The sequence below is a fragment of the Klebsiella sp. P1954 genome, assembly GCF_018199955.1.
In the GTDB taxonomy this organism is placed as follows: domain Bacteria; phylum Pseudomonadota; class Gammaproteobacteria; order Enterobacterales; family Enterobacteriaceae; genus Klebsiella; species Klebsiella pneumoniae.
Map to the genome: position 1 here is coordinate 623,541 of NZ_CP073373.1, position 57,671 is coordinate 681,211.

A 57,671-nucleotide genomic window follows, 5' to 3' on the forward strand; every position below is an offset into this window, starting at 1 on the left:
CCTCCTGCAGCTCGCGCAGGATAGCCAGGTCCAGCTCCAGCACCAGCGCGTAATAGGGAAAACGCTGACTGGCCTCGGTGATCTGGCTGGTAGTGGGAACATCCGCGGCAATCACCATCGCCTCGCCCGGACCATAGTCAAAGCTGGCCAGGCCGGTGGTCACGCTCTTACGCCCCTGGAGCAGCATGGCCACCAGCGGCCTGGCGATAGCCGCCTGCAGGTCACCAGGATGCAGGGCCCGCACCAGAGTAATACCGGGAACCGGGGTAACTGCCACCCCGCTGCTATCGACATGAGCATCGGCAAACCGGCGGCAGAGATCGAACAGAGCGTCGCGCATAAGATCCTTTCAGGCAAGTTTTAAAGCCTGAGTATGCGCTATTTCCCGGCAAAAGGGAGTGAACGGAGAGAAATGGGCAAAAAATAACAAGGATTGGGCAACCCGGCCCGGTGAGCCTCTCCTATTGTAAGGACTCCACATACCAGAGAGGACCGAACATGACTAAAATTGCACTTATTACCGGCGCCAACCGCGGCCTTGGCCGTCAGACTGCACTGGATATCGCCCGCCAGGGTGGGGATGTCATCGTCACCTACCGCGGCAGTCTCGAACAGGCGGAAGCGGTGGTCGCCGACATCCGCGCCCTGGGCCGCAAGGCCATCGCCCTGCCGCTGGATATGGCGCAAACCGCCAGCTTCCCGGCCTTCGCCGACAGCCTCGGCAGCGCGCTGGCCAGCGTCTGGGGGCGGGCCACTTTCGACCACCTGATCAATAACGCAGGGCACGGCGAATTCGCCCCGCTGGCCGAAACGCGCGAAGCGCAGTTCGACGGGCTGTTTAACGTCCACGTTAAGGGGGTATTTTTCCTCGTACAAACCCTGCTGCCGCTGCTGGCAGACGGCGGGCGGATCGTTAACTTTTCCTCCGGGCTGACCCGCGTCTCCTATCCTGGCTTCTCCGCCTACGCCGCCGCCAAAGCGGCTGTGGAGATGCTGAGCGTGTATATGGCCCGCGAGCTGGGCGGGCGCGGCATCACCGTCAATACCATCGCCCCCGGGGCTATCGCCACCGATTTTGGCGGCGGGCTGGTGCGGGACGACGCGGGGGTTAACGCGCAGTTTGCCGCCATGACGGCGCTGGGACGGGTGGGCGTTCCCGAGGATATTGGGCCGATGATCGCCAGCCTGCTACGCGACGATAACCGCTGGGTGACCGCCCAGCGGATCGAGGTGTCGGGCGGACAAACCATCTGACGACTCAGGCTGGCAGGATGCGCTCCAGCGCCAGGCCTGCCAGCCGCACGGTCTCCAGAAGACGCGGCAGACTATCCCCTTCCCGCGCTTTCGCCGACAGGCCAAGCATCAACGTATCCATATAGTCAGTCACCCGCAGCGCGTCCTGCGGGCGATGGCGGGCGATATACTGCTGGATTTTGGCTCTTGCCGCAGCATGCCATTCGCCTGCCGCCACCCGGGCATCAGCATCCTGACAATGTACCCCCTCCAGCACCAGGCAGCCGGCGGCGGCCGGATCGGCCACATAGCGGCGAGCCGCCTCCTGCAGTACGGCGATGAGCGACGCCGCCACCGGCTGGTCGTCTCGCAGCAGGGCATCAATGGGAATGGCCCCGGTCTGGCTGTAGCGCTGCAGGACGCGGGTATACAGCCCGAGCTTACTGCCAAAAGCGGCATAAAAGCTCGGGGGGTTGATGCCGAAAGCCTGGGTCAGATCGGCCACGCTCACCGCGTCGTAGCCTCGCGCGTGGAAGAGGCGTTGCGCCGTTTCAATGGCCTGTTCCGCATCAAACTGGCGGGGACGTCCCGGAGTGCGCCCTGGTTTTGTAGTGGTCACTATATTAATCCTTGACAGCCTGTTTTGCCGCAGCATATTGTAATCATCACTACAATATCATGAGGTGTGGGATATGACAGCGTTTCACAATAAATCAGTGCTGGTTTTAGGCGGGAGTCGGGGAATTGGCGCGGCGATCGTCAGGCGTTTTGTCGCCGATGGCGCGTCGGTGGTGTTTAGCTATTCCGGTTCGCCGGAAGCGGCCGAGCGGCTGGCTGCAGAGACCGGCAGCACGGCGGTGCAGGCGGACAGCGCCGATCGCGATGCGGTGATAAGCCTGGTCCGCGACAGCGGCCCGCTGGACGTGTTAGTGGTCAATGCCGGGATCGCGCTTTTCGGTGACGCCCTCGAGCAGGACAGCGATGCCATCGATCGCCTGTTCCGCATCAATATTCACGCCCCCTACCATGCCTCCGTCGAAGCGGCGCGCCGCATGCCGGAAGGCGGGCGCATTATTGTCATCGGCTCGGTCAATGGCGATCGCATGCCGTTGCCGGGAATGGCGGCCTATGCGGTCAGCAAATCGGCCCTGCAGGGTCTGGCGCGCGGCCTGGCGCGGGATTTTGGCCCGCGCGGCATCACGGTCAACGTCGTCCAGCCCGGCCCAATTGATACCGACGCCAACCCGGAGAACGGCCCGATGAAAGAGCTGATGCACAACTTTATGGCCATTAAGCGCCATGGCCGTCCGGAAGAGGTGGCGGGAATGGTGGCGTGGCTGGCCGGTCCGGAGGCATCGTTTGTCACTGGCGCCATGCACACCATCGACGGAGCGTTTGGCGCCTGATACCCCAGGGCGTCGATGCGCGCTTTACACCGCCGCCGCGGGGACGTCATCGCCTGTCAGGGATCTTCAGGCCAGGCTGTCTACCGCCATAAAAAAGCGATCTTCGGTAAGTATAAGCCGCGCTTCCGGGGGCTGGTGCGCCTTGCGGATCATCCAGCCCTCCTCCGGGGCCAGGCTCAGATAAAACACCTCTCGGGAGCCCGCGCCGTCGGGCGCCTCAAGACTCAGGGTCACGATCCCCTTTTCCACGCCATCCAACAGCTGCTGCGGCACGATATTGACGCTGCGCTCGCCGTTTTGCAGACGAATGGCCGGGATATCGTAGCGGCAGATGCCGCTGTTGAGGCTGTAGCCAAGGGTACTCAGGTCGTGGAGATGGCGGGTCGAAATCACCACCTCAATACCGGTTCCATCAAACCACTGACTTATCTGCTGAGCCAGCGCCGCCATCTGCTGACGAAACCTGGCGATATCCGCGGCGGCCGACCCGTCGAGGGCCGCTGTCCGCCGCGGATTTTGCTGTTGCTGCAGTTTCTTAAAAAAACGTTCCCTCGCTGTCACGTTATCTCCCTGTGCTGTGGTGAAGCCGCTGGGGCTGGATCAAGATGGTTATCGCCCGTTCGCTGGTTACGAAGATTGAGGGCGGGCTGGCGCGATGGCCCCGCCGCAAATGTTTGTTTTTTTTACGTTACTTCGCCGCTTCAGGCCTGAGCCGTAGCTGGTTGTGTTCGGCGGTGAAAATGCGCGGCTTGTCCGGATCCAATTCCTCACGCGCCAGCACCTGCTTCCAGGTATTTCTTTGTGTGTCCGGATGGCGGAACAGGCCGACAATCGCCACGAACGTCGCCTCCGCTTCCAGCGGCATATTGAGACTGGCGTCCCCTCCGGGACCGATCACCACATCGCGACTGGCGAGGAGATCGGCGGCGAGCAGAATATCCCCCTCCTCCAGCAGCTGCTGGTAAACCAGCCGGTCAAAGGTCTGGCGATCTTTAAGCTGATAGATGCGCACCACCACCGGTTCAGAGAGCGAGTGATTCTCTCTGGCATCGGTGTTGAGCGCTTCGCGCGCGGTAAAGTCCAGATGCAGCGTATTAATTTTCTTATAAAAAACGGCGTTGAAGGCAGACTTTGTTCCCTCCGAGACGCGCTGGGTGAGTCCGCATCCGCTCAGGCAAAGCGCAAGCAGGGGCAGCAGACAGGCGGTTTTAGTCAAACTTATACGTAACACGTCGGTTTCCTTGTAGAAAGGTGGCAGGCTGCAGGCCCGTATAGGTACCCAGCTCGGTGGTAAAGGTCTGAGGAATATCGTCCTCACTCTCGCCCTCACCCACGCCCAGCACGCCGTTCATACCGAGCCAGAACGGCTCGTCCCCCAGCGGCGGGACAGCCAGCAGTCGGGTCGGCGCGGTCAGGGTGATGTTGGCCCGGAATCGCCAGCCGAGGTATACCCGCAGCAGGATGAGAAAGTCCCGAAACAGCGGGCCGTCAGGCTTCCAGCCCTGCGCCTCCGCGGGATTGTCGGTGGTAAGGGCGACGAGGAGCTGGCTGCTGGCATCCATCGCTTCGTCACCCAGCGGCGTATTGCCGTCCAGGAAGAAGTCGTCATCGCCGTAAAACCCCAGCGGCTGGCTGATCGCCACCGGACGCAGGCTGTACGGGCTCACCCTGACGGTGGTCTCCGGGGCCAGCAGGGTGACCAGCGCCTGGATCCCCTGCTGGGTTTTGCCCGGCTGACGCAGCACGCCGGTTAGCGCCAGAAAGCGCGACGCCGGCGAGGCGATATGCTGCGTCGTGCCGGGGATGCCTAGCCCCGCCAGGCCCAGTAGCGACTGCGAGAGACGATCGGTGCCGCCGGGCTCAAAGGTGGCGGGCCAGGAGTATTTCCGCCAGATGCGGTAAAACTGCGTCATGATCCGGTGGCTGAAGATATCCAGTAAGCCCTGCAGCGCTTCATGCCCTTCCCTGTGCTGGGCGATATCATCGAGATATGCCGTCGGGAGCGGCGAATCGACACCGTACAACCCCATAAAGGTGGTGCGAATGACCGGCGGCCTGCTGTCATCGGCCTCATCGTATTCCACGGCTTTCAGTTCGCTGGCGGGAAATCCCATTCCCGGATGCGGGTAAAAACGCACCGGATCGTCAGCCGGATGGCTGGTTCCCCCCATCAGCGGTTGGCCGGGACGCCGTTTTTCCAGAAGCTGGCAGAAGCGGTAAAAATTGATCCGCGGCAGGTCGGCCTCCAGCCGCGGGGTCAGCCGGGAATGCGGCGGCTGTGCTTCTCTTCCCATTCCAGTCGTTCTCCGGTTGGTTGCAGAATGATAATCAGGCGGTTGAACAAGTAGATGTCGGTGTAGAGCGCGAAGAAGCGGCTAAGCATCTCGCCAAACAGGCATATATCGCCACGTCCGGCAAAGCCGTGACTGTCGAGGGTGACTTCAATCTGCACGCCGCGCACCAGATGGCCCTGTGCAAAGCGCTCTGTTGCGCGGTGCTTCACGTCGAGGATGGCTTCCAGACGCCGACGATTCATCTCGCTGTCGGTCCATTCATACAGCGCCAGGGTGCCGCGCAGGACCTCCGCGTTATCCATCAGGGAAAGAAAACTGCTGCCCAGATGGCTCAGCACCCGCCAGTGAAAACGGTCCTGGGCGGGGGGATAGCACGGCAGCGTCGGCGCGCAGAGGTTACGCACTGCAATACTGGCGGAAGTGGTTTTCATCACCGTATCGAGCACGGTGCTCTGCAGCGCGCGACGCGGCAGCTGGCCGTTGGTTCCGGTGAGGGTCAGCGACAGGCTTTCATCTTCCGGTACGGTATGATTATCAAAGGCTTCTCCGCCGACGATAAGCCAGGTGTTGTACAGCCCGGAGGGGCCACGGCGCACCCGGGTATGATAGTAATAGTCCGCCGCGTCATGACGCATCATGCCGCCTTTGTGGCGAAAACTTGAGAACGGCGCGTAAACCTGCTGGTGCGAGGAGATCACGGAATCGACGGTGTAAATTTCGGTGTGGCCGTCCTGCACGCGCATCGGGCGCAGCGGGTATTCGGTCTGCAGGGAATTGATGGTCAGCGGATCCGACTCCAGCGGAAACAGGTTGATCACTGGCACGCAGTGCAGGCGCAGCTGCTTTTCGCTGAAGCGGAAGTCATGTTCCCAGCGTTCCGCCAGCACGACGTCGATTTCAAACCACGCCAGTCCGGCCGGAAAAACCACCGTCTCCAGCCCGCGCAGATCGATGAACATGAACTTTTCGCGGAAGGTAAAATACTCCAGCAGCAGCTGGTAACCGCGAAAACTGCGGCCATCTTCAGGCCAGAGGCCGTCATCCTCGCCAAATCCCAGCGCGCTGAAATACCCGTCCAGCGGCCTTCTGTCCACCTCATCGGGGATGCGCAGCCACATCCGGGCCACATTGAGGGTAAAGGCCTCGTGCATGGCGCAGGCCAGCGGCGCATCGGCGTTGCAGTACAGCGGGATATGACTGAGATCGACCCGGCGCCAGTCCGTCAGCTGGCTGCAGGTAAAGCGCAGCGTGATCACCGACCGGCCATCCGTATCGGTGGCCAGCTGGACGCGCTCCAGGGATAACGGCTGCAGAGCGATCGCTTTGGTGGTGGTGTACCGGCAGCGCGTGCCCTTTTCACCGATCGGCCGGGAAAGCACTTCAAAGCCTTTGGCCATCGTCATCGGCTCTTTCATTTCCGGCCAGTCGGGGGTGAACTCCACGACCGACATCGAGGGAATGGTACGTAAATAATGTGGCCACAGCAGACTGACCACGCCTTCGGTCAGCTCAGGCAGATCGTCATCGAGTTTCTCGCGCATGCGGCCCATCAGGAAGGCAAAACCTTCAAACAGGCGCTCGACAAAGGGGTCGCGGGCGCCCGCTTTGTCGAGATTGAGCATTGCCGCCTGCTCAGGATGAGCGCGGGCAAACTCTTCACCCGCTTCCAGCAGGTAGCGCATTTCAGCGTCGTAATAACGCAAGGTTAAATCGTCCATAAATTAATATTGATTTCCTTTCAATCATCAGATTTTGAAACTGGCAACTAAAAAAATAACCTTTATAACACCTGAATTAATACTTATAATTAAATGCCTTTATTTTTTTAAAACATTTATTGCTTGAACCATTTTTAATCGCGCCCTTAAAAAAATCATCTTTTATATAAATCGATGCGTAGCACACGCCCTCTTTTGAAGAAAGAATAAAATTTTGACCACCGCTACCTGCAGCGTTATATTCGTATTGACCACCAACCCTCCAACCAATGTCGAGCGCTGCATCTTTCCTAATCAGAGATGTAAACGAAGCTTTAATCTTAACTCTTTTTCCAGGTGCTATAATTTCAGGCTTTGATCGTACTATACGCGCGACTTCGTCAGGCTCAGGTTCGACATTATATATGCTCTCACCTGCATATACGAATATAGTTTCGTTAGTGTTATTTATAATAACAACGACTGGCCTTATCGGAATAAAATGAGCGACAAGGACTAACACCGCTATAAATAATGCAATACCCGTTAACGTTTTTGTTTTTTTCAAAATGATTCGTCACTTTTTTCTGGATTATCTGTATTCCAGCACCAATGATTTTCTCTTGAGTGAGGAAGGTGCGCGCCAGGTGTTGTTTCTAAAACGCAAAGAATATTATCTGCCGTCAACGTCTCAGCAAATTTCCCATGTTCATAAAATAGATTAAACCCTATTTTCATGCTAGTAATGTCATCCATGGTATCATCCCCCATGGCACCTGGCGTCATGTTTTGTTCCCAAGTGGACCCTTTCAAGAGAATTGCTTCAGAAAAACCGACACTACGTCCAACATAACCATAATGTATGTTTGACCAAACATCATAAAAATAATCATGCTGTTTAAACTTATGATAATAAGACTTTGATGATTTTCCTTTCCTGGGAAGTGGTCGTGCTACTGCAACGGATGAAAAAAGATCGCGGATCTTCGGTTTATGATCCCAGATTGAACCTGTTTTCACGGTCTGATACCAAATAGCCATTGCAGCAAGTAAATCTGCTTTTGGGGGGCGGCCCCAGCCTTGCATAAAAGGGAAGTTTATTCCATTCAGTAAGTCTTTTTATTATAAAATCTACGTCGATTAAATATCGTATTGTTTCTGCCGTATCGCTTCTGACATTCGCCTTTATTTCACTTATTATATATTCTGCAACTTTAATCGCCCCATCTGTGTGAGTACACTGTCGTTCAGTCTTATTTTCTGGATGAAGATTCTTATAGGGTTCCTGTAAAGATGCCATAAGCCCATTGAGTGAAAATAAAGTAGTTATGCATTCACCTCCTTTCTCATAAGTATCATTCATCATTGATGGAATAAACCTCGCCTTACAGGGGCAAGTACTAAAGCTGTCGAGGGTTCCGGCCATTCGCCGGCCATGAATGGTATCGTTGTCGATGCCACCGGCAATCTTGTATAGCCCTGCGTGCTTTCCGCAAGTGACGCTGTCCTGCTCCCGGGCAACAGGTTTATCAAACAGAGTGTGATCTTCTGCGCCTGTAGTGATTCTTCCGCCGCAGGTCGTTCTGTCTCCCTGTACCAGATAAAAACCTTTTGCTGCCATATGTTCTCCTTAGTGTCAGTTTCCGTTCTGTTAGCCGCAAAGCACCGCGCTACTGGCTGGATCGAGCGCAATCAGACCTGCCAGCAATTGATCCATCTCCGGTTGCAACCGTAACTTTTCACTCTCGCTGCGCGTGGCTTTCATGCGCAGTAGCCTGAGCCGTCGCGATTTAATCTCGAACAACAGGGCTGGGATCCACTGCGTGAGGGTGATTGATCCCGCCGCATCGTCGAGTTCTCGCAGAAGATAGAGCGCGAGGTCATTCTTCCCCTTTTGTTCGGCCACGCGGGCCATCAGCAGGCGCAACAGCCATTTTTCTTTAGTGGATTCAGTGCCCGGGCGCGTCTGAATCCAGTGGAGTGCAGCATCGAGACCGTCAGTGTCAGCCTTCTCGAGCGCTTCAGGTTCAAGGGCCAGAATGTCGTTATCAGCGCCGCTGGCAGCCGATACTGGCTCATCCTGCCAGACGGACATATCGTCGAGTACACTCTGATTTATCCAGTTCAGCGTGACCTCATCGGCAAATGGTGTGCCGTCGTTAAAAGCTAATGTTTCAAGCCCGGTGAGACGGCGCAGCAATCCTTTCAGATCGGCAATTATAATATCGGCCAGCACATCCTGACCCGACCTCACCAGCGCCTGATGGATATACCATTGCAGGTCAAGCCAGAGGTGGTTAGCGCCACGTGAGAAGGTACTGTCCGCCTGTTCCAGTATCTCCGACCAGCTCTGTTGCAGGTACAGCCGCTTGAGCATGGCACGCTGATCTGCTCTGGGAGGCTCGATACGTGTTTTTCCTTCAGCATCAGGCGCAGGGATGATTGTCAAGGTGTCATGACGAAGGCTTTTCATTAGCCGATGTGCGGCAAGCCAGCCATCGGGTTGAACACGCAGATATGCTGTCAGGGTTCGCGCCTGGGCCAGCAGATCCTGACCGGAGGTGATGTTACTGAGAACCGGCGCTTCGTATTCAGCCATGCGTGAAGCGGTTTGAGCCAGCCCCCGGTTTCCGACGTTCTGCGGCACCACCGCATCGACTCCCCCGCCCTTTATCAAACGAGACTCCAGTGCACCCCAGAGTGCTTGCAGATCTGGCCGTGATGTTTCTGGTTCTGTCGTCAGACAATCATCAATGAGAAGCAGCGCGCCGACGGTACGCCTTGCGTCCTCCCGCACAACTTCTGGAAAAAGTGAAAGACTGTCTAAGATACGAGTACCCGCCAGCCACTCGAGGGCTGCTTTGCGGCTACGGTCGCGCTGCGGATAAAGCTGCATACCATATCGTTGCAGCAAGCCTGCCAGCAGCTCCAGCCCATCGGCCAAGCCAGCTTCCCCGTACTGGTGCAAACGGGCCCAGCAGTAATAGGTAACAATCCGGATATCTTTTGTTGTTGCCAGTAACTGTCCAGCCAACTGGCAAATCAGTACGGTATCGACACCGGAGATCTTATTGACCTCCTCGCGGATACGCTGAAAATCATCGTCATAGCCCGGATCGCTCCCGGTGGGCTGGCTATCACTGATTGGCGCAAGCCAGGACTGCCACTTCGCCTGACGTGACCGGGCCTGCTGGCGCAGTACGCTTTCATCCAACTGACTGGCGGCAACCAAATTTTGTAGAATACTCATAATTCCATCTCATCCATGTCACTATTCCCTACCCCCGTCGTCAGGGCCTGTGCGCTCTCAGCCGCATCGACAGTGAAAATCTTATCCGGCAGGGTCAATCCGCGCAGCGCCAGAAGCGCCAGCGGGCCGCTCCCAAGCTGGGAGCGCAATACCCACTGCAGGGTGCGGCCATCCGGGGCGGAGAAGCTCATCATCCACTGGCTGCGATCCAGCGGATGGCGTTTACCCTGCTCCAGCCAGCGAATAAAGCCCCAGGTACCGCTGTAGTCACCGAACAGACGCGTGCCCGCATTGACGGTGGTCCAGGTCAGCAGAGTGCCGGGTTTATACGTCTCCCCCGGCCAGCGGAAAGTCTGCCAGTCGGCCATCTGATTGAAATAGCGCAGCTTTTGGCCGTCTATCGTCAGCTGTGTCTCGACAACCTCCGGGGCAGGCCTGGCCTGTAACTCAAAGCTGATCCCCTGGCTGCCGTCGGTGAAAAGAATGTCGGACAGCTGGCTTAGCTGGTTGATCGCGCGCAGAAAGGCCGGATTAAAGACCAGGCCGTGACTGTTGACCTTATCCGGCACCCATTGGCTGCCTTCTTTATGCAGGACACCGTTCAGCTCCGTCGTGAGAAAACGTTCGATTCGCCCGCTGTCTTTGCGCACAAACTCAGCCAGCATCGGCAGGGAGGCATCGCTTTTGCTGGCGGCAAACGGAAAGCGTCCGTCAAAGGCGGTGTGCCAGTTGGTGACCACCGAGCGGCGCCATTTATCATTCAGACTGGCCGCCGACGGCAGAAGCACGGTTTCCCAGGCCTGAGTCAGCGGCTGCACAAACAGAGTATTACCGAAGCCACTCCACTCTTCGCCAAGGCTTGCCGAAATCAGGCTACCGTACTGTTGCGTGTCGGTCAGGTCGACGCTTTTCCCCTGGAAGACGGTCTGCGCCAGAGTCTGCATCATCTCCAGCGGATCGGAGGCATTCGCAACCTGCTGCAGGCGCAGGCGCACGCGGGTGATACGGGTCAGATAGGTTTGCAGGCTCAGGGAGCTATCGGCCGACATGACGTTGCTGCCCGTGTTTTTCCCCATCAGCTGGAGCAGTGGGCCGAACGTGTCATCCAGAGGCCCCTGCGGGCCGGCTGCCGACTGGTCGATGACCGGCTTGTCTTTCCCGCCCACCAGATCTTTGGCCGATTTAATAAGGCTGTCCGACAGCCCCTTCCTTTGTTGCCCCGCCTGCCCCTGCCAGGCAAGGGTATTCATCAGGGCAATCAGCGGCGACTGGCGGACATCGCTAATCAGCGTGAGCTGGTCGGTAACATCGGCGATATTGGTCGCCGGATTAAGTCGCAGACTGTTGAGAAAATTCAGCCAGCTGCCGGCGAAATCGGTGAAGTAGCGTCGGGTCAGACGCGCTTTCAGCGCCTCCGGCGACAGGTCTGTCGACACCGTTTTGCGCGAATCGCTCAGCACCCAGTCGATTTCCTCCCGGCGCGAGCTGGCTGCCTTATCAATGGCCTGCTGAATGCCGCCTTCCCATGCCTGGCGGGTAAACATCCCCGGGACCACTTCATCGGTGGTAAACAGGCGGCGCGCATCGGTGCCACTGGTCATGTCTTCCAGCGATACATCGGCAAAATTACGACGCACGGATTTGAGCATGTTCTCATATAAGGTGCTTTCGGCATTGCGGCGACCTAGCTGCTGCAACAGAACCTGACGGCTCTGACTCACCCGTTGCGCATCCGGGATGATCTTCCACTCTGGCCGCTCGGGCAGCAGGGAGAGATAAAAGGCCCACAAATCCGGCGCCAGACTTTGCCACAGACCGGTCGAGATCCCCATTCGCGTCGGCTGGACCGTTTTCATGGTCTGCGCAAAAAATGCGTCATCGGCTTTATCCGGACGAGCCATCATCAGCCAGGCTTTCAGCTGGTCATAGCCCGGTTTCGCCAGCTTGGCTCGTTGGTCGCTATTGGGGGCGGAGTTGACCAGCGCGTTGAGCGCCTGCTGCAACGCGGCATTGGCCGGGTCACGTATCAGGCGATGATTTGCCACACCGTACCAGGGTAGGACGGCGTTTAATAGTTGCTGATGATGGTCCAGACCAAAGCGCCGATACCAGGGCGCCCCCTTCTGCCCATCGTGCACGAGACGGCCGGCCTCATTGCGCAGGGCATGGAGGGCCGTCAGTTGATAGTCAGAAACGGAGGGGTGGGCCACCAGGTCGCGGGCTTTTCCCGCTACCGAAGCAATCTGACTGTAATTGAGGGCAAAGGAGAGCAGCAGTCCCGCCGCCCACAGGCCGAGGATGGCCAGCAGACCGCACGCCAGGCCCCGCTCCCACGCCATTCCCACGTGATGCCCGCGTAAACGGCGGCAGTCATCGACGATCCCCAGCCAGGTGGCGGGCAGCGTCAGGAGATGAGGCTGGCCCGCAGGCGAGGTATCCGCCTCCTGATACGGATCTACGGTACGAGGCTCTGGCAGGCTAAACATCAGGCCTCGCAGCGCAAGCCGCTGCCGCGAGGCGGTCAGCCACGGCGCCAGCTGCCAGCGCCATTGCGCGATCCCCCCGTCGATAAGCTGCTGTCCCAGACGCAGCAGAAAGTCGTGGCGGGTCTCCTCCGCGATCTGGCGCATCCCCTGCTCCCGCAGCGTGGGCAGCATCTGCGCAAGCTGACGGGCGACATCGTCCTCGGTAGCGCGCAACGGGAAGCTAACCCCTACCGCCTGCACCGCGCGGTCAGCCTGCGGCCACTCACTATCGCATAGTTTCCACAACCAGACCGGGGCGGCATAGCCCAGCAGTTCGCTGATTTTTTCCAGCCCGTGCAGGTCGCTCTCGCTTATCTGCGGCGTCAGGGTGAGAGACGACGGCATCACCCGCACAATTCCGTCCAGAGGACGGCCACGGCGCAGCTTGCGCAGCGCGATGTATTTTTCTCGGTCAGGCTCCGATGCAAGGCTGCCGCCGTAAATCAGCACGGTGCGGTTGCCTTCAAGCCAGTGCTGCTGACGCAGGCCAGGCACCAGTTGTTCGATTGCCGCCTCGTCGCCGGTGACTAAAAGCAGGCGGACTTTGCGCCGCCAGTGAATTCCAATTCGGGTTCGCAGATGGTCACGAATCCTGGCACACATCACCACTGCTGGAGAAACAGAGATGTTTTCACTCTCATCTTTTCTCTTATTGTCATCACCACGAGTGACATCCAGGAGCGCCTCAAACTCCTTTTTACCGGCACTGCGAGCTGTCCACAGGAGCATAACTAACATGATAAAGATACATCCGGTAATGCAGCACCCACCAATAAGCCAGTAATTCTGCTGCTGACTATCGCCCTCAAGTCCGGCCATGTCAGGATGTTTCCAGACGATAAATGTCATTGCAGCCAAGAGTAAAAAGAGAATGAATACGACTGAAAGATAGCGACCTTCCGTAGTTTTCGGTGCTAAAAGTAACTTCACAGATCCATCTCCTGTCTTGAAGCTATCGGGGTAATAAGCGTGCTCCATAGCACTTTCTGAGTGGTATCCCCGCAGATAATCATCTGCGGGGAATGTGTTTGTCGGGCGATTTCAGTGGCGGCAGCAATAGCCAGCCAGGGTGCAGCGGCTCCAGCATTCCCCATGGATATATCGAGTGAAATGACAGCCTCATCTTTTACGCACTGCGCAGGATGTGCATTCTGACATCCAATCGCTTCTGCACGTTGCTCACCTGTCATTCCAGCGAGCCATAAATTTTTCACCATACTTTCTTTTAGCGGGACGTTCCAGGCGGCCATCCTCATCCCTTCGCTAAGTTCACCTGAGGGAGCAGCATCTGGCCGGTGTAGTAATGCGAGGGGGTCAAGCGCCTCTTGCGTTAGGCGGTTGCCAAGAAGTAGAGCAACAGCCGCTTCAGCAGTATTGTTTGTAACAACCGGATCAATCTGGAGGCCAACGATCAATAACATTGCTTTATCTTTAATACGTTCATTTAACCAGCGGTCAATTACACTAAGACCACGCCCTTCAACGTGTTCAACAGGAAAAGTGATATTGTTCTTTTGCCATGCCTCATCCCAGTAATGGCGAATGTTCTCCAAAGGCAGCGATGTTGTTACATCAAAAACTACTACTAGTGGGCATTTATCAGGGATTTGTGTAAAAGGAATGTCTGCAATCATCTGCGAAAAAATATTCATTATCACGAATTCCATAGAATCCTGCGGGCTGGAAGAAATTTGGCTCATTCTGGCGCTTTCATTACCATCCCGGCCGACCTGTGAAACAATAATGCTGTCGTTGTTTTGCATAGCAATAGCGGTATCTTTCTGAGCAACTGATGAGTGGCCGGTAATAAATGTTGCACTCAGCACTTGTAATGCACGCCGTGCCTTACGGGTTTCTCGAAGAATCCACTGTTCTCGCTGTTTGTCAAAAGCGTTTGCTTTGCTATCCTGTAAAGACCAAACAAGCAGACGAGAAGAAAGCAAGACACTCCACAAAGCAACAGGAAAACCTAAAGCTAATCTCCAGAAGTACAGATTTTCAACATAACGCCCAAATATACGCATTATGATAATACTGACTGAAAGCATGACAACCAGAGCAACAAGCCAACGAGAAAATTTCAGAGGCTTAGGTCTGGGGTAGCGTTCTGGCAAATGTTTAAGTGTATATGGCATTAATTTCCTCATATTACAGGATGGCTAAATTAGCTTGATATGCAGGCGAAACAAAAACTCACCACATTATATTTCTTTCATTAGCAAACTCACACTTAAACATACGACCATCCTTTTTGGTAAAAAACAGAAATCAACGTGCTAGTTTACTTTTGTCGTTGAAGTGGCCTTCCATTTTTTTCAGCATGTAATTTAACAGAGACTTGTCTTTTTTAATTATAATCAGGAATCGGAGGGTTTTCTCCACCACACCTACCGTTTTCAACTATGATATTCTCTTCCCCTCGTAGGGCATATTTCAATCCATTTTATACGCGAAATAGTTGACAGTAACTGGGTCTATCCCACCAATACATCCAATTAATAAGCAAATAAAACAGTGCCTTCGTCATTGGTAAAGCTACTGTTTATTTCAACTGATTCTTTTACCCCCCATTCAGATTAATATCCATTTCACAGTCAATAATATAATCATTTGAAATTCAATCATCCTTACCCTTTGTCACCTGTTTTACAGATAAATACTCTGCAGTATTATTCTGGTTGATTTCCTTTTTCATCACCAGTAAATGCTTACCAGAATTACCTTCCCACTTTGTAGAAAAGATTGGATTTTTAGTAAAAATAGAGTTTATTGGTTACAAAATAATATGCAACACAACCTAAAAAGCAGCAAGAGCGCTGAATAATGATTAATCAACAACACCCTTAATTTAGGGCGAGATGCTTACATCAATACTCACAAGCTATTTTTGCAGCATAAATTTATTGGCAGCTTTGCAAGCTAAAGTTCCGTCGGGAAGAGAATCAAACAAAGAGGTAAAGTTATATAGAACTGTTTTCCCATTAACTTTCTTAAATTCAATAAAATACCCATAAGCACCATCATCATCACATTTTTTTCTAATAGACTCTGGTAGTGCAAAAGATACATTCCATACACACACTTTTTCATTTGGGAAAACTGCCGATGTGTTAACAGGATACTTTGATTTTTTGTCCACTCCCCAGCCATAGTAAACCTCAGATACATTGACAAGTGTACTGTATTTATTTTTGATAAGTAAATCACTTTCAACATAACGCCTCATTTCTTTTGAAGACATTTCAATCAACAACTTCTTATTATTTTTTTTGAAAACCTCTCTTAGAGAATCTATATTTGAGTTATCCATACACTCTTCTGCCAGTACACATGAGCTGTAACCAAGTAACAATGCTAAAACATAATAATACTTCACATCATCTCCAGTATTAAATTTTTTTTATCACCTTGTTCTTCCATCCTCTTTCGAGAGTAGATTGGCTCCAAGGATTTCACGCAATTCTGCAATATTAGAAATCGCTGCTTCTCTCGAGCCCGAATTTATTATTTTTTGTGCATAAGAATAATATGAATTAGGTACATAGAACCTGACCCTGGCCCAAAATCAGTGCAGTGCTAAATCAGAGTTCTTCGTCTTTCCGGAGATTTCGGATGAATTCAGCCGGAGTCATGTCATTTAATGATGAATGCGTTCTCTCATGATTATATTCCCTGCGCCAGTTGTCGAGTTTGTCCTGCGCATCTTCCAGCGAGAGAAACCAGTGAATGTTCAGGCATTCATCCCGCAGACTGCCGTTCAATGATTCAATAAACGGGTTATCCGTTGGTTTTCCGGGGCGGGAGAAGTCCATTGTAACACCGTGCTGATACGCCCATTTATCCAGACTTTTCGAGATAAACTCGCTGCCGTTATCTGTCTGAATACGTACCGGCAGGCGCTTGCCCAGCACCCGCAACCTTTCCATCACACCGACCACATCCTCACCTTTCAGCGACTTTCCGGCATGGATCGCCACACACTCCCGACTAAAATTATCCACTACAGTCAGCGCCCGGAAACGTCGTCCGTTAAACAGGTTATCCGACACGAAATCCATACTCCAGCACTGATCGACTCCGCTCAGGACCGGACGTTGCTGACGATGTGCTGCACTGACATGCCTGCGGGGGCGCTTTTTGCGCAGGTTGAGGCCTTCCAGACAGTAAATCCGGTGTGTTTTCTTGTGGTTAACAGGCCAGCCTTCCCGCCGCAGCTGAATATGAATACGCGGGCAACCGTAGCGGATCCGGGTTTCCGCTATTTCCCGGATACGCAGGGTTATCGCCCGATCATCCCGCCGGCTCTGCCAGTGGTAAACGGTTCTGCTCTGCATCAGCAGTCCGCATCCCCGTCGGACACTGATACGGTAAGCCTCCCGCAGAAAATGCACCGCCTGACGCTTCTGAGCCGGCCTCAGAACTTTTTTTGATAACTTCCTGCAGCATCACCTTGTCCAGACTTAAATCAGCCACCAGACGTTTCAGACGCTGATTCTCTTCCTCAAGCTGGCGCAGGCGGCGCAGTTTTGTCACGCCCATGCCGCCAAACTTTTTCTTCCAGTTGTAAAATGTGGCTTCAGAAATGCCCATCTTTCTGCAGACTTCCTCCACCCGAGTGCCGGTTTCGGCCTGTTTCAGCGCAAATGCTATCTGTTCTTCGGTATAGCGGGTCTTTTTCATGGCGATGTGCCTCTCTGTGAGATGGAAGAAAGACCGGAGACTTCAGTTTAGCCTGACACTGTTTTCAGGGAGGAGATCAAAGGTTAAGCGGGATACTTACAGAGAACATTTCCCCAGCAATGGCACTTGAAAAACACAGCATACATATGATTAATGAAAAGTATCTAAACAAAGCTACTGACCTCAATATCATTAAGGACTGGAAGGGAGTATCTTTGATCTTATAGACTGGCAAATGGACCTTCCTAAAAGCTTATAGCTAATAATTCCATCAACATTCAACTCATTCGTAAAGATATGCCCAGGGGCTTTTGAGTCGAACGTATAAATAAATAACTTATTATCTTTCATTGCATAAAAAAGAACTCCATCGAAACCAGAAACTTGATCATCAGAGTAAGATGATAATATTTTGGCAATCAGAGTTCTGGATGATAAATCTGTTATGGATTTTATTAGTATATTGTCATCAATACCTTTTGGGAGCGTATTCAAATATACGTTATCAATATAAGGGGTATAATCATTTTGATCGCACGAAGGAGTGTGAGGATTGTCCACACCGTAATAATTTCTAAAAAAGCCATCAAGGACATATTTATAATCATTTGCAGAAGGCAATGCCTTTACAAGTAAGGATATTCCTCCGGGATCACCTGCTATCACTCTCAATGACAACAACAGTAACATACTTATAGCTATAAAATTTTTCATCGACCGCCACCTTCATCTTTCACAGATTTAGTTTTGCTATCAAATCCGAAAAAATTATTGATTTTACTGAGGGTTGATAATCCATGCTTATCCTCATGAGAAAGTATGATTGGGATCAATTGCTAATGATTCACGAGAAAATTTTTTGCGCTGATAGTAAATAGCCATTTGAAAAAGCATCATTTCATATTGATAAGCTCTCCCCCCAATTCATCAAGTGTTTTCTCTCCCGAGAAAAGCTGTCGGCATTTACTGTCAATTACAGCATCATCTTTATCTCTTGGGAATATAATTTTCATTTTTCTTGCTATATCCCACACACCTGGGAATGAATCAACCGCACAATCCAAATCGTTTGGCGCAATATATTCTCCATTGACAGATATTTTCCCTAGATATATTGAACCACCAGGGTAAAACAAGCTATTCTGATCTGGCTCAGATGAGGAATTACTCCAAAAACCTTTGCCTGACAAAAGGTTTTTATTCCCATTAAACTTAGATACTATCGCCTGATATGACCTAAAGTGAGCATCAATCACAACTAATGCCAGAACTAATTTTTTTTCAAAATTAACATCTATAATAGAAGAAATTGAATTATTAAAGTAATGAATAGAATGAATTCGAATTGACTGTCCTTTGCAATCTATAAGCTCCTTAACATCAAGATATTTATTTCCTGATGCTAAAAGCACGCCTAAATGATCACTAGTTAGAGAAATACCTCCAGCACCAGAGATTAATGAATCATTCCAATTTTCTATTTTGCATGAGTAATCCGTATTTAATTGATCATCGTGAACATTTACATATCCAGCTTTATCCTTATCTAAATGGATGCTTACACCATCGATATCAATTGTGTTGTAATATCCAGCCCAAGAATTAAGAGCAGTAGCACAAAGCATCATAAACAAAAATGAATTAGTTTTAAACTTCATCATCAATCATCTCTTTTGCTTTTTTAGTAGCTATTTTCCTTTCTGCAATTCCTTTATCTGCACCATTTATATTTTTAGTTACTTTCAAAATAATGCTGTCATCATCAGATTTCCCAATTTTGTCCTCATCCATAATTTTGAGAACTTTAGACTTAAAACAAACTATAAAAAAACCACCTGTATCAATACAGTTATATGCATTTTCTGTCACTTTCTGAGGGTTTCCTATTTTTGGTGGTTTTTTCTTCATACCGGCTGAATTTTTTTTCTTGTACTCCGGGTCATCCCACCAATATTTATCAAAGTCATTTTTTGACAACCAACCTCGATATACCCAGTAGCTTGAATATGTGTTAAGTCCAGTTAGCATTTTAAACCCTCTACCTCTGAATTTTTGTGCATCTACATCTCCACAGTTACCGTTAATCCAGCTATAGGATCCTGTGATATACCCTCCACGGGAATTGTATTTTTTCCCGGAGAAATAGTTATCCTTCTCGGCTTTAAGAGCTCCGTACCAATGACCTAGCTTAGTAGTTTCATTAAATGTTGATGCTTCAACAATCACACCACCTTGCTGAACACCATCAACAATAATTTGTTGCTGGCTAGTTTCTTGCATGGACAATAAATAACCTGATTCAACTGCACCCTGCCCTAAAAAATGACAAATTCTATTTGCATCAGATAAGTTATACTTTCGCATGATTGTATTTATGTCCGCATAGTACTCTAATGTAATTTTTTTAATACCTTCAAGTGCATTTTTATTTTTTTTACTAGCATTCGCCGTCATTACTTTTTCAATTACTTCAGAGTCGAGCCAACTACATTTCCTGAAATGTCGAATAAATGATTTTGGCTCAAAATGCCACAACCGGTCAGAACTCAACGCTCCAGAATCAAAGCATAGTGCTTCCGCATGGGATTTAAACTTTGCATAATCGGCTTCCGTCATCGGTTCATGCTCTTCATTTCCCGTTTTCAGCCACGAAAAACGGATGTCGATCGTACTTTTTTCCCATTCAAATGGGAAATGACAGATTAGCTTCCCGCACTGGTTATCGAAGTCACCAACTTCGTGAAGTTTCTTGATAATAGCTGAATTACACTGGCTGTTGCTATCACTATCGTCATCTACCATCTGCCAGCCCGTCCAGTGAGGGAAATCAGCGTCACTAAACTTTTTAATACTGGAATCAGCAAGGTTGATCACCCCTTTACCACCCGGGTAATTGACTGTCATCCATAATGGTGCGTCTGCCGGTACCAGTGTTTCATGGTCCGTGTTGATCACTCGCCCAAAGCGAAGTAATTCAAACCCGGCACTTGGGCTCTCCTTATAATTCCGCATCGCGGTTTTATAGAGATTGTATTCGTAGTCATCACCATCTGCATTAACCAGTGGTTCACCCAGCAGATCATATTTTCCGTCAGTCTGCGTATTTTTCTGACGAGTAACCATCGTGCACTTGCCTTGGGCCAGAGTCATGCTGGCATACAGAGGCACATTGCTGGTATATAGTTCAGAAAGTCCGGTGGTAGAAATGCTGTTATCTGCTGGAGCCTTGTCATAAAACTTTGTCTGCGGTGGCAGATAAAAGTGAATATCACCATAAACCGCATCGGTGCGGCCATTCTTCGAAATATCCAGCTCTCCTGTTTTCCTGCCCGTTAGCTTGCTGATGTTGTCATCATCGCAGAAAATCTGGAAATGGAAAGCATTCACTCCATCAACCATGCCTGGAAGGCCTATAGGATCCTTACGGTAAACTTTATCACCGGCTTTAACAGTTTCAGCCAGCGACTTCAGATGCATGTATAAGGAATAGAAAGCCACTTTTCCTTCATCACCGCTACCGATCTCGGTTTCATGCTTTATGAGCACATAACCATCATTACTCCCCTTTGTATTGGGTTTATCGGCGTTGATGTTGAATGGTGCTAGGTCGCGCTTGTCTGAGCTTTTGCGGAGTGAAATGACGGTACCGTCAGCTATCGCCCGCACGCTCTCAGCAGGCCTTCCAAGATGTTATTACCTGTTTATTTCTGAATATTAATCTCATATTGTTTTTCAAAATATTGCCCCGCACTAGCAACAACCCCGCCCCTAATATTAATTGTTACAATCCCTTGCAACTGAGGCTTACCTTCTATAGTAAAGTTATTATATACATATTTTGTGTAATATTTTTTTTCAGAAAATACTAATTTCAATCCAGAATTTGATGGGTGAATTTCATAACTCAGATCAACAACTGGTCCTGTACCTCCAGAGATGGTGATTGGAACATAATATTCCTGATCTATATATCCATCTGGTAACTTATTAGGCTCAAATACAAGGTGATTGCCACAGCCAGTTAGAAAGAAAGAAATTACAAAAGCTCTTAGATAGTGATTCATTTTTAATCATGATATTTTTGTAAATACCATCCCCCCAAAAGTATGGTTTAGAAATTCTCCTAATTTTAATGATACTCGAAGCGAGTTATCTTTAACTTCACCCCATGAAAAAAGTCTCAGCGAGACAAGCTCTTCTAAACTCGTTTCGTTAGTGATTATCCAGATTAAATTCCTTCCTCAATTTTCAAAAAACTCCATCTCTAAATTACCAGGGATAAGATCTTTCGATTATTTCGTCAGGCTTTTAGGATTACGGTAAAAAAACCTGGTGTTACTTGTGCCCACCTTGACATACCCACTCTTTTAAAACCACTCGATATCACCCCTCCAAATTGTAATACCGGCGACCACATTGTCTACTTTAATATCATTAAAGACATGATCTAAAATAAATTCAATCAACATTTATTTGATATTTTTTAGTAAACACCTGTGATTTTGAATACATAGATGCATATGTTTTTGCAACTATTTCAACGGTTATCACACCTTTTATTCTGGGCACTCCACTTATTACAAGTTCGTTAGGGCTGCTACCTTTTTTAAAGTCATTTTTTTCATTCCCCATAAAGCTTGGTTCTATATCCAGACCGGAATTATCAGGAGTTAATTTTGCTCTAAAATTACTTGAAACAAAAGAAATAACCTCTCCACTCCCCTGAAATCTCATAACCAAACCTTGCTGATAAAACGTCCCTATCTTGGCATTTTTCAACCGCCCCCCACTTGGATAAAACTCTATTTTACCTGAAGAGCAGGATGCTAAAAAAACAAACAAACAGATTAGATATTTTTTCATAAAACTATTCTAGTGATTTAAACACCACCCCTCCAAAAATGCTTCCCATTACATCTGAAAGAGCAAGATGCCTCTTAATCTGATTTTTTACCTTACCCCAAGAGAATAATTTCAATTGAACTAACTCATTTTCCTTAGTCGTTAATGAAATGACCTCACCATACTGTGTGGTTATAGGTCCATCCCAAACAATCCAATGATTCTTAGCCGTGACAGTGGAGTCAAATCCATCAAGTATACCAGCTGATATCAAAGTAACAACTCGACAACCTTTTCTAATATACTCATTGAGGGTACTTAGTTCTTTCAGATTTACGTGCGATAGCCCGACATTACTAAACTCTTTTTGATAACCAGCACTTACAAACCATTCAGTAAGCGCTCCCCATAATGTTATCCCTGAAGCCTGGTCATCAATTTCGTCATAACTCATAATGGAATTTTCGGAGTCCCTTAAAGAAGCGAGGGTTATCCAATCGATCCCCTTCACTCGTTCTCCATAAGCATCATAGAAAGCCCCCATAGGATGCCGACAACTATTGCTTGGAACTATATTTAACGCACCTATTTTAGTTTTCCCATACAACCAAAGCTCATTAACTGCTTGTTTATAAATATCAGGTCTATCCATTAACAGGCAATAAAAAAATGATGCTGGCCCACACAAACTAGTATCCCCTTGATTTGGATAACTACTGCGATTCATCCTCGAAAGGATCTGATGTTCTATCTTATTTTTATCGAAGGGATCATCAGGACTACCTACAGGATACTCTTTTGCAATAAACGCTCTTTTCTGACAGGTAATCTGCACAGTATGTATATTATCCTCACCCTTATCATTAACCGGTTTTGTCTGCGCCTTTGTCTCAAAATAACAAACATTTTCACGCTTATTTTTAGAATATGCTTGCCCTGATGCCATTTCACCAAGTGTGTACATCTTTTTCGCAGGCGAGGAAAGCACAGAAAACAACTTACCTCCGTGCTTGCGATATAAGTTCATTTCCATTATGTAGATTACAGATAACCCATCCTCTGTGTCATTCGTTTCATGAGACTGAGTTTGATAATTTGATGTTACTGGTTGTTGCGCCACTGACAGTAGTATATGTTTTTTATTACTGGCATCAGTTCTGTAAACATTCAGATCGTAAAAAAGGTCGACTGCTGAAACATTCGATTCAATCTTTGTATAAATATTATATTTAGGCATTGATGGCCTCCGGTATCATATGCAGCAGAACATCCTGTACCTGTGCAGAAGTAAACAACTTCGTATACCCCTCGCCATCACTGACACCCTCTAATACCGAGCCATCAGCCAGAAAGGCCCTGTAAGGTGTATTCAGCATCGGCATCCCATTATCATCTGTACACAGGTAGCGAATATTATGGCTGTCGTCATTTATCGCATTAGCTAAAGGTGCAATGTCAGGCTTATGCTGCGCTTTTTCCCGCCTGACGTAATACCCGGCCCTTGTTCTGTACTCACCTGCCGTCGCTGATTCAATGCCACTGGCATTGAGCGTGATATAACTTCCCCCGCCGTTTATCGTGACCCGTTTTTTCGCAATAATTTCGATACTGTCTTCCGTGCTGACAATGCTGATTTCCTTCCGGGCAAGCAGCGCCATCAGGTCATTCTGCGCCTGCATCTGTACCGGTCCCTGATTCGCTATCAGCCTGATCCCAAGCTTTCGCACAAACACGCTCAGGGCACTGCCCACCCCGATGAACAGATTTTTCACCACGCTGACATCCGCATTCTTTCCGGCCGTGGCAATCAGGTTATGCCCGGCTGAGACCTGCAGATGCTCCCCGCTGGTCAGCGCTATCCCCTCCGGCGCGCTGAGCAGCAGCACCGATTTTTTGAGGTCCGTCAGCTGCTGCTCCAGCAGGGTAATTTGCGCCTGGAGATCGGCCGGGTTCGCGGTCGCCTTCTGCGCGTCACCGGAGATGGACATCATCTGCTCCCGGGCTTCAGCCAGATTGCTGACCGCCGGCTCCATCGCCAGCACCTGCCCCTGAGCCTGCACCTGCCCGTCAGCGCTGATAAAAATACCCTTCTGTGCCCGGATAGCTCCCCAACTGTCGGTTCTCAGCTCAAAGCCTTCGCCGCGCGGCTGCTTTTCAGCATCCACCAGATGCCCGAGATTGAGCTGGCTTTTACCGCCGTACTCCGTGCTGACCTTGATATGTTCTTTCCCGCGCTCGTCGTCGAGGCGGATTTTGTTGTTGGCCGGGGTGCGCAGGACGTTACGTTTGTCATTGCGAATGGTGACGTGGTCGCCGTGCGCCGAGTCGTGCAGCACGCCCGCGATATACGGCCGGTCGGGGTTACCATCCTCAAAGCCAATCGCCACCTCCGTCCCCGCCAGCAGCGGCAGGTGCAGACCGTAGGTGTCTCCGGCATACGGCCGCGACTGGCGGACCCACAGGCTCTCGAACCCGGTTTCCCAGCGCGCCCGGTCAAACAGCATATTCACCCGGTAGCGCCCGTGTTTGTCGATATGCCCGTAGGTGTCGTTTTCCCGGGTGCTGGTCACGCGGGCCGGCAGCGTCCCGGCCATCACCGGACGCGCGCCGGGCTCAGGCCGGTAGCCGACGTCCGGGCTGTCCGGTATGCCGGCAAACTCCACCGCAAAGTCGGCATCGCGCCGGGCGTGGCTGTGCATCGCCGTGACGAGCACGCCATCAGCAAACTCCCCGGCCACCTCCTCTCCGCCGGTGACCTTCAACACCTGTCCCGGGCAGAGCGTCGGGCAGCTGGTGGTGGCCTGCATCCGGGTCTGGCCGTTAAGATAACGCTCATGGCGAAGCCGGGCGTAAAACGCCCCGGACTCCGGCGCCGGATGGCGGTCATGGACATTCCCGGCGGTCAGGTAGTTATCTCCCCAGTGGTAAGCCTCACCAAAGGTGGTGGTCTCCCCGCGGGTGACATCCACCTGCGCGTTCATGTCCGCCGTCGCCTCGCGGTAGTTGTAGTCGCGGGTACTGACCTGCTGCTCCACGACGCGGTGGCGGCATGCCATCTCCCACACCGCGTCCACCCCGGCCGACTGCTGCCCTGACGGCGGGACCGAAGGCAACGTCAGCCCCTTCTCATAGCCCTGCTGACTGTCGCAGAACTCAGCGACGTCGATGTGCAGCCGCGTGTCGGCGGTAAACCGAAACCAGATCCCCACCTCACCCAGCAGCCGGGTGATAAAGCGCAGGTCATCCTCGCCGTACTGCATCACCTGCTCGCGGCGCGGATACGTTTTTGTCAGCGAGAACAGAAAATCCTGACCGCGCAGGCCGTGGCGCTCGCGGAGGATTTTTTCCACAATCTGCGGAACGGACTGGTCCTGGTAAATGGCGTTCTGGTGCGAGCGGTTAAGCAGCGCCAGGCGCGGCTGAAGCGTCAGCGCGTAGTGCGTTTCATCCCTGGAGGTACTGAGCCGTTCAAACCCCGTCACCACGCCCTGGATCACCCGCACGGGTTGCTGAACATTGATGCCGAAGCCCTGAGCCACCGGCGCCTGCAGCGTCAGGGAGGCTGCCTTCATCAGCATCATCTCTTTGCTGATGGCATGGTCTGCGCTGGTGAATTCAATACGGTAGCGGAACGGCTGGCTCAGGGCTTCATCGCCCTCGAAGGCCAGCACATCAAGCCCGGCTTCACATCCCTTCACCGAAAGCAGGTGGTGGTTATGGCTGAACAACAACGATTTCACGCTACTCATCGGATATTGTCCCCTCGTCAAACGCCATCACGACGCCTTCCTCTTCGTGATACCCCAGCGTCACCTGGCGCGGTTTCTGCCCCGCCGCCATATGGCTCAATAGCTGCTGACTCAGCGCCGGCAGGATCTGCTGATTGAGCAGACTGTCGACGTTACGGGCGCCGGTATCCGGCAGCAGGCAGGCCTCGGTCAGCGCGTCGAACAGGCTCTCGCTGAGGGTGGTGTTGATTCCGTAATGGCAAGCCAGACGCTGACTTACCTGCCCGAGCTTCATGCCGACAATGGTGCGCAGCGCTCCCGCCGGCAGCGGACGGTAAATCACCGTCTGGAAGCGGGCCAGCAGCGCCGGCTGGAAGTGGCCGCGCAGCACCGGGCGCAGCAGCTCGTGCAGGTCTGATTCGCTGGCCTCCGGCTGTTCATCCAGCAACTGCATCAGGAGGTCGCTTCCGAGGTTGGCGGTCATCAGGATCACGGTGTTGCGAAAGTCGATTTCACGCCCCTCGCCGTCGCGCATTACCCCCCGGTCGAAGACCTGGTAGAACAGGTTCATCACATCGCGATGGGCCTTTTCCACCTCATCGAGCAGCACCACGCTGTAGGGGCGTTTGCGCACCGCCTCGGTCAGGATCCCGCCCTGGCCGTAGCCGACGTAGCCGGGCGGAGAACCCTTCAGCTGGCTGACGGTGTGCGGCTCCTGGTACTCGGAGAGATTGATGGTGATCAGCGCTTTCTCGCCGCCGAACAGCGCATCGGCCAGGGCGAGCGCCGTTTCCGTTTTGCCGGTGCCGCTCGGCCCGACCAGCAGGAACACCCCTTGCGGACCGTTCTCCGGCGTCAGGCCGGTTTTCGCGGCGCGCAGGCGCCGGGCAATAGCGCTCAGGGCCGCCTGCTGGCCAACCACCCGTTTGCCGAGACTCTCTTCCAGACTCAGCAGCTCCGTCTGCTCATCTTTCATTAGCGAGGAGAGCGGCACGCCGGTCCAGTCGGCAATCACCGTCGCCACGGTGCGGACGTCGACGTCCAGCCCGAGCAGCGGATTGCCCTGCTGGACGGCGATAAGCGCGGTTTGTAGATCGCTAATTTCCGCCTGGCGGGAGATATCGCGGCGACAGGCGAGCAGCGCTTCCGTCAGCTGCAGCTCCTGACCATACTGAGTTTCAAGGGTATCCAGCGCCAGAATAAGGCGGATCTCCTCCTGCTCAATGGCCGCCAGCCGATCGCCGCGGGCGCTGTTGCCCAGCGCAATATCTTCCAGCAGCGCCTGCTTCTCCATTGCCAGCGCGGTGAGCTGCGCCTTCATGCGGGTCAGCGGCTGAGGCACGGTATCCAAACTCATACGCAGGCGGGCGGAAGCGGTGTCGAGTAAATCCACTGCCTTGTCCGGCAGCTGGCGGCCGGTGAGATAGCGTCGTGACAGCGTCACGGCGGCGCGCACCGCATCATCCGTGATATGCACGCCGTGGTGGTCGGCATAGCGGGACTTCAGGCCGCGCAGCATCAGGCAGGCGGTGTCGTCGTCCGGCTCATCCACCTTGACCATCTGAAAGCGGCGCTCCAGCGCGGCGTCGCGCTCGAAGTACTGCTTGTATTCAGACCAGGTGGTGGCGGCGATGGTCCGCAGCTCGCCCCGGGCCAGCGCCGGCTTCAACAGGTTGGCGGCATCCGCGCCGCCCGCCTGATTACCCGCGCCGATGATCGTGTGCGCCTCGTCGATAAACAGCAGCACCGGCGAAGGCGACTGCTGTACCGCCTCAATGATATTTTTCAGCCGCTGCTCGAACTCGCCTTTGACCCCGGCGCCGGCCTGCAGCAGACCGAGGTCAAGGGTGCGCACCGACACCGGCTTCAGCGCGTCGGGGACGTTGCCTTCGGCAATGCGCAGCGCCAGGCCTTCCACCAGAGCGGTCTTGCCCACGCCCGGCTCACCGACGAGGATCGGGTTGTTTTTTCGCCGACGGGAGAGAATATCCACCATCTGGCGGATTTCCGTGTCGCGTCCGAACACCGGGTCAATCTGGCCGTCTCTGGCTTTGGCGGTGACGTCGAGAGTGAATTTGTCCAGCGCGTTCTGCAGCGCCGGGTTGAGCCCATCCGCATTCAGTTCGCTGCCCGCAGGACGCCCCACAAATTCCACGTCCCCGCCATGGGGCTGCGCCAGCGCCGCTTCCTGCTGCGCTGGCGGACGTTCGTCGGACTGGGCATCCAGCAAGGAGCGCAGGCGTTCCAGCTGACGCTGGCCCAGCGTTAACAGCGGCCACAGGCCATCGCACTGGATCAGATTCTGTTTTTCAACCAGCGCCATCAGCAGGTGAACACTGCGGATCTGCGCTTCGCCGCTGAGAGAGGCAATCAGCCAGGCCTCCTGCATCAGCCTCAGGGTATGGTCAGAGAGCTGGGGACGATGACGTACCGAGCGCGGCTGTTTATCCAGCCAGCTCAGCAGATCCTGCCACAGCGCATCCATATCCCATTCATAGCGCCGCGCCAGCACCGTCAGATCGCCTTCCCCCTGTTCCAGCAGCTTAAGCAGCCAGTGCTCGGGCAGGATCTCGGCATGCGCCCGGGTCTGGCACAGGGAGGCCGCCCCCTCCATTGCGCGGGCACAGCAGGGATTAAGACGGCGTAACAGGCTGGCTGGATTTTCCATGAGATCCTCTCTTATTGTTTCCGGACACGCTACCGCCCGTCGCTGTTCCTGAACAGGAACCCCAAGCGCACAAGGTCAGGCAGACAGATTGTGTTTTTCTTTGCTGAGACCCCGTATCTCAGGCGCTCAGCAAAAAACGGCGGGCAGAGAAACGCTGCCCGCATCAGGCGATCGCCCGCAATAATCCCCGGCCGCAGAGATAACGATGCGGCCGGGATGAGCGAACGTCGCCTGCGCGCCAGCGGCGCGAAATATGACGGGCAATTACGCGGTGGCGCGTTCGTTCCAGCTATCGGAGTGAATGATGTTGCCGTCTTTATAGGTCCAGGTGATCTTCTCGTAGCGCAGCTCAATCTGTTCCAGATGGTTGTGCTTCTCGTAGGCGGGGTTTTTGATGTCGTGCATCAGGGGATTCACTTTCACCACCTTGACGTTCTCAAGTTTGGTATTGAAATACTCCACTTCCTGGCCGGCATCGTTGATTCGGTACCACTTAAACTCGGCGGACTTCAGGGTCTGACCGGTGGTCACCGCCTTGTACAGGTAGGGGCTGGAGGAGTCGATCTCCTTGGTGAACAGGAACGGCGTATGAATACGCGTGCCGGTCAGTTTGCCGGTGTTGTTATCGGTCGGGATGTACAGGTTATGCTCCTGAGCCACCACTTCGATACTGCCTTCACGATCCTGAACGTCGACAGACCCTTTAATGTCCGCGCCGCCGTCGTCTTTCAGCCAAAGATAAACAGGAATTGCCATGGAATTACTCTCCATTGTGTAGTGAAGCGCCATCATCCTGGGATGACGCAGAGGGTTGGTCCGGTAACCGGCAGGCGTCTACCTGCGGCACCAGACTGATTTCGACACGACGGTTCAGCGCACGGCCTTCCGGCGTATCGTTTGTTGCAATTGGTCGGCTTTCGCCATAGCCCTGAACGGCAAAGCAGCTGTCCGGCACGTCGCCGGTATCGCGCATCCAGTCGCGGACCGATTCCGCACGTTTCAGCGACAATAGCTGGTTGGCTTTTTCCTCACCCACGCTGTCGGTGTGGCCCGCCACCACAATCAGCCACCCGGGCCTGGCCTTAATGTCCATCAGCGAGCTGACCAGCCGCTTTGTCGAACCAGGCTTCAGTACCCATTTCCCGGTATCGAATAGCGACATGCTGTCAAGGCGGATGACGTTCGGCGCGACGCGCTGCACCGGCCTGGGCGGCGGTGGAGGCGGCACGTAACCGCGAATCGCCTCCAGCAACGGCAGGCGAATCTGCTCCCCGTGATACAAGCCCAGACTCTGGCGCAGCGGGACGCCGTTACGCGCCCAGCTATCAAGCAGCGCGGCATCTTCACGCAGCACCCTGACAGCGCTGGCTTTTGGTCGATAATCATCCATCGCAATCCGCTCATAACGGGCAATATCGACGCCCACGCGCTGCAGCAGTTGTCGATTGTTCCAGCCACTGCTGAGCAGCGCGGCGACAGCCGCGAGGGTGAAAATCGCGAGCGCCGCGCGCCAGGCCCAGCCTCGTGGCGTGAGTCCCCGTCCCGCCGGTAACTGCGGCAGGATGAATTCCGGCAAAGCTGAAGCGTCCCCGGTGTCGCTCTCGCCAGGCTGCCAGCCAGCTACCCGCGACAGGCCGCTATGTCGGGATAACCACGTCGTCCAGGCCGACGATGCCAGACTTCCAGGCAGCGAGGGCCCGAGGCCCCACAGCACGGCCGCAGGGGGCAGAGGTGGCAGGTCGGTATTCTCTTCCGTCAACACGGCATGGACGTGCTGTTCAAACCAGCCCATCAGGCTGTTCATCAGCACCTGCTGCTCCAGCGCGGCCGCCCCACCGGCGCTTACCCAGGCCGGTACGGAACAGGGGGCGCAGGAGGGCTGCCAGACTTTGACCGCTTCACCCGGTATCGCCGCCTGCCACAACAGGTCGCGACTCATCGCGCTGCCCACCTGCCCCTGCAGCGCCAGCGGTACGGCATACCCCGTCTGCTGACGCAGCTGGCTGAGTTGCCAGCGCAGGGCCAGCAGAGCGCTGGTCAGCGCATCGCTTTGCGCATGCCGCTGCGGGCAGACGCAGAGCAGCACCGACAGCTGAGGCCCCCATTCCGGCCGCTGGCTCAATACCTGGCGCGCGACCTGCTGCAGCTCCTCCGTCTTTTCCACGCGGATCCAGCAGCCCTGTTTGACGACTCGCACCGGTGACGCTGGCGGCCAGACACACGGCAGGTCGCCGCAAACGAGGACCACCGGCTGGCGATAAGCGCCCTCCGGGAGAGGGTCCAGGGTTGATGCGACGTTACGTCCGGTACGACGACTGGCGATGCGCCAGATCCCGATGATCAGGGCCAGCGTGACCAGCAGAATGAGCCACGCCCCCCAGCGGGGAACCGGCAAAAATAGCAGGCACACCAGCGCACTCAGCAGACTGGCCCACAGCGCCAGCCCACGCTGCTGCGCGGGGCTCATTTCACCTCCCCCGGTAACAAGGTCAGCAGCAGGTGATCGAGCCAGTGGTTGAGTCCCCACCACAGGGCGAGTACCACCACCACGCTCAGGCCAATACGTACCGGCCATGGGGCCAGCCAGCCGCTTATCCCCAGACCGGCGCGACTCTCTACCAGTACGGGAGCGGTAGCCGGGCGCTGAAAAGGAGGAACACGCTCACCGAGCGCGTTGACCAGCTTCAGGCGCTCGGGGTCGTGGAGGGAGCGAAAGCTGCCAATAAAACCCAGCAGCATCACCCGCTGAAAACAGGTGACCACGGCCAGGTTGGGCGCCGGCTCACGCAACACATCACGCATCCGCTCGCACAGGGTGTCGCCGGCGTCCATGGTGCCGAGGAAGTGCCCCTGCAGCGGAATGTCATACCACTGCAGGCAGGCCTCATCCTCCACGCCGCGACCTTTCACGGCTTCATCGAGCAGCGCGCACTGGGCGGTGAGAATATGCTGACAGCTGGCGTCATCAAGCCCGCTCGCCTTCAGCTCATGTTGCACGCGCTCGACATCAGCAATACAGCGCTGCCATAGCGTGTACCCTTCCTCATCGCGGAACTGCGGGCCGTGGCGCAGGCTGATAACCTGCAGCCAGGTGTTCTGCAGCAGCGCATCAATATCAATGGACGCGGCGTTGCCGCGTTTAGGCTCATTCACGTTCGTAGTACCGCAAAAAGTTCAAGTTCAGGCTCACCGAGCATCCCCGGGACGTAAAACATACAGGTGCCGCTCTGCAGCATTTCCGTCGCCAGAGGGTGGGACACATCGAGGCTGAAATACTGATTTTCCAGACGTAGCGGGATCGCCGCCGGCACATGACGCAATGGCGTGAGGGGCACCCCTGTCCGCGAGGAGTTGACGATGGCTTTGACATGATCCGGACTGCCCACTTTGCACTGGCGCGGAAACTGCTCCTGCAGTTGGGCGACCGGTACCGACGAACGAACCGACAGGTAGTAATCAGCCCCTTCCCGCAGCCGGGCATCGTGCAGACGCGCCTGCCAGAAGTGCAGCCGGACATCATGCTCCAGCGCAATCGCCACCACCCGCGATGGCAGGCTCGCCTCCAGCAGGTCGCTCAGTAAATCAAACAGCGGCGGAAAAACCGCGTTCAGCTGGTCATGCTGATAGAACGGGACGGCATTCGCCTGATGGGTGAGCGAAAAGGTCAGCAGGCTACCAGCCAGGCGCGCCAGCTCCGGGTAGAGGCGTTCCGGCGGGCTTTGCCGGTAACGCAGAAAGTACCCCAGCACCGGCTCGGCGCTGTTCAGCGCATTCAGCAACCAGAACAGAGAGACATCGGCTACGGCAAAATCAGCCATCCGTTCATTGCTTTCGCGACGCATGGCCATCAGGCGCGTCAGACGAGCCCGGAGCTGGATGAGCAGCTGTTCAAGCTGCGTCGCCAGCCAGCGGCTGCCCTGGATCTGCAGCAGCGGCGGGAGAAACGTCTCGTCGATAAGCCAGGCCCCCTGCGAGTCCCGCTGCAGGCGAACAAGCGGACAGGTCAGGTAATCGCTGTTGTCCTGGTGGGCGAAGCGGAGGGTCAGCTCCGGCTGTATGACGGCAATCTGCCGGGTATCATCCCCAAACTGGTTACGGACATCGCGCCAGCGCTGGCGGAAGCGCGCCGGCCTTTCGGCCACCTCCTCCGGCTTCAGACAGTTGCCGCCATTCGCCTGCATCAGGGGCAGCGCCAGCACGATCACCGCCTCGCCGGATGCGCCGTCCAGCGACAGCGCGGACGGCAGCGCATCGGCATTGTCCGTATCAATCATCGTGCCATCCTGGAACCGGACCTGCAGCCTGTGAGCCTGCAGGCGGCCCAGTTTGAGCATCTCTGGTTCGAAGGTCGCCTCAACCACTCCCCAGGGGTGGTTAAGACCCATCCGGGCAATCACTTCCGCAGTCCAGGCTGCATACGCAGCCTGCTGTTGAAAATGCTGAGGCGACACCATAATGCCCCGGCCCCACAACGGACGTTCCGTTTTCATCATCGTCCGAACCTACGCCTTCGCCTTTGGCATCTGGCTAACCAGCGACAGATTGACGTCCATCCCCTCGACCTGGAAGTGCGGCACCGCGTACAGCTTCACGCGGAAGAATCCCGGGTTATCCTCGATATCTTCCACCACCACGCTGGCATCGCGCAGCGGATGGGAGGCCTGCAGCTCGTCGCCGGGGTCGGTCATTTCGGTCACCAGGCTCCGCACCCAGGTGTTCAGCTCCAGCTCCAGCAGACGCCGGTCCTTGGTGGTGCCGATATTCTCGCGCTGGATCATCTTCAGGTAGTGCGCGATGCGCGACAGCAGGAAGATGTAAGGCAGACGCGCGTTGATACGGCTGTTGGCGGTGGCGTCGGCGGTATCGTACAGCGCCGGTTTCTGCGCGGAGTTGGCCGAGAAGAAGCAGGCGTAATCGCGATTTTTGTAGTACGACAGCGGGATAAAGCCCAGGCTGGCGAACTCAAACTCCCGCGTTTCCGGGATCATCACCTCGGAAGGAATTTTCACCTGGTTGCCGGTGCCCAGATCGTACAGATGGATGGGCAGATCTTTCACCGCGCCGCCGGCCTGCGGACCGCGAATTTGCACGCACCAGCCGTTATTGACAAAGCTCTTCACCATATTGGAAGCGAAGGAGAACGCCGCGCTGGTCCAGAGATACTTTTCGTGGTCCGGGCCCTTCACCTGCTCGACATAGTTGAAGCTGCGCACCGGCACGGTATCCGGGCCGTACGGCAGACGCCCCAGCACGCGCGGCATCACCAGGCCGATGTAGCGGGCATCGTCAGTTTCGCGAAACGCCTTCCAGCGGATATATTCCGCACGATCGAAGTAGTTGCCGATATCCTTAATGGCAGCCACCTCTTCCATGGTCTCTTTCAGGAAGAAGGCCGGGCCGACGGCGCCGATAAACGGCATATGGGCGGCGGCAGAGACGCGGGAGATATTGCGCAGCAGCGCCACATCCTGCGGGCTGGCGTCGAACTCATAGGCCGAGATCACCGAGCCGATCGGCTCGCCGCCGGGAGTGTCATACTCCGCGGTATAGGTGTGCCAGTAGAGGCCGCTCTGGATAAGCTCCGGCGCGTCCTCAAAGTCCTGGCGCAGATCGTCTTTGGCGACGTCGAGGATCTCCGTTTTGACGTTCTGCCGATAGTCGGTGTTGTCCACCAGCTGTTTGAGGCCGCGCCACAGGGATTCGACCTGCTGAAACTCCTGATGGTGCATCACCGCGTCCAGCTGACGGCTTATCTGGAAATCCAGCTCGGCGATATGGTGGTCGATCAGCGTTTTGTCGAGCTTTTCCACCCGCTGGCCGGACTGGCGGATGCGTTCCATAAACACCTGCATCGCCGCGGTGAGACGTTCCGCCGCCGGCGCCTCGGAGAGCGCGGCATCGTCCAGAAAGTCGTTGATATCCCCGAGGCGAGACGCCGGGGTGAGATTAATTTTTTCAAACAGCGAGGCGTAAACGCCCTCGCCCGCCCTGTTTTCCTGCAGCGTGGTTTGCCCCTGAACAGGGGCGTTTTCTGTGGTAACAGACATTAGCATTTTCCCGGTTAATCCATTAACAGACTTGCCCCGCACTTATTTCGGGGCAAGCGCACTCATTTCGTCGCGTAATTCCTGGGACAGCGCCGGATCTTTCAGGATTGCCTCAAGCTCTTTTCTGAAAGTGGCGTTATCGAGCAGATTGGATTTGAGATCGCGTAATAAATTACGCATCGCCAGCATGGCGCGGAGTTGCGGAATTTGCCGGGCAACCTGCTCCGGTTCAAAATCTTTGATGTCGGTAAAACGCAGTCTGACGTTCTCCTCTTCGCCATTGCCGGCCAGCGTATTCGGCACCGAGAGGTTAACTTCCGGGCTAAATTCCGAAAGTACGCTGTTAAAATTATTTTTATTGACGTTGATTTTTTCTCTTTCCGATAAAGGCCGGTTTTCCTTACCATGACTAAAATCGCCAATGGTAAGCAGTTTGAGCGGCAGTTCGACCTTCTTTTGCGCGCCGCCGGTATGAAGAGATAATTTGAGATTAATGCGCGCCCTGGGGACTTCATTCTGGAACGTATCAGCCATAGCAGTTCCTTTCCTTAAGGAATAATTATTGAAGATATATTGATATGAAACGTGACGATGATAAAGCAAAAATGGATTACCGATCAACTTAACCACCTAATAATTATATTTATTCATAAACACCCCCCTTTCACCACGAAAATAAAAGCACCATGAATATCAATATTTGAAATGTGTAACAACAGCCAATGATAAATTCAATAAATAATGCACCAAAGGAATGTTTGCAATGGATACTATAAGGCGTGCTAAAACATTAAGCGGATGAATAAAGGAAACCATAGAGACGACCGGGGCAATATAATTCGCTCATTATGCAAATTTAGCGTAACAACGCAATAAATTACTCAGAGGGATAATATCTGGCTTCCATCCGATTGCCCCTTCGCGGCGGACGCTTAATAGTGCAGGCGCGAAATCTAAACGGTAACAATATTCTTCTGCTCCCCTTACTCCCCACAAACCGATTTTTTGCGGATAACGAGCCACAGCGCGATGTCGGACAAAGTTGTCGTTAGCAAAAAAACATGAGCCCGGTTACAAGACGCACACGACACCGTCGTCGGCATCCTGAACGGTTCGCATTCTGCAAGTCGCCAGGCTATATCTAAGACACCTTTCGCCCACAACGAGACACAAAGATGAGCAAGAAAATCCTAATGCTGGTCGGCGATTATGCCGAAGATTACGAAACAATGGTTCCTTTTCAGGCGCTGCAGATGATTGGCCACCAGGTCGATGCCGTCTGCCCGGATAAAGCCGCTGGCGACTATGTCATGACCGCAATCCATGACTTTGACGGCGCCCAGACTTATAGCGAAAAGCCGGGCCATCGCTTCACGCTGAACGCTGACTTCGCCGCAGTAAAGGCCGAGAACTACGATGCGCTAGTGATCCCCGGCGGCCGGGCGCCGGAGTATCTGCGCCTGAACGAGGAGGTTATTAAACTGGTACAGGCATTCGACGCCGCGCGTAAACCTATCGCCGCCGTCTGCCACGGCCCGCAGCTGCTGGCCGCCGCCGGTATTCTGCAGGGCCGCACCTGCAGCGCCTATCCCGCCTGCGCCCCGGAAGTGCGTTTGAGCGGCGGGCACTATGCGGATATTGGTATCGACCAGGCGCATGTGGACGGTAACCTGGTTACCGCCCCCGCCTGGCCGGCTCATCCACAGTGGCTGGCGAAATTCGCCGCCCTGCTGGCGGAATAACCATACTGAGCCGGCGTTTTTGTTGAGCCACCCGCTCCCCTGCGGGAATCTATGCCTCAGCGCGGTGTTTAGTCTCGGGTAAACGCGCTGTTGTAAGTTATACCGATGGCGGGGATGCGCCACGATTTACCGCTTATCTTCAGGGGCCGGTTAAAAAACCAGCCCCTGAAAGATTTATCGCTGCCCTGACGGGCATCATCAATTCAGCAACGCGATCTGCTTGACCACTATTTCATTGATTTTATAGATTATTTCAGGAGTTACGCGTTCTTTGATATCGCGGTCAACAAATACCCGAATGCAATATTTGATGATTTGATACTGATTTAACTTATCACCACATTCAATTAACGGTTTTATTTCGTAGCGGTTCTTAAGATCTTTCACCAAAAGCTTAACTTCGGTTTTATCCAGGTCTTTAAAGGCGCAGTCGGAGACAATATCAACGGCAAATTCATGTGGTTTGAAATGAGGCTGTAATACAGAAGTCAATAACCCGGTGAGTTGACTCTTCCACGCCTTATTTTCCTTGTCAGCGATGTTAGCTTTATACACAGAGTGTTTGGCCTCATAGACCTTCGACCATGGGTGTCGGTTAATAATGTCATCAAGTATTTTTTTATTAACCGCCTCGGTATCGCTGATATCTATCCATTCACCCACCTTGTCATTCAAAAAATAATCATCACTGCACGCCAAATAAAACTCCTTCAGCGCGTCGATGAAGCTTTCATCGCTATGGTCAACGATACGGTCGGTAACGTCAGCGATAATGACATTTTGTGGATCCTTGCTTTGCATAATCTCACATAATGTGCTCAACATCGTCGCAAAGGCGCGGTTTGTTTTATGGTAATACACCTGCGAGAAAAGGCTGGAGCGCGCCCCAATAAACTCAGCGATCGAATCAATCCCACTCTCTTTGTAAGCAAGGTACAATTTTCCCTGTTCCTCGACCGGGACAATTGACATAAACAAGCGATTGTAATCGTAGATACCACACTTGACGCCGGAGAAATAGCCATCTCTGAGCAAGTAATCCATCCGGTCGGCATCGATCGGACAGGAAGAGATGATCGAGGTCATTAACGGCAGGATATCTGTTGCCTTTCCATTAATTTCCTCAATGATCTGTTGGTCACCGTATCTTTTTTCGATGATTTTTAACACATTTTCGATATTTATTTCGTCATCGACCTTACCTTGTTTTCTCAGATCATGATAAATCATCAGGCTGAACAACAGCGAAAGCTGTTCATGTTCAACTTTCTGTTCTGGCTTGCTTAATACATCAATGATCGAATGGTAGGCTGTGGGGAGAACATCGGAGAATTCGTGCTTACCAGGCATAAAACTCTCAAACTGGTGGGATACAGGCCCATGCCCGATGTCATGCATCAGGGCAGCGAGTCTCAACTCCTGAATGTTGTGTTTTGGTATCTGATCGATATGACCAAACACATGGCCATCATCATATTTCTTTTGATACCGTATCGCATTCAGGCGTAAATTATTGAGTATTTCACTTGATAAATGCAGCACCCCGAGAGAGTGTTCGAAGCGGCTGTGCACCGCAGAGGGAAACACCTTATATAAAAAAGAGTTCTGTTTAATGTTGCGTAAGCGCTGGAACAGGGGGTGATTGATAAAGGCAATCTCGAGTGTCGTCAAACGAATAGTGCCGTGAATGGGATCAAGGATCTTACTGGTCAGTTCATTTTCAAAATCCATATCTTAAATCCTTTCATACGTGCATTAAATATATTTAGCATATTGACTGTTTATTCAACAATAATCTTGCGCATTCAGGCAATAAGGTCAATCACTAATATTTAACGAGCAACGCGGCAGATCATTATTTCCTTATCTCTCCACAGCGTCGCGCTATATCGGCATCCACTGACATATCGATTGACTACGGATGAAAACAGCCCCGGTTTTCTTCGCTCAGATGCGCATTCCCCCGGAAACCTCAATGCGCTGGGCATTCACCCAGCGATGATCATCGGATAACAGCGAGGCGATCATCGGCCCGATATCCTCTGGCAGGCCAGGTCGGCCCAGCGCCGTCATGTTCGCTACCGCCTGAGCGACCTGCGGGTTATCCCGCACCACCCCGCCGCTGAAATCGGTGGCGATGGCGCCGGGCGCCACGCAGTTCACCGTGATCCCGCGACTGCCCAGCTCAAACGCCATATAGCGAGTCAGGGTTTCCACCGCGGATTTCATGATCGCATAGGGCGCCCGGTTCGCCATCACGATGCGGGTGAGGCCGGACGAGACATTCACTATTCGCCCGCCATCGGCCAGCAGCGGCAATAGTTTTTGACTGAGGAAAAAAACGCTCTTCACGTGGATGCGATACAGCGCATCGAATTCCGCTTCCGTGGCGTTAAGAAATCCCATGCCGCTGGCGTTGCCGGCATTATTGACCAGATAATCAAATTTATCGGCGTCCAGCTCCGTCAGCGCGCCCTGAAAAGCGCTAACAAATGCGTCAAAGGTGTCGATTTCGCCAGCGCTGAAAGGCAACGCGATCGCCCGGGCGCCCAGTGCTTCAACCCGTGTAACCACCTCGTTCGCCTCGGCAAGACGCGTTTTGTAGGTCAGTACTACATTTACGCCGCGCTGTGCCAGCGCTTCGACGGTCGCGCGTCCCAGGCCGCGGCTGCCGCCTGTCACCAGGGCGATTTTTGCGCTATTGTTCATGTTTTCTCCTTTTCTCTCTGCTGAAAACATGAGCGATTATAAGCCCCTGAATGCCGACGATAAGACCGCGTTGGGCGACAGGATAGTTTTGCCAGCTGGAACAATGTCATGGATAAACTGGATACTCTGACCTTGTTTGTGCGCATCGTCGAACGGGGCTCATTCAGTGCCGCCGCCGCGGATCTGGGGGTTTCCCGGCCAGTAGCGACCGCGGCTATTAAAGCGTTGGAGGTCAGTCTCGGGGCGCGGCTGCTACATCGTACCACCCGGCACGTACGGCCGACGGCAGAAGGCTCGCTGTATTATCAGCGCTGCGTGTCCATTCTGGCGGCCCTTGAGGAGGCCAACCGCAGCGCCGGGGGGAGCATCTCCGGCACCATTCGGGTAGACGTGGCGGGCAACCTGGCGCGGACCCTGCTGCTGCCCGCGCTGCCGCAGTTTCTCGCCCGCTACCCGGACATTACGCTGCAGATCGGCGAAAGCGAGCGTGACGTCGATCTGGTTCGCGAGGGAGTCGACTGCGTCATTCGCGGCGGCCATCTCCCCGACAGCGAGATGATCTGCCGGCCGCTCGCCGGGTTGCAGGAGATCACCTGCGCCAGCCCGACCTATCTCGCCCGGTACGGCACCCCGCATACGATTGAAGGACTGACGGGCCACGTGATGATCGGGTTTGTTTCATCGCGCACGCAACGTACCTTGCCGCTGAGCTTTACCCAGGATGGCCGTCAGAGCGAGGTCAGTTTGCCCTGTCGGTTGCTGACTTCCGATGCCGACGTTGGCGCCGAAGCGGCAAGGCTTGGCTTTGGCCTGTATCAGGCCCCCTTGCCCCGCCTTGAGGCCGATCTGGCGTCGGGCGCGTTAACGGAAGTGCTGGCCGATTTTCGCCCTGCGCCGCTCCCGCTCTCCCTGCTCTATCCCAGTAATCGGCAGCTCTCTGCCCGGGTACAGGTATTTATCGACTGGGTGACGGCGCTGATGAAGCCTCCCCTGGCGCAGCAGGCATCCGGAAGGCTAAAATAACGTTTGCTATTATTCACGGCACGTGCGTTAATCGTTGAGTCGATTTACCAGACAAAAAGTTATTATCTGAGTACGTGTTCTCATCTCCAGGCGTTATCCCTGATACCACCTTCCTTTGAGCAGTCCCGTTAGTAGTTTGCTTTTTCTGTAAACAGGCCCTGTCAGATCCTTGTCGACTCCTTAAAAAGTCCGCCATCTGACACAAAACCCGGCTTACCACTAACTAAAATCAGCCGCGTTAATTTTCCTGAAAACGACCATTGTCTTTTCAACAGAACATCACCCATACAAGGTTTACATTATGATCGAACATATCCATTTTAGATGCCCATGCTGCCATGGCTCCCAGTACAGAACGTCCCAGTTTGACGTCACTGAAAAAAACCCTTTTGGTGCGAAATGCATTTTCTGCAAATCAGCCATGATGACGTTAGATACTCTTCGCCCTTATCACCTGGGCGCGCTGTCCACCGCTCAGGCCCAGCCATAAGACGGATGAAGAGGGTGAACGCGGGCGGGAAAATTCCCCCGGGGATTCACCTGGGGGCAAGCTCTGTTCCTTCACCTGACGCGATCGTCGGTGGAATGGCGAAGAACGGCATCCGGCAACGCTTTTATCAGGGTCGTCACATTCTCCCCGGCGCGGGTTTCCACATTAAAATAGTCCACCGCGCGCAGAATAAGCCGCAAACCTCTGCCGCTTTCCGCTAACGGATCGACATCGAAGCGCTCATCGCCACGCGCCAGCGCCAGGCGCTCGGCCGGAAAGACCTCTCCCGCATCAATAAAGCGCAGCGTCACCCGGTCTTCCGTTGCGATAAATTCGACACGAAAAACACGTTGCCGATCCTCATGCAACGCATAGCGAATGATATTGGTGGCCGTCTCACAGACGGCAAGATCGAGCGCGAAGCGCCACTCCTCCCCGACGGACAGCGGCGCCATTTGTTGAGCCAGCCACGCCGCCAGCGTTGATAGCGAGCTGAGTTGGGCAGGAAAATTCATGACGTTATTCACGGGCGCGTCACGGATTGAACTGCGCAAGGGCTGAAGTGCGATCCTCGCAAATACGAAAAATACGATCCATCCTGGTCAGGGTAAACATATTGCGAATGCCGGGGTTCAGCGCGCACAGTGTCATTTCTCCTTTACCGTTCATCATTTTCATCAGGGAAACCAGCGTTCCCAAACCGCTGCTGTCGATAAAATCGATTTTACTGAAATCAACAATCAGATCGGTGCTATCTTCGCCTATCTCCTGGGCGATTGCCGCCTTAAAGGCTACCGCGACGGAAGCATCCAGCCGACGCACCGCCGGCGTCAGGATCGTCACCGAGGCCTGCCGTTCAGTTTCAATTTTCATCACTGTCCCCTGTACGTTCAATAATCAAGAGTGAAACATCATCGGCCATCGCCTGGGTCTCCTGCGCGTCGCCACTGCGCCAGCGGATCAGGTGCCGGGCAAAACGCGGCAGCAGCGCGGGCAGCGGCTGCGTCACGCTGTCCTGCAGCCACGCTTGCAAGCGCGCCTCGCCAAACTGTTCACCGCTCCGGTTTTCACATTCGGTGATACCGTCGCTGAACAGGCACAGCCGCTCTCCCGGCGCCAGCGAAAAACTGACATCTGCCCACGAGAGATGGTCTATCAACCCCACCGGCGCCCCGCCGCTGCCGACCGGGCGGACGGTAGCGTCCGGGCTAACGATAAAAGGCGTGGGATGCCCGGCCTGACAGAGTTTGCCCGCACCGGTCTGCAGGTCGATCACGCCATAGATCAACGTGAAATAGCTGACGATCTCTGTTTCGTCACTGCAAAAACGACCATTGAGGATCGCCACCACCTCGGCCGGCGACGCCGGCTGGTTGTCTGCCGTAAAAAGAAAGCGCTCAACGGCCCTGCCATGCAAAAACTGGCGGGCGACGGCGAGCGACATCATCGCCGCCCCCACGCCGTGTCCGGAGACATCCACGCAGTAAAATCCGAGACGATCGCCCAGCGGGAAAACGTTAAAAATATCCCCCGACACCCAGGCCGAGGGCAGGAAAATCCAGTCGGAGAAAAATCCCTGATGGCGCAGCTGATGAGCCGGGAGAACCGACTGTTGAATGCGCGCCGCCAGCTCCAGATCCTGTTCAATCTGTCGCAGCGCTTCGCTCAGCCGCGCATTGCGCGCGGCGAGGTCAGCCTCGAGGGAGAGGATCCGCGCCCCGGCGTGCAGCCGCGCCCGCAGCTCGCTCTGCTCTACCGGTTTGCTGAGAAAATCATCGGCCCCTGCCTCAAACCCCTGCGTTAAATCGCCAGGGTCTTCGCGGGCGGTGAGCAATATCAGATAAACATAGCGACCAAACTGGCGACGGCGAATTTCCCGGCATAGCGTCAGGCCATTCATCTCCGGCATCTCCCAGTCGCTTATCACCAGGCTGACAGGCTGGTTTTCGAGGATCGCCAGCGCGTCGACACCGTTTTCCGCCTCACTAACGATATAACCCCACTGCGTCAACATTCGGCTTAGCAGCCGACGATAAACCAGCGAATCTTCAACAATCAGGACGTGCTGTGCCGACATCGCGCCTCCTAAATCGGCAAGAACCAGGTAAGGCTGATCGTGCCTTCACGAAACTTGCCGCTGCCGCTGTCATGCCCCGGGTAGCGGGTACCGGCATAGTTGGCATACTGCACAGAGAACGATCCCGGCGTATAGCCCGCGTAGCCAAAACTGTAACTATAATCGCCATTCCACGGCTGCTGCTGACTACTGTCCGGATACCAGAACGCGGTGGCGCGCACAAAAAAATGTTGTTTAAAGGTATATCCACACCCCCCAAGCAGCACATTTTTGTTTTTGCGGATATCGTTACTCTCCAGATCGTAATAACGCGGCACCCAGCTGTAGCCTGCCTGGCAGATAATGGCGTCGCCTTTGTTAATCAACAGCGCATGCTCCATGGGCTTCGGCAGCGAAAATTTATACGCCAGGGTAATCGCCCCCTGCTCAAAATAGGTGTGACGCTTGCTGCCCGAGGTCCAGAAGTGGTTATCGCCATAGTTACTGTAAACCAGGCTGAAGGTGTTGGCATGCCAGTCGTCGTAGCCAAAACTATAGCGAAAATCGGCGGTATAGCGGCTGGTGTCAGTCACCGGTAAACGGGATGTCACGTTGGCGAACCAGAAGCTGTAGGGCGAGTATTGCAGGCTAAGATTCAGAGTCTGATTATATTTTTTCTTCTGTTCTGCGCTGTCTGAGCTGTTGGGGACGGTCATCCACTGCTCTTTTAAACCCGAACTAAAGCTCAGCGCTCCCGAAAACACCTTGTCATTCCCGGAAAAAAGCCGTCCCCAGCGGCTGGTAAACACGCCGGCCTGCACCGGTTCACCATTTTTATCACGCAGCGGTTGTGCGTCGTTCTTCTCTGCGCCTTCCGCACCTGCGATGGCGCACCATAGCGCGCAGGCCAGCATATATTTCTCCCGCATTTGCCCTTCCTTAGTTAGGTATCCAGCGTGCGGCGACGCGGTATTTGGCCATCAGCCACAGTACGCCCAGCGCGGCGGCATGAATCAAGGTGTTCTCTATCCACGCCTGGCGCCACAGATCGAAGGTAACCAGCTGGCTTACGGCGAGCACGATGTAAACATGCAAAATAAAGGTGTAGAGCGAACGCTGCCCGAGCGGGATCAGGAACCAGCCTGCCAGCCGGTTAAGGGGGCGCCAGCACCAGGTCAATAGCAGATAAATGGTGACCATCAGACTGATATCATTGAGGATCCGTACCGGACCGAGGCCGTTTTTCGCCGCCCAGGTATGGTAAAAGGCGTTAAAATCCGCCGGCGGGATTACGTGCATCAGCAGCGCGGGCGGCATAAAAGGATTGGTATGGTTCTGGGCGACAAACGCAAGGATAAGCGCGATGAACACCAGCGCCGCCACGGCGACTTTGCCGGGCGGCGTGCGGGCGAAAGAGATCAGTTCCGCTTTGTACCAGCCGCAGCACATGCCCAGCACAAAGATAAATTGCCAGGCCAGCAGGGGAAAGGCGAATTCAAATTCGCAGGGCGTGACCCGTATCGGCCAGCGTTGCCAGCAGCCGTATATCAGCAGCGAGGCGCCCAGTAAGGGGTAGACGTGACCCTTTTGCAGCATTCCCAGAAACAGCGGGCTGAGCAATAACAAAAAAATATAGAGTCCGAGGATCTGCGTCTGATGCGGGCCAATCTGCAGATAGAGGATAATGTTAAACCACGTCTCTTTTATTTGCGGGGTTAGCGGATAGAGCGACCAACTGGTCCCGGAAAAGCGGTCGGTAAAATGAGTGACTTCATAGACATTAAGATAAGGCAAATATCTCAGCAAAAGAAAAGAGACAATAATAATATTAACCTGATATATTTTCCATGCGCGAAGATAAAGCCCCCAGCTCACCGTCAGTAATACTGCCTTTTGTAATCTGACACGATTTAGCATCCCTAACATGAAGCCGGACAGGATCACAAAGCCCTCGGCACCGGTGGTCAAACCAAATCGTTCCCAGCTGAAAATATTAAATATCGACATCACTTCGGTATGCGCCACCACCATCATCACAAGAGCAATACCGCGCATAAAGTCGATACGCAGGTCGCGATCCCCGGTCAGAGAGTATCGCCAGGGCATTGATTTATGAGTTTCTTTTTGCGAAATCGCTGAAGCAACCTGGCTCATTAGGGATCCTGCCGTCTACCCTGCAACATTTATTACAAATTATTTAGATAGTGTAGAATGGGCTATCTTGCAATGTTCGTTTTATAAATTCCGCCGGCGTGTATCACACTATGTTAAGTCATCCCGGTGACTATCATTTCGCGCTGTTGAAATTTTTGCGCCACCATCTACACTCACTTTACTGTTATTTATAAGCCCCTGTGCGTTCTGCAGAACGCCCCCAATCGATAACAGACCTGTCATTCAAACCCAGCGCGGAATCAGGATATCCTTGCTATGGATTTTTATTTTTCCCGTTTTGAACATCGCCGACCGCCTGAACCGCTCAGCACCCCGCGCTGGGTGAGAATGATTTGGCAGGTATTAGCTGTGGCCGCCCTGGTGCTTGGTGCCAATTATATTTACTGGCGCTGGACCGCGTCCTTAAACACTGACGCCCTGTGGTATGCGATCCCTCTGGTGCTGGCGGAAACCCTGGCGTGGATTGGCACAGTTCTGTTCACCATTAATTTATGGCAGGAAAAAGATCCTCCGCCAGGGGTCCCCCCGACGGAGATCAACGACTGTCTGCGCGCGGATGAAGCGGTGGAGTCGAGGCCGATTAAAGTCGATCTGTTTATCGCCACCTATTCCGAAGACGTGGAGCTGGTCAGGCTGTCGATCCGTGACGCCATGCAGATGACCTATCCTGGTCCGCTCGATTATAAAGTGCATGTCCTTGACGACGGGCGTCGCCCGGAGATGAAGGCGGTCTGCGAGCAGGAGGGGGCGAACTATATCACCCGTCAGAGCAATATCGGCTACAAGGCCGGTAACCTGCGCAACGGGCTGGAACATACCGATGGCGACTTTCTGATCATCTGTGATGCCGATACCCGCGTTTTCCCGACCCTGCTGAGCCACACGCTCGGCTATTTTCGCGATCCGGACGTCGCCTGGGTGCAGACCCCACAATGGTTTTTCGATCTCCCGGAAGGAGAGGATCTGGCGAGCTGGCTGCGGCGTAAAGCAGGCGGTGCAGGCTATGGCGTGGGCTGGCTGGCGCAGAAAATCGTCGGTCCGGTGACCATTGGTCGCGATCCTTTTTTCAACGATCCGCGCATGTTTTACGACGTGATTTTACGGCGCCGCAACTGGGCTAACGCCGCGTTCTGCTGTGGCGCCGCCTCCGTTCACCGACGGGAAGCGGTGATGCAGGCGGCGCTGCGCAGCTACGTCTGGAGCGTTGACGCCGAAATCGCGCGTCATACGCGGGATATTCGTGACCCGGCAACGCGGGAAGCGCTGCAGGACGCCATGCGCCCCCACGTTGCCTTCGATACTGAACTGACGCCCTATAAGTTCCACGTCTCGGAAGATATTTATACCTCCATCCTGCTGCACGGCGACGCTGCCCGCCGCTGGCGCTCGGTAATGCACCCGCGGATTGAGTCGAAAATGCTCTCTCCGCAGGATATGCTGACGTGGATGATCCAGCGCTTTAAGTACGCCGCCGGATCGCTGGATATCCTGTTCCATGACAACATCTTCAACCGACGCCGCTTTAAACTCTCGCTGCCGCAAACGCTGATGTACGCGACCACCTTCTGGTCGTATCTGGCCTGCGTGTGGAACACCGTATTCCTGATCTCGCCTGTTATCTATCTCTTCACCGGCATTCCGCCGGTGTCGGCGTGGTCTACCCCTTTCTATCTGCACTTTTTACCCTTTTTTATTGTCTCCGAACTGGCCTTTATGTTCGGCACCTGGGGCATTTCTGCCTGGGACGGCCGGGCCTCTTACCTCTCCTTTTTCTCGATGAATCTGCGGGCGCTGGACACCGTTTTGCGCGGGGAGCAGATCAAATTTCACGTTACGCCGAAAGAGCGACAGACGGGCCGTTTTCTCTATCTCGTCAAGCCGCAAATTGCCATCGTTTTGCTCACCCTGACGGGGCTGATATGGGGCGGTATTCAGGTGGCGCGCGGTCAGGTTGACGACCCCTCCGGGTACGTCATCAACATTTTCTGGGGCGCGGTGAATATTGCCGCCATGCTGCCACTGATCTTCGCCGCCATGTGGACGCCCCCCGAAGAGCAGGAGGCGAGCCGATGAGGATCCGCGACGCCCTGCTATCCGCGCGCAGCTATCTCACTATCCTCATTGGCTTCCTGCTGGGTTTTGCGATTGTCGTGTGGGTGGAAAAACAAATGCCCGCGCGCGTCGAGAGCAGCGGCGGGATGACGTTGAGCCAGGATTTTCCGCCGCTCCCTCCCCCGCGCGAGCTGACCTTTGACGAGGCGATCTGGGCTCGGGTGGCCTGGCAGTATTATGTCAACAATACCCAGCCAAACGGCCTGGCCAACGCGCACGATGGCGAACCCTGGCTCAGCCTGTGGAGCGTCGGCAGCTATCTTTTCGCCGTGGTCGCCGCAGAGCAGCTGCATATTGTGACCGCCGCCGAAGGTGATGAGCGCATTGCCGCCGCCCTGTTTACCCTCGGTCAACTGCCCCTCAACGCCCAGGGATTGCCCGCCGCTCAGTACCATGCCGACACGCTGCAGATCCTCGGCAACCCGGACTCCTCCGCCATCGGTATGGGACGCCTGCTCACCGCCCTGCAAACCCTGCTCTGGCGCTATCCTCAGCACGCCGCCGCGGTGCGGGATCTGTTTAATCAGTGGCGGGTCGGCGCGCTCATCAGCAACAGCCCCGCCAGCCAGGCCGCGGCGCCGCTGCACCACTGGGCGCTGGCGGCGGATGAACCGCGGGACAGCTTTGGCTACCGGCTGTACGCCAGCCATACGCTGCGGTTGATCGACAGCGCGGCGGGGCTGGCGGTGACCAACCCGCCGCAGGGGCAGCAGATGATCGATATCGACGGCATCATGGTGCCCGACGAGGGGCTGCGCACGCCCTGGGGGCGGCAACCTTCGCTGATCAGCCTGCCGTACCTGCTCACCGGGCTTGAGCTGGGCTTTGACGCGCAGAGTGCGGAGATCGCCTGGCGCATCATGCAAATCCAGCAGCGCCGTCATAGCCTGAGGGTCAGCAAGCCGCCGATCAGCACCGACTACGCCGAGCCCGCGCCGGATTATGCCAGCGCGCTGGCGGACCGGCAGCCGCAGAGCGCCTTCGCCCCGCGCAGTGCCACCCCGGAGCAAACGGCGATCACCTCTACCCGCACCGCCTTTGCCTGGTACGCCCTGTTCCGCAATAGCTGGAGCGAAGCGCTTCGCCAGCAGGTCCAGACGCTGCAGGTCCCGGGCAAGGGCTGGCAGCGTGGGTTAAATCTCAACCGCAGCGTCAACGACGTTGTTGACGGCGATACCAACGCGATCGTGCTGGAAAGCCTGGCCTACATTTCCCGGGGGCAGATGCTGTGTCTGGCCTGCCTGAGCCCTACCCCTCTACCCTCGTCCTCAGCAGGAGCAACGCCATGAAGCTGACCTATTTTTCCCGTTTTCCTCTGCTGGCCGGACTCATGGCGCTGTGGCTCTCACTCTCCGGCGCGCAGGCCGCGACCGGTCTGCCGGCTGCGGAATACGCCCCGCGTAGCGGGGAGCTGACGCCGAGGGAGATGACTATCGCCAAAAATGCCTGGCAATATTTCGTCGCCAACTTTCAGCCCACCACCGGGCTGGTCAATGCGGTAAACAAATACCCCTCGACCACCATGTGGGACAGCGCCTCCTATCTGGCCGCCATGACCGCGGCCCGTGAGTTGGGGATTATTGATAAGGCGGAGTTCGACCGTCGGATGCTGAAGTTTCTCGCCACGTTGAATAAGCTCGATTTATTCCGTAACGAACTACCCAACAAAGCCTATAACACGATAAGCGGACAAAAGGTTAACTACCAGAACAAGCCGGGTGAAATCGGCTATTCGGCGCTGGATATCGGCAGAATGCTGATCTGGCTGAAGGTGATCAAGGAGCGCTATCCGGAATACAGCAACAGCATCGATAATGTGGTGCTGGGGTGGGATTTTAGCCATGTGGTCGATCCCTGCGGCACGCTGTACGGGGCGTATCTGGAAAACGGCCAGCCCAAATACGTTCAGGAAGGCCGTCTGGGATACGAGGAGTACGGCGCGGCGGGCTTTCAGCTGTGGGGATTTAACACCTGTCAGGCCAGCCGGCCGCAGCCCTACGAGCTGGCGGAGATTTACTGCGTGCTGGTCCCCTATGATTCGCGCGACCCACGGCAAACCAGCCAGCATAACTATGTGGTCAGTGAATCCTACGTGCTGTATGGCATGGAGTTTGGCTTTGATAACCCTGGTGACCGGAACAACAGCCCGCGCGAGTACTCCCATCCCTGGATGAAAAACTTCGCTGACCGGGTCTACCAGGCCCAGGAGAATCGCTACGCCATCACCGGGATCCTCACCGCCCGCTCCGAGCATCAGCTCGATAAATCCCCGTACTTTGTCTATGACACCGTGTTCAGCGACGGGTTTAACTGGAACACCATAACCGACAAAGGCCAGTTCGTACCGAATAGCGCCGCCGTGTCGCTCAAAGCGGCGATGGGGATGTGGGTGCTGTGGAACTCGCCCTATACCGATCGTCTGCTGGACGCCATTGAAAACGCGAACGAAGCGGGAAAAGGCTATTACGAGGGGTTGTATGAGAACGGCGACGGGCCAATCAATGAGTTTACCGCCAACAACAACGGCATCATGCTGGAAGCACTGCTATTTAAAAAGGAGGGAAAACTGCTGCAGTTTTCCAGCGACAACCCGAAAAACCGCGATTTCGCCCCGTCGCTGTGGGACAAGAAGCTGGTGGATCTCTTTGAACCCAATAACGGCCCGCGCAATCGCCCGTTCCTGAGCAACACCCCCGCCGTCAAAACATGGTGCGAGCAGACCGGGACCACGCAGCGCACCAAACCCGCCTGCCAGGCCTGCCAGTGTGCCGCCTGCAAGGCTGACGAGCCCGTTAAACTTCCGCCGGTGACCGCGCAATGCTTAAAACCATAGCCCGCTGGCTGGCCATCGCCGTCGTCCTTTTTCTTATCGCCCTGGCGCTGTTTTATCGCGAAGGCGCGGGGTGGCGCTGGCTGACCAAAGGCGGCTGGCACACCACTGCCCGCATCAGCAGCCTGACGCCGCAGGAGCGCTCGTGGGCGCAGATCGCCTGGCGGTACGTCGAGAACAATACCCAGCCGCAAACCGGCCTGGTCAACGGCAGCGACAAACAGCCCCGCGCAACGCTATGGCAGATGGGCGACACCCTTATCGCCCTGCTCGCCGCCAGAGAGCTGGGGTTGGTAAAGGAAGCGGAATTCGACGCCCGCCTGACGCCCCTGCTCGGCACCCTCAATCGCCTGACGCTGACCGACGGCGGTTCGCCGGGCAGGCTATACTCCACTCAGACGGCGACCCCTGTCGACTTCAGCGGCAAACCGGCGGCCAGCGGCTGGTCAGCAAAAGATATGGCCCGACTGATGCTCGCCCTGCGGCTCACCGCCGAACGCGCGCCGCAGTATGGTGAATACATTGATAAAATTATCCTGCGCTGGAACTTCTGTCCGGTTATCGATAAAGACGGAGAGCTGTGGTCCGCCTCACTGCAGAACGGCCAGCGGACGATCCGCGAGGAGCTTCGGCTGGGAGACAGTGAATACGCCGCCAGCGCGTTTCGCCTGTGGGGGTTCCCGGCCGGCAAGGCCTTCTCTCCCCCGACGCGCCATGTGATTATGTATCAGCGTCGCCTCGCCGTTGACGACCGCGACCCGCGAACCACCTGGCAACCCGTGGCGCTCTCCACTCTGCCCGCCATGCTACCGGGACTGGAGTTCGGCTGGCAGCCGCCCGGCGTGCCGGAAGAGGTACAAAAAGCCATGCGCGAACGGGCGGAAGGGATATGGCTCAGCCAGAAAACGCGCTGGACACAGGATAAAGTGCTAACCGCCCGGGCCGATTTTTCGCTTACCCAGGCGCCCTGGCACGTGGAAGATACCGTCTGGGGGAATGGCTACGCCTGGAATACGCTCGGGGACGACGGGAAGTACTACCCCCGGCTGGCGCAGGTGACCACCAAGGCGGTCTTTGTCCTGTGGACGCTGTGGGAAACCGAGTATACCGATGCGCTGATGGCGGTCACTACCCATCTTAACGACCCGCAGCGCGGCTGGTTTGAAGGGCGGGTCGAGGCCACCGGCGACGTCAACGCCACCCTCACCCTCTCCACTAACGCCATGGTGCTGGAGGCGCTGTTTTACAAACACAACGCCGGGCCGTTGTTCAAAAACGGCCTCGCGGATGACAACAGCTACTTTGCCCGCCGCGCGACGGACGAATTTAACCCGCCCCGCCGCTGCCTGCCGGGCGAACGGGTCATGAGGAGCGCACCATGAAGTTTTATCGCGATCTCTTTGAAGCCAGCCTGAATCGCGTCGTACCGGAGCGCGACAAACAGCGCTTCTTCCAGGCCTTCTACAGCACCTTTATCCATATGTCACCGGAAACCGAGCAGCACTTCTCCCAACGCTCCGGCGAGGCAGGCCAGCAGATGATCTTTAAAAGCTTTTTCGCCATGCTGGCGGTCAACGGCGACCTCTTCGTACCCGATTTTCTGGAACGGCTGGCGCGGGCGCAGAGCAAGGAAGGCCTGCGCCTGCCGCCGCGTTTTTTTGCGCTGTGGCGAGAAGCCATGCTCAAAACCGTCCGCGCCAGCGATCCGCTGTGCGATGAAGAGATCCTCACTGCATGGGCAATGGCGATCGCCCCCGGGCTTGAGTATCTGCGCCGCCAGGCGGAGCTCCACTATCAGACCGCAGGTCACTGATCATGCATGCCGCTAACCGTACCGACCTCAACGTCCTGCCTTCGGCGGTGATGATCTACGATGAGCGCGAACGACTGCAGGCCTGGAATGATAAGGTGGCGCTGTTTTATCCAACGATCGCGCCCTGGCTCGCCGTCGGCGCTTCTCTTGAGAGCCTGGCGGAGAAGTTTATCGATGCCGGTTATAACATTGACCCTGGCCGGCAACAGACGCTACGCGAGACGATTATCCGCAACTGCCGCCAGGCGAACCATTGCGAAGTCCGCCAGTCGGGCAACCGCCGGATTTACGTTCAGCATCAGCGGCTGGCGGATGGTGGAATTGTCAGTCTGCATACCGACATCACCGAGCTTGACGAGGCCCGACGCGCACGTCACCAGCTTCACGACGATTTTTTATTCACTGCGGAGTCGATCCAGATCGGCATCTGGGACTGGCAGGTCTCCCACGACAACCTGCAGGTGAATGACACCCTGCTGGCGATGGTCGGCCAGTCGCGGGCACAGTGGCGCTATCCGCTGCGTTTTATGCTCAATCTGGTCCACGAGGACGATCGCGCTACCCTGCAGCAGGCGATGATCGCCTCGCAAAACGAGCATATGCCGGTTTTTGAATGTGAACTTCGCGTCCAGCACCCGACGCAGGGCTGGCGCTGGATGCTGCTCTCCGGGCAGATTGTCACCCTCAATATGCAGCAGCAGGCAGAGCGGGTGATCGGCACGTTGCAGGATATTACCCGGCGCAAAGCCGCAGAGCTGCTGGCCATTGAGGCGGCGAAGGAGGCCCGCGAGGCGAACGAAGCGAAAAGCGCCTTCCTCGCCAATATGAGCCACGAAATCCGCACCCCGATGAACGGCATTCTCGGCATGACGCAGCTGTGCCTCGACACGCCGCTGACCGCGGAGCAGCGGGAGTACCTTTCGCTGGTGATGAGTTCAGCCCAGTCGCTGCTGCACATTATTAACGACATTCTTGATTTCTCACGCATTGAGTCGGGCAAGATGCAGGTGGACGAAGAGCCGCTGGAGATCCGCCCCTTTATCCAGTCGCTGATCCGCCCGCATATGCCCGCCGCCAGCGAAAAGGGTATTGAGCTGCTGGTGGATATCTACCCTGCGGTACCGGAGGTGCTGATCGTCGATGGCCCCCGGCTGCGGCAAATCCTGACTAACCTGTTGGGTAATGCGCTGAAGTTCACTCATCAGGGGGAAGTTCTGCTGGCAATAGCGCCGGCCGACGACGAAAGCCGCTGGCGCTTTCGCATTCGCGATACCGGGATTGGCATCGCCCCGGAAAAGCAAAAGGCAATCTTCGAAGCCTTCAGCCAGGCCGATAGCTCCACCACCCGCCGCTACGGCGGCACCGGGCTGGGATTAACCATTTCGGCCCGCCTGGTCAGCCTGATGGGCGGTGAGCTGACGGTGGAGAGCCAGCCCGGGACGGGCAGTGAATTTGCCTTCACCCTGCCGCTGGCAGGTCTGCACGCCGCCGTCTCCGCTAACGCCCCGCCGGGCCGCTTCAACAATGAGCGGGTGCTGGTGGTTGACGACAACAGCACCAACCTGCGCCTGCTCGACACCATGCTTCGCCAGATGGGACTGATACCGATCTGCGTGGACAACGCCAGCGAGGCGTTACGTCGGGCCGCCGAAGGGCCGCCCTGGCCGCTGATCCTGCTGGATGCACAGATGCCGGATATGGACGGCGTATCCCTGGCGCTGGAGCTTTCCGCCCTGCCTGAAGCCCGGCAAAGCCAGATTATTATGCTCAGCTCCATGAGCCGCCATTTTGACGCCAATATGCTTAAGCGCATCGGTATCGCCCACTATCTGCATAAACCGGTGGCGCAGCGCGAACTGCATCAGGTTATCGCCGGTATTCTCCTTCCCACGCCGGTGGTGGCGACAGCGCCAGCCCCCGTTGCGGAACCGGTCAGGGACCAGACCGGGCTGCATATCCTGCTGGCTGAGGACAACCTGGTTAATCAAAAGGTCGCCAGACGGCTGCTGGAGCAGTTGGGTCACCGCTGCGAGGTGGTGAGCAACGGCCGGGAGGCGCTGGAGCGCTGGCGCGCAGCCTGCTGGGATCTCCTGCTGATCGATCTGCAAATGCCGGAGATGGACGGTGAAACCGCCATCCGTCTGCTGCGCGAAGAGACGCCGGCGCTGGGCAGGCAACATCAGCCCGCGATGGCCATGACCGCCCATGCCATGCAGGGCGATAGAGAGCGCTGTCTGGCGATGGGCTTCGACGGCTATATCGCCAAACCAGTGAGTCTTGAGGCGCTACGGGAAGCCATCGCCCGCGTCGGCGCAGCGGAAGATAGCGGTTTGGAGGAAGAGAAAGGCCTGCCGGACGAGGCCCACCTGCTAAAACAGTGCGCCGACGATCCTGAGCTGGTCGAGGAGCTGCTGGGACTCTTCGCTGAAGGGCTTGACGCCGCAACGTCGGCCCTTACCCACGCCATTGACGCCAATGACCGGGAGACGCTGCGCCGTACCGCCCACAAGCTGCGCGGCGAGGCGGTCACCCTCGGCTTTCAACGCCTTGCCGGGGTGCTCCAGCAGCTGGAGAGCCAGGCGACGTCGCCCGACCGGACCGTCCCAGATGACCTGCGCGACGCGCTGGCCGAGGCAACCACAGGCTGCCACCGGTGGCTACATCGCAGATCGCAGGAGGTTCCCCGTGCTCCATAGACGCCTTCTGCTGCTGGTGGTTTGTCTGCCGCTGGCGCACGCCGGTTCTGCGCCGGTGACCTGGTCACTGGCCGGACAATGGCGGGTGCATGACGCCAACGACAGCGCCTTCGCCGGCGCGCAGGCTTCGGACGGCGACTGGCGCACGCTGCGGGTACCGGCAAACTGGTACAGCGCCGGATACGATCATCAGGGCGCCCTGTGGTATCGCCATCAATTTACCCTGCATGGCCTGACGCCGGACGCCATGGCTACGCTGGTGTTTGACGGCGTCGATTACTTTGCCGAGGTGGCGCTCAACGGCAAGACGCTGACCCGGCACGAAGGCTATTTTCAGCGCTTCCCGGTGGACATCACCGGGGCCGTTCGCCGCCATAATCAGCTCGCCGTGCGGGTCGACAGCCCCTATGAAGACCCGCAAAAGATCTGGCCACTGCACAAGACGCTGATGAAAGGGATCCTCAATCAGCACGATACCCGTCCGGGCGGCGCCTGGTCGGTTCAGGGGCAGGATGCCAACTCCGGGGGGATCTGGGCGCCGGTGAGGCTCCATCTGAGCCGCGGCGTCACCATCGACGAGGTGATCCTGCGCCCGGACTGGCAACAGGGGCTGGAGCAGCCCATGCTGCGTGCCGAAATCCGCTATCGGGCTGTGACGCCCGGCCCCGTCACGCTACGCCTGACGGCTACCCCGGACAATTTTTCCGGCCCACGTTTTCACCAGGCCTTCGCGGTCACTCTGGAGAAAACCGCAGGCGTCCTGCACGTCTCGCTGCCCATGCCGTCCGCGAAGCTCTGGTGGCCCGTGGGCGCAGGCAAGCCGAACCTCTACCGGGTGCGCGCCACCCTAACGGATGACCGGGGGATGATGGATACCGCCGTCACCCGCACCGGATTACGTAAGGTGGAAGCGCTGGCGGACAATCAGGGCTGGCGCATCAACGACAGACGGCTGTTCATTAAGGGCAGCAACTATATTGGCTCCCCATGGCTAAGCACCATGACGCGGAAAAAGTACCGTCGGGATTTCAGGCTTGTCACGGCGATGAACGCCAACGCCATCCGCGTTCACGGCCACGTGGCGGGCCGCGCGCTGTATGAGGTGGCTGATGAGATGGGACTGATGATCTGGCAGGATGTCCCCCTGCAATGGGGTTACGATGACAGCGCCGCCTTCGCCGAGAACGCTGTGCGCCAGACCCAGACGATGATGGACCAGTTCGGCAATTCGCCGGCGATTATTGTCTGGGGCGGCCACAACGAGCCGCCGTGGAACTCGCCGTGGATGGAAAAACGCTTCCCCGACTGGCGTAAAACCTTAAATCAGACCCTGACGCAGCGGGTGGGCGATGCGCTTGCGGAAGATACCTCCCGCATCGTGCATCGCTTTTCCGCTGTCGAAGAGCACTACTGGGCAGGCTGGTATTTCGGCACCCTGCGCGACCTGCTCGCCCCGGCGAAAACCGGGATTATTACCGAGTTTGGCGCCCAGGCGCTGCCCCGGCTCTCCACCCTGAAGACCATTATCCTGGCCCGTCTGCTGTGGCCGAAAACCACCGCTGCCGACGACCCCGGCTGGGTGCGATGGAAGTACCATAATTTTCAGCCTTTCCAGACCTTTAAATTTGCCGGTATTCCACGAGGCAACAATATTCAGGAGATGATTGAAAACACCCAAGCATATCAGGCCCGGCTGGTGGCGCTGGCGGCGGAGAGCTATCGCCGCCAGCGTTATCAGCCGGTGACCGCCCTGTTCCACTTTATGTTTGTCGAGACATGGCCCTCCATCAACTGGGGGGTGGTAGATTATCTGCGCCAGCCGAAGGCCGGTTACTATGCCCTGCAGCGCGCCTATCAGCCGATCCTGCCGTCCATCGAGCCGGTGACCGCCAGATGGCGTCAGGGAAGCCCGGCGACGGTGCGCCTGTGGGCGATTAACGATACCTGGGCAGCCTGCGAGGATTGCCGCCTGACCTGGCAGGTCAGGCAAAATGGCCAGATGCTCGCTCAGGGAGAAACCTCGCTGACCCTGCCGCCCGACGCTGGCCAAATGGTCAGGGAGTTGACCGTCACCCCCGCCGGCCCGCAGCCCGTGACGATCGTCTACCGCATTGACAACCGTCGCGGCAAACACGTGGGTGCTAACCAGCATACCGAGCCCGTCGCCGCGGCGCAGGCGGGGAGATGAAGATGGAGCCAATCGGTGCCGCGGTCAGTCGTGGATTTTCACCCCCAGACATCCGCGAACGAACTCAGGGTTGAAGTGTTTTACCGCTTCGCCAACATAGCCTAAATCCAGGGCGCTGATTTGCGCCATTTCGTTATCTGTTAATACGAAATCCCAGATAGCAAAATTTTCTTCAATGCGCTCCTGGCGAGTGGATTTAGGGATCACCGTGACGCCACGCTGCACGTTCCAGCGCAGAACAACCTGCGCAATGGTTTTCTGGTGCGCATCGGCGATCCCCCGAAGCAATGCATCTTGATACGGATTATGTCTGCCACCGCCTAACGGCGCCCACGCTTCAGGCTGAACGTGATAATGCTTCATGGCTTCCAGCGCCGCGGGCTGCGCGAAATAAGGATGCAGTTCAACCTGGTTCACCATTGGTTTAATTCTGACAGTTTCGCAGAAGTTAGCTAACACATGGGGGTAAAAATTGGAGACGCCGATCGCTTTCAGGGTACCGGCCTCATAGGCCTCTTCCAGCGCACGCCAGGCGCTGAAATAATCGCCCATCGCCTGATGTAGCAAATAAAGATCAAAGTATTCCAGGCCCGATTTTTTTAATGACGCGGCAATCCCGGCTTTCGCCATCCCGGTGTTGGCCATGTCCTGGACCCACAGTTTGGAGGTAATAAACAGCGCCTCGCGGGTACACAGACCTTCGGCGATGGCTTCGCGCACGGCCTCACCCACCGCATCTTCATTATCGTAGACGGCAGCGGTATCGATGAGGCGATAACCGGTGCGAATGGCGTTCAACACCGCCTGCTTACACTCCGCTTTATCGGTCACCTTGAAAACGCCGAAACCCAGCATCGGCATTTTGCGAGCGTTACTTAATACTGAATATTCCACGGTGAAGCTCCCCTCTTGTTAAAACACCATGGTAAGACAGGAACGCGGTCACGATTAGCCTGTCATTCCTGATTTGACTTATGCATTCAATTCATTAATCGCAGTGCGCTGAGATGATCTGATTTTGACAGAGAGCAGAAAAGTCACCCCTGCCGCGCCCAGCAGTAACAGACCGCTCAGTGCAAAAGTGCTGTGCCATCCCAGACTATCAAACACCAGGCCGCCTACCGTTGACCCGAGGGCTATCGATAGCTGGATCACGGCGACCATCAGCCCGCCGCCCGTCTCCGCATCCTCGGGCAGCGTCCGCGCAATCCATGTCCACCAGCCGGTGGGCGCCGCCGTCGCCAGCAGCCCCCACAGGCTTAACAGTACGGCGACCGATCCCGTGTGGTGTCCGGCCAGCAGAAGCGTTCCGGCAATTGCGGCCATTAACAACGGGATAGCCACCAGCGTCGGATAAAATCGGGCATTCAGAACGGTCGTAATAAGCAGCGTGCCGATAAAACCGGCGATACCCATTGTCAGCAATATCAGGGACAGACCAGAAGGACTGACCTGGGTCACCGTCTC

Annotated in this window: 47 protein-coding genes and 1 pseudogene (2 of these 48 cut by a window edge); 12 read left to right on the forward strand and 36 right to left on the reverse strand. The window is 55.3% G+C overall.

What is annotated here, in order from left to right:
- On the reverse strand, positions 1 to 340 hold the start of the coding sequence (locus KB890_RS03130) for an AraC family transcriptional regulator (protein ID WP_004151595.1). The gene continues 539 nt to the left of window position 1, outside the view; 340 of the gene's 879 nt are visible here — the first part of the coding sequence; the start codon lies at positions 338 to 340; the stop codon falls past the left edge of the window.
- Between the two features lie 158 nt (positions 341 to 498).
- Here KB890_RS03130 and KB890_RS03135 point away from each other — a divergent pair, with 158 nt between their 5' ends.
- Positions 499 to 1,254, forward strand: a complete 756-nt coding sequence (locus KB890_RS03135) for an SDR family NAD(P)-dependent oxidoreductase (protein WP_004224392.1) — start codon at positions 499 to 501, stop codon at positions 1,252 to 1,254.
- A 4-nt stretch (positions 1,255 to 1,258) separates the two neighbouring features.
- Here the strand turns inward: KB890_RS03135 and KB890_RS03140 are convergent, their stop codons facing one another.
- On the reverse strand, positions 1,259 to 1,852 hold the full coding sequence (locus KB890_RS03140) for a TetR/AcrR family transcriptional regulator (protein ID WP_015958263.1): 594 nt from the start codon (positions 1,850 to 1,852) through the stop codon (positions 1,259 to 1,261).
- Between the two features lie 73 nt (positions 1,853 to 1,925).
- On the opposite strand from KB890_RS03140, the gene bdcA reads away from it, so the two are divergent.
- A complete protein-coding gene (gene bdcA, locus KB890_RS03145) occupies positions 1,926 to 2,639 on the forward strand; it encodes an SDR family oxidoreductase (protein ID WP_020324644.1) in 714 nt (237 codons plus the stop codon).
- A gap of 66 nt (positions 2,640 to 2,705) precedes the next feature.
- Here the strand turns inward: bdcA and KB890_RS03150 are convergent, their stop codons facing one another.
- The 25 genes and pseudogenes from KB890_RS03150 to tssB form a co-directional block, all read right to left on the reverse strand.
- Entirely contained in the window at positions 2,706 to 3,200 is a 495-nt protein-coding gene (locus tag KB890_RS03150) for a hypothetical protein (protein WP_020324663.1), read from the reverse strand.
- Positions 3,201 to 3,327: 127 nt separating this feature from the next.
- Positions 3,328 to 3,870, reverse strand: coding sequence for a type VI secretion system lipoprotein TssJ (gene tssJ / locus KB890_RS03155; protein ID WP_020324678.1), 543 nt, complete (start codon positions 3,868 to 3,870; stop codon positions 3,328 to 3,330).
- Positions 3,848 to 4,933, reverse strand: a complete 1,086-nt coding sequence (tssG, locus tag KB890_RS03160; RefSeq protein WP_004176418.1) for a type VI secretion system baseplate subunit TssG — start codon at positions 4,931 to 4,933, stop codon at positions 3,848 to 3,850. Before tssG ends, tssJ begins: the two co-directional genes overlap by 23 nt.
- On the reverse strand, positions 4,897 to 6,651 hold the full coding sequence (gene tssF, locus KB890_RS03165; RefSeq protein ID WP_020324625.1) for a type VI secretion system baseplate subunit TssF: 1,755 nt from the start codon (positions 6,649 to 6,651) through the stop codon (positions 4,897 to 4,899). The genes tssG and tssF overlap by 37 nt, the downstream gene beginning before the upstream one ends.
- A 76-nt stretch (positions 6,652 to 6,727) precedes the next feature.
- On the reverse strand, positions 6,728 to 7,198 hold the full coding sequence (locus KB890_RS03170; protein ID WP_022631448.1) for a hypothetical protein: 471 nt from the start codon (positions 7,196 to 7,198) through the stop codon (positions 6,728 to 6,730).
- Positions 7,195 to 8,251, reverse strand: a pseudogene (locus tag KB890_RS03175) (polymorphic toxin type 44 domain-containing protein). The gene KB890_RS03170 and the pseudogene KB890_RS03175 overlap by 4 nt, the downstream one beginning before the upstream one ends.
- A 30-nt stretch (positions 8,252 to 8,281) precedes the next feature.
- Positions 8,282 to 9,880, reverse strand: coding sequence for a type VI secretion system protein TssA (gene tssA / locus KB890_RS03180; protein ID WP_020324647.1), 1,599 nt, complete (start codon positions 9,878 to 9,880; stop codon positions 8,282 to 8,284).
- Positions 9,877 to 13,335 (reverse strand): ImcF-related family protein, encoded by a 3,459-nt coding sequence (locus KB890_RS03185; protein WP_077253207.1) that lies wholly within the window; start codon positions 13,333 to 13,335, stop codon positions 9,877 to 9,879. Before KB890_RS03185 ends, tssA begins: the two co-directional genes overlap by 4 nt.
- Positions 13,332 to 14,540 carry a hypothetical protein gene (locus tag KB890_RS03190; RefSeq protein WP_020324630.1) on the reverse strand — a complete coding sequence of 403 codons (1,209 nt, stop codon included), beginning with the start codon at positions 14,538 to 14,540 and terminating at the stop codon, positions 13,332 to 13,334. The genes KB890_RS03185 and KB890_RS03190 overlap by 4 nt, the downstream gene beginning before the upstream one ends.
- Positions 14,541 to 15,286: 746 nt before the next feature.
- Positions 15,287 to 15,781 carry a sugar ABC transporter permease gene (locus KB890_RS03195; RefSeq protein WP_071531917.1) on the reverse strand — a complete coding sequence of 165 codons (495 nt, stop codon included), beginning with the start codon at positions 15,779 to 15,781 and terminating at the stop codon, positions 15,287 to 15,289.
- Positions 15,782 to 15,986: 205 nt separating this feature from the next.
- Positions 15,987 to 17,085 (reverse strand): IS3 family transposase gene (locus tag KB890_RS03200; RefSeq protein WP_088426872.1). Its coding sequence is split into 2 segments (ribosomal slippage): positions 15,987 to 16,833 and positions 16,832 to 17,085, totalling 1,101 coding nucleotides; the frame shifts between segments, so codons are not numbered across the junction.
- Positions 17,086 to 17,277: 192 nt separating this feature from the next.
- The gene (locus KB890_RS03205; protein WP_071579625.1) at positions 17,278 to 17,799 is read right to left on the reverse strand and encodes a hypothetical protein; all 522 of its coding nucleotides are present in this window, start codon (positions 17,797 to 17,799) and stop codon (positions 17,278 to 17,280) included.
- 179 nt (positions 17,800 to 17,978) lie between these two features.
- Positions 17,979 to 18,746 carry a hypothetical protein gene (locus KB890_RS03210; RefSeq protein ID WP_015958252.1) on the reverse strand — a complete coding sequence of 256 codons (768 nt, stop codon included), beginning with the start codon at positions 18,744 to 18,746 and terminating at the stop codon, positions 17,979 to 17,981.
- Positions 18,733 to 20,751 (reverse strand): M23 family metallopeptidase, encoded by a 2,019-nt coding sequence (locus KB890_RS03215; RefSeq protein WP_020806164.1) that lies wholly within the window; start codon positions 20,749 to 20,751, stop codon positions 18,733 to 18,735. The genes KB890_RS03210 and KB890_RS03215 overlap by 14 nt, the downstream gene beginning before the upstream one ends.
- A gap of 35 nt (positions 20,752 to 20,786) precedes the next feature.
- Positions 20,787 to 21,149 carry a hypothetical protein gene (locus tag KB890_RS03220; protein ID WP_071527865.1) on the reverse strand — a complete coding sequence of 121 codons (363 nt, stop codon included), beginning with the start codon at positions 21,147 to 21,149 and terminating at the stop codon, positions 20,787 to 20,789.
- A gap of 394 nt (positions 21,150 to 21,543) precedes the next feature.
- Positions 21,544 to 21,948, reverse strand: a complete 405-nt coding sequence (locus KB890_RS03225) for a hypothetical protein (protein WP_223168863.1) — start codon at positions 21,946 to 21,948, stop codon at positions 21,544 to 21,546.
- Positions 21,949 to 21,952: 4 nt separating this feature from the next.
- Complete coding sequence (locus tag KB890_RS03230) at positions 21,953 to 23,164, reverse strand: hypothetical protein (protein ID WP_004190533.1); 1,212 nt, start codon at positions 23,162 to 23,164, stop codon at positions 21,953 to 21,955.
- Entirely contained in the window at positions 23,157 to 25,667 is a 2,511-nt protein-coding gene (locus KB890_RS03235) for a type VI secretion system Vgr family protein (RefSeq protein WP_020323832.1), read from the reverse strand. Before KB890_RS03235 ends, KB890_RS03230 begins: the two co-directional genes overlap by 8 nt.
- Before the next feature lies 1 nt (position 25,668).
- Entirely contained in the window at positions 25,669 to 28,323 is a 2,655-nt protein-coding gene (tssH, locus tag KB890_RS03240; RefSeq protein WP_020323826.1) for a type VI secretion system ATPase TssH, read from the reverse strand.
- A gap of 264 nt (positions 28,324 to 28,587) precedes the next feature.
- Positions 28,588 to 29,079 carry a type VI secretion system effector Hcp gene (gene hcp, locus KB890_RS03245; protein WP_002902160.1) on the reverse strand — a complete coding sequence of 164 codons (492 nt, stop codon included), beginning with the start codon at positions 29,077 to 29,079 and terminating at the stop codon, positions 28,588 to 28,590.
- 4 nt (positions 29,080 to 29,083) lie between these two features.
- Positions 29,084 to 30,790, reverse strand: coding sequence for an OmpA family protein (locus KB890_RS03250; RefSeq protein ID WP_020323828.1), 1,707 nt, complete (start codon positions 30,788 to 30,790; stop codon positions 29,084 to 29,086).
- Positions 30,787 to 31,476: a type VI secretion system protein TssL, short form gene (gene tssL, locus KB890_RS03255; protein ID WP_020323825.1), complete on the reverse strand. Its 690-nt coding sequence runs from the start codon at positions 31,474 to 31,476 to the stop codon at positions 30,787 to 30,789. Before tssL ends, KB890_RS03250 begins: the two co-directional genes overlap by 4 nt.
- The gene (gene tssK / locus KB890_RS03260) at positions 31,473 to 32,816 is read right to left on the reverse strand and encodes a type VI secretion system baseplate subunit TssK (protein ID WP_020323830.1); all 1,344 of its coding nucleotides are present in this window, start codon (positions 32,814 to 32,816) and stop codon (positions 31,473 to 31,475) included. Before tssK ends, tssL begins: the two co-directional genes overlap by 4 nt.
- 9 nt (positions 32,817 to 32,825) lie before the next feature.
- Positions 32,826 to 34,370: a type VI secretion system contractile sheath large subunit gene (gene tssC, locus KB890_RS03265; RefSeq protein ID WP_004892641.1), complete on the reverse strand. Its 1,545-nt coding sequence runs from the start codon at positions 34,368 to 34,370 to the stop codon at positions 32,826 to 32,828.
- Between the two features lie 42 nt (positions 34,371 to 34,412).
- Positions 34,413 to 34,904, reverse strand: coding sequence for a type VI secretion system contractile sheath small subunit (tssB, locus tag KB890_RS03270; protein WP_004176434.1), 492 nt, complete (start codon positions 34,902 to 34,904; stop codon positions 34,413 to 34,415).
- A 641-nt stretch (positions 34,905 to 35,545) separates the two neighbouring features.
- On the opposite strand from tssB, the gene KB890_RS03275 reads away from it, so the two are divergent.
- Positions 35,546 to 36,112: a DJ-1/PfpI family protein gene (locus KB890_RS03275; RefSeq protein ID WP_004190556.1), complete on the forward strand. Its 567-nt coding sequence runs from the start codon at positions 35,546 to 35,548 to the stop codon at positions 36,110 to 36,112.
- A 198-nt stretch (positions 36,113 to 36,310) separates the two neighbouring features.
- Here the strand turns inward: KB890_RS03275 and KB890_RS03280 are convergent, their stop codons facing one another.
- Both KB890_RS03280 and KB890_RS03285 read right to left on the reverse strand, forming a co-directional pair.
- Positions 36,311 to 37,843, reverse strand: a complete 1,533-nt coding sequence (locus KB890_RS03280) for an HD domain-containing protein (RefSeq protein WP_004183778.1) — start codon at positions 37,841 to 37,843, stop codon at positions 36,311 to 36,313.
- A gap of 216 nt (positions 37,844 to 38,059) precedes the next feature.
- Positions 38,060 to 38,821 (reverse strand): SDR family NAD(P)-dependent oxidoreductase, encoded by a 762-nt coding sequence (locus KB890_RS03285; RefSeq protein WP_019705447.1) that lies wholly within the window; start codon positions 38,819 to 38,821, stop codon positions 38,060 to 38,062.
- 108 nt (positions 38,822 to 38,929) lie between these two features.
- On the opposite strand from KB890_RS03285, the gene KB890_RS03290 reads away from it, so the two are divergent.
- The gene (locus KB890_RS03290) at positions 38,930 to 39,844 is read left to right on the forward strand and encodes a LysR family transcriptional regulator (RefSeq protein ID WP_004176438.1); all 915 of its coding nucleotides are present in this window, start codon (positions 38,930 to 38,932) and stop codon (positions 39,842 to 39,844) included.
- A 301-nt stretch (positions 39,845 to 40,145) separates the two neighbouring features.
- Positions 40,146 to 40,334 carry a cold shock small protein YmcF gene (locus tag KB890_RS03295; RefSeq protein WP_004183775.1) on the forward strand — a complete coding sequence of 63 codons (189 nt, stop codon included), beginning with the start codon at positions 40,146 to 40,148 and terminating at the stop codon, positions 40,332 to 40,334.
- Between the two features lie 71 nt (positions 40,335 to 40,405).
- Here KB890_RS03295 and KB890_RS03300 read toward each other — a convergent pair whose 3' ends face one another.
- The 5 genes from KB890_RS03300 to opgC are packed head-to-tail and all read right to left on the reverse strand — an operon-like array spanning position 40,406 to position 44,544.
- Positions 40,406 to 40,849 (reverse strand): ATP-binding protein, encoded by a 444-nt coding sequence (locus KB890_RS03300; protein WP_014907732.1) that lies wholly within the window; start codon positions 40,847 to 40,849, stop codon positions 40,406 to 40,408.
- A gap of 19 nt (positions 40,850 to 40,868) precedes the next feature.
- Positions 40,869 to 41,207 (reverse strand): STAS domain-containing protein, encoded by a 339-nt coding sequence (locus KB890_RS03305; protein ID WP_004183770.1) that lies wholly within the window; start codon positions 41,205 to 41,207, stop codon positions 40,869 to 40,871.
- Positions 41,197 to 42,411 (reverse strand): PP2C family protein-serine/threonine phosphatase, encoded by a 1,215-nt coding sequence (locus KB890_RS03310; protein ID WP_004183769.1) that lies wholly within the window; start codon positions 42,409 to 42,411, stop codon positions 41,197 to 41,199. The genes KB890_RS03305 and KB890_RS03310 overlap by 11 nt, the downstream gene beginning before the upstream one ends.
- Before the next feature lie 8 nt (positions 42,412 to 42,419).
- A complete protein-coding gene (locus tag KB890_RS03315; RefSeq protein ID WP_020324874.1) occupies positions 42,420 to 43,319 on the reverse strand; it encodes a hypothetical protein in 900 nt (299 codons plus the stop codon).
- 10 nt (positions 43,320 to 43,329) lie between these two features.
- Positions 43,330 to 44,544 carry an OpgC domain-containing protein gene (gene opgC, locus KB890_RS03320; RefSeq protein ID WP_065520892.1) on the reverse strand — a complete coding sequence of 405 codons (1,215 nt, stop codon included), beginning with the start codon at positions 44,542 to 44,544 and terminating at the stop codon, positions 43,330 to 43,332.
- A 276-nt stretch (positions 44,545 to 44,820) separates the two neighbouring features.
- Between opgC and KB890_RS03325 the strand changes: the two genes are divergently transcribed.
- From KB890_RS03325 to KB890_RS03355, 7 genes are read left to right on the forward strand one after another with little or no spacing between them, the layout of a single operon-like run.
- Positions 44,821 to 46,638, forward strand: a complete 1,818-nt coding sequence (locus KB890_RS03325) for a glycosyltransferase family 2 protein (protein WP_019704221.1) — start codon at positions 44,821 to 44,823, stop codon at positions 46,636 to 46,638.
- Positions 46,635 to 47,966, forward strand: a complete 1,332-nt coding sequence (locus KB890_RS03330; RefSeq protein ID WP_004183757.1) for a DUF3131 domain-containing protein — start codon at positions 46,635 to 46,637, stop codon at positions 47,964 to 47,966. The genes KB890_RS03325 and KB890_RS03330 overlap by 4 nt, the downstream gene beginning before the upstream one ends.
- Positions 47,963 to 49,510 (forward strand): DUF3131 domain-containing protein, encoded by a 1,548-nt coding sequence (locus tag KB890_RS03335; RefSeq protein ID WP_004183756.1) that lies wholly within the window; start codon positions 47,963 to 47,965, stop codon positions 49,508 to 49,510. The genes KB890_RS03330 and KB890_RS03335 overlap by 4 nt, the downstream gene beginning before the upstream one ends.
- Positions 49,495 to 50,889 carry a DUF3131 domain-containing protein gene (locus tag KB890_RS03340; RefSeq protein ID WP_020324883.1) on the forward strand — a complete coding sequence of 465 codons (1,395 nt, stop codon included), beginning with the start codon at positions 49,495 to 49,497 and terminating at the stop codon, positions 50,887 to 50,889. Before KB890_RS03335 ends, KB890_RS03340 begins: the two co-directional genes overlap by 16 nt.
- On the forward strand, positions 50,886 to 51,320 hold the full coding sequence (locus tag KB890_RS03345) for a globin family protein (protein WP_020324881.1): 435 nt from the start codon (positions 50,886 to 50,888) through the stop codon (positions 51,318 to 51,320). The genes KB890_RS03340 and KB890_RS03345 overlap by 4 nt, the downstream gene beginning before the upstream one ends.
- Before the next feature lie 2 nt (positions 51,321 to 51,322).
- Entirely contained in the window at positions 51,323 to 54,016 is a 2,694-nt protein-coding gene (locus KB890_RS03350; RefSeq protein ID WP_020324872.1) for a hybrid sensor histidine kinase/response regulator, read from the forward strand.
- Positions 54,006 to 56,204 carry a glycoside hydrolase family 2 protein gene (locus tag KB890_RS03355; RefSeq protein ID WP_020324880.1) on the forward strand — a complete coding sequence of 733 codons (2,199 nt, stop codon included), beginning with the start codon at positions 54,006 to 54,008 and terminating at the stop codon, positions 56,202 to 56,204. The genes KB890_RS03350 and KB890_RS03355 overlap by 11 nt, the downstream gene beginning before the upstream one ends.
- 24 nt (positions 56,205 to 56,228) lie before the next feature.
- Here KB890_RS03355 and KB890_RS03360 read toward each other — a convergent pair whose 3' ends face one another.
- Positions 56,229 to 57,098, reverse strand: coding sequence for an aldo/keto reductase (locus KB890_RS03360; RefSeq protein WP_004152141.1), 870 nt, complete (start codon positions 57,096 to 57,098; stop codon positions 56,229 to 56,231).
- Between the two features lie 78 nt (positions 57,099 to 57,176).
- Positions 57,177 to 57,671 carry the end of an MFS transporter gene (locus KB890_RS03365; protein ID WP_004179500.1) on the reverse strand. Its footprint extends 708 nt past the window's final position, so 495 of the gene's 1,203 nt are visible here — the last part of the coding sequence; its start codon lies off the right edge, out of view; it ends in the stop codon at positions 57,177 to 57,179.

Excerpts from the sequence above, each read along its gene's own strand:
- KB890_RS03290 (WP_004176438.1), top strand. The coding sequence starts at position 38,930 with ATGGATAAACTGGATACTCTGACCTTGTTTGTGCGCATCGTCGAACGG.
- KB890_RS03350 (WP_020324872.1), top strand. The coding sequence starts at position 51,323 with ATGCATGCCGCTAACCGTACCGACCTCAACGTCCTGCCTTCGGCGGTG.
- KB890_RS03205 (WP_071579625.1), bottom strand. The coding sequence starts at position 17,799 with ATGAAAAATTTTATAGCTATAAGTATGTTACTGTTGTTGTCATTGAGA.
- opgC (WP_065520892.1), bottom strand. The coding sequence starts at position 44,544 with ATGAGCCAGGTTGCTTCAGCGATTTCGCAAAAAGAAACTCATAAATCA.
- KB890_RS03280 (WP_004183778.1), bottom strand. The coding sequence starts at position 37,843 with ATGGATTTTGAAAATGAACTGACCAGTAAGATCCTTGATCCCATTCAC.
- KB890_RS03310 (WP_004183769.1), bottom strand. The coding sequence starts at position 42,411 with ATGTCGGCACAGCACGTCCTGATTGTTGAAGATTCGCTGGTTTATCGT.
- KB890_RS03285 (WP_019705447.1), bottom strand. The coding sequence starts at position 38,821 with ATGAACAATAGCGCAAAAATCGCCCTGGTGACAGGCGGCAGCCGCGGC.
- tssH (WP_020323826.1), bottom strand. The coding sequence starts at position 28,323 with ATGGAAAATCCAGCCAGCCTGTTACGCCGTCTTAATCCCTGCTGTGCC.
- tssG (WP_004176418.1), bottom strand. The coding sequence starts at position 4,933 with ATGGGAAGAGAAGCACAGCCGCCGCATTCCCGGCTGACCCCGCGGCTG.
- tssA (WP_020324647.1), bottom strand. The coding sequence starts at position 9,880 with ATGAGTATTCTACAAAATTTGGTTGCCGCCAGTCAGTTGGATGAAAGC.
- tssF (WP_020324625.1), bottom strand. The coding sequence starts at position 6,651 with ATGGACGATTTAACCTTGCGTTATTACGACGCTGAAATGCGCTACCTG.
- KB890_RS03135 (WP_004224392.1), top strand. The coding sequence starts at position 499 with ATGACTAAAATTGCACTTATTACCGGCGCCAACCGCGGCCTTGGCCGT.
- KB890_RS03345 (WP_020324881.1), top strand. The coding sequence starts at position 50,886 with ATGAAGTTTTATCGCGATCTCTTTGAAGCCAGCCTGAATCGCGTCGTA.
- hcp (WP_002902160.1), bottom strand. The coding sequence starts at position 29,079 with ATGGCAATTCCTGTTTATCTTTGGCTGAAAGACGACGGCGGCGCGGAC.
- KB890_RS03230 (WP_004190533.1), bottom strand. The coding sequence starts at position 23,164 with ATGCCTAAATATAATATTTATACAAAGATTGAATCGAATGTTTCAGCA.
- tssK (WP_020323830.1), bottom strand. The coding sequence starts at position 32,816 with ATGATGAAAACGGAACGTCCGTTGTGGGGCCGGGGCATTATGGTGTCG.
- KB890_RS03295 (WP_004183775.1), top strand. The coding sequence starts at position 40,146 with ATGATCGAACATATCCATTTTAGATGCCCATGCTGCCATGGCTCCCAG.
- bdcA (WP_020324644.1), top strand. The coding sequence starts at position 1,926 with ATGACAGCGTTTCACAATAAATCAGTGCTGGTTTTAGGCGGGAGTCGG.
- KB890_RS03225 (WP_223168863.1), bottom strand. The coding sequence starts at position 21,948 with ATGAAAAAATATCTAATCTGTTTGTTTGTTTTTTTAGCATCCTGCTCT.
- KB890_RS03330 (WP_004183757.1), top strand. The coding sequence starts at position 46,635 with ATGAGGATCCGCGACGCCCTGCTATCCGCGCGCAGCTATCTCACTATC.
- KB890_RS03335 (WP_004183756.1), top strand. The coding sequence starts at position 47,963 with ATGAAGCTGACCTATTTTTCCCGTTTTCCTCTGCTGGCCGGACTCATG.
- KB890_RS03275 (WP_004190556.1), top strand. The coding sequence starts at position 35,546 with ATGAGCAAGAAAATCCTAATGCTGGTCGGCGATTATGCCGAAGATTAC.
- KB890_RS03250 (WP_020323828.1), bottom strand. The coding sequence starts at position 30,790 with ATGAGCCCCGCGCAGCAGCGTGGGCTGGCGCTGTGGGCCAGTCTGCTG.
- KB890_RS03210 (WP_015958252.1), bottom strand. The coding sequence starts at position 18,746 with ATGATGAAGTTTAAAACTAATTCATTTTTGTTTATGATGCTTTGTGCT.
- KB890_RS03220 (WP_071527865.1), bottom strand. The coding sequence starts at position 21,149 with ATGAATCACTATCTAAGAGCTTTTGTAATTTCTTTCTTTCTAACTGGC.
- KB890_RS03300 (WP_014907732.1), bottom strand. The coding sequence starts at position 40,849 with ATGAATTTTCCTGCCCAACTCAGCTCGCTATCAACGCTGGCGGCGTGG.
- tssC (WP_004892641.1), bottom strand. The coding sequence starts at position 34,370 with ATGTCTGTTACCACAGAAAACGCCCCTGTTCAGGGGCAAACCACGCTG.
- KB890_RS03190 (WP_020324630.1), bottom strand. The coding sequence starts at position 14,540 with ATGCCATATACACTTAAACATTTGCCAGAACGCTACCCCAGACCTAAG.
- KB890_RS03305 (WP_004183770.1), bottom strand. The coding sequence starts at position 41,207 with ATGAAAATTGAAACTGAACGGCAGGCCTCGGTGACGATCCTGACGCCG.
- KB890_RS03325 (WP_019704221.1), top strand. The coding sequence starts at position 44,821 with ATGGATTTTTATTTTTCCCGTTTTGAACATCGCCGACCGCCTGAACCG.
- KB890_RS03315 (WP_020324874.1), bottom strand. The coding sequence starts at position 43,319 with ATGCGGGAGAAATATATGCTGGCCTGCGCGCTATGGTGCGCCATCGCA.
- tssB (WP_004176434.1), bottom strand. The coding sequence starts at position 34,904 with ATGGCTGATACGTTCCAGAATGAAGTCCCCAGGGCGCGCATTAATCTC.
- KB890_RS03340 (WP_020324883.1), top strand. The coding sequence starts at position 49,495 with ATGCTTAAAACCATAGCCCGCTGGCTGGCCATCGCCGTCGTCCTTTTT.